This is a genomic window from Streptomyces novaecaesareae (assembly GCF_000716875.1).
GTDB lineage: Bacteria > Actinomycetota > Actinomycetes > Streptomycetales > Streptomycetaceae > Kitasatospora > Kitasatospora novaecaesareae.
In genome coordinates this window covers 57,169-113,465 of record NZ_JNWQ01000007.1, presented here as the reverse complement: position 1 = coordinate 113,465, position 56,297 = coordinate 57,169, and the positions used below count along the sequence as shown (strand labels likewise).

Here is a 56,297-nt window from a genome sequence, read left to right as displayed (position 1 = left end):
CCAGCACGTCGGCGAAGTCCTCGGTGGCGGCGCCCGAGGCGAGCAGGTCGAGCAGCCGCCGCAGCGCGGGCGCGGCGCCTTCGTGAGGGTGGTTCATGGTGCGTGCCGCCAATCGGCGTCGGTTCGTCGATTCCGAGAAATCGCGATCGTAGCGGCTCGGTCCTCAGGCGACGGCGGGCTTTCCGGCCGCGGCGGCGTCCGCCGACTGCCCCGCCGGCTCCTGCTCCGCTGCGATCCCGGCGAGGTCCTGCCCGCGGGTCTCCCGTCCGCAGAGCACCGCCAGGACGGTGACGGCCGCCGCGATCGCGACGTACACCGAGATCGGGGTGGAGCTGCCGTAGTCCTTGAGGAGCGCGGTGGCGATCAGCGGGGCCGGGGCGCCGGCGGCCACCGAGGCGAACTGGGCGCCGATCGAGGCGCCCGAGTAGCGCAGCCGGGTGGCGAACAGCTCGGAGAAGAAGGCGGCTTGGGGCGCGTACATCGCGCTGTGGAAGACGAGCCCGACGGTCACCGCGAGGACCAGCTGCGGGAACGAGTGGGTGTCCACCATCCCGAAGAACACGAACGCCCAGACCCCGACCCCGGCCGCGCCCACCAGGTACACCGGCTTGCGCCCGACCCGGTCCGACAGTGCCCCGAAGAGCGGGATCAGCGCGAACTGGATCGCGGAGGCGATCAGTACGGCGTTCAGCGCGCTCTGCTTGGCGAAGTGCGCGTGGCTGACGGCGTAGGTGAGCACGAAGGTCGTCATCACGTAGTAGGAGATGTTCTCCGCCATCCGCGCCCCCATGGCCACCAGCACCTCCCGCCAGTGGTGCTTCAACACCCCGACCAGCGGCGCCTGTTCGGCTTCCGGCTTGTTCGCCATCGCCTGCCGGAACAGCGGCGACTCCTCCACCGCCAGCCGGATCCACATCCCGATCCCCACCAGCACCGCCGACAGCAGGAACGGCACCCGCCACCCCCACGACAGGAAGTCCGCGTCGGACTGCAGCGTGGTCATCAGCGACAGCACCCCCGCCGCCAGCAGGTTCCCGGCCGGTGCCCCGCCCTGCGGCCAGGACGCCCAGAACCCCCGCCGCCGCTGGTCCCCGTGCTCGGACACCAGCAGCACGGCCCCGCCCCACTCACCGCCGAGCGCGAACCCCTGCACCAGCCGCAGCGTCGTCAGCAGCACCGGCGCCGCGACCCCGATCGAGTCGTACGTCGGCAGCAGGCCGATCGCCGTGGTCGAGCCGCCCATCAGCAGCAGGCTCACCACCAGCAGCCTCTTGCGCCCCACCCGGTCCCCGAAGTGACCGAACACCAGCGCTCCGAGCGGCCGCGCCGCGAACCCGATGGCGTAGGTGAGGAACGACAGCAGCGTCCCGGTCAGCGGATCGCTGTGCGGGAAGAACAGCTTCCCGAACACCAGCGCTGCCGCCGTTCCGTACAGGAAGTAGTCGTACCACTCGATGGTCGTGCCGATCAGGCTGGCAGCCACCACTCTCGGGAGTGAACTGCGCGTAGCCGCACCGCTTGCAGGGGCGTTCATGTGCCACCACTTCCAGGGCCAGGGGGAGACGGGGGAGACGGGAGGAGAGACAGGGGAAGACGAGGGGGAGACGGTGTCGCCACAAGGTAGGAATCCGCTGGGCGGAGGCCTATGTGGGGGGATCACACAGTGGTCGGTGCGGGCATGGTGGCAGGCGCCACGGCCCGGCCGGTCAGTGCGCCGTCCAGCCGCCGTCGAGGGGAAGGCTGGCGCCGGTGATGTAGGACGCGGCGGGGGAGCAGAGCCAGAGGGCGAGTTGGGCGACCTCGTCGGGTTCGATGAGGCGCTTCACGGCGGTGCGGTCGAGCATGATCCGCTCCACCACCTCGTCCTCGCGGATGCCGTGGGCGAGCGCCTGGGCGGCGATCTGCTTCTCCACCAGGGGGGTTCGGACGTAGCCCGGGTTGATGCAGTTGCTGGTGACGCCGTGCGGCGCGCCCTCCAGGGCGACGGTCTTGCTCAGGCCCTCCAGGGCGTGCTTCGCGGTGACGTACGCGGACTTGAAGGCGCTGGCGCGCAGCCCGTGGACGGAGGAGACGTTGACGACCCGGCCCCACTCCCGCTCGTACATGTGCGGCAGGGTCCGGCGCAGGATGCGGAACGGGGCCTCCACCATGACGCGTTGGATGAGCGTGAAGCGCTCGGGCGGGAACTCGTGCACCGGCGCGACGTGTTGGAGCCCGGCGTTGTTGACCACGATGTCGGCGTCGGCCGGCAGGGCGTCCACGGCCGCGGGGTCGGAGAGGTCGGTGACGATCGCGTGGCCGCCGATCCGCCGCGCGAGCTCCTCGGCCGGGCCGGCCGCGAGGTCGACGACGTAGACCCGGGCGCCGGCCCCGGCGAAGGCCTCGGCGCAGGCCCGGCCGATGCCCGAGGCGGCGCCGGTGACCAGGGCCGTGCGGCCGTCGAGCGGGCGCGCTGTAGTGGTGTCCATGGCCGAGAACGGTAGGAATCCGGCGCCCCGGCTCCCATGTGGCGGGCCACCACAGCATCCCCGGGGGCTGTGGCGGCAACCACTACGAGGGTCGATCGACGGTTCGACCGCAGAAGGCCAAACCCATGGTGCCCCCGCTTCCCCACAATGGGCGCGGTTGCTTCACCCGTTCGGAGGATTGCTCGGTCAGATCCACCCATAGCGCCCGAATGCTCGCTACATTCACGCCGATTCCCGACAGGGGGCGCCGCCCCAGGCAGCCGAAGTGCTGGTAGAGCCCGGTGCGACGTCCGAGAGGTGTTGACAGACATGCCCCAACGGCCTGCAACCGACAGCCCGGCGTACGGACCGCTCGACCCGCTCGGCCAGCACCGAGGGCCGGTCGGCCGGACCCTTCCGGACGCCCCCGACGCCCTGGCCCCCAACGCCCTGACCGGCGACACGCTGACCGACGACGCCCCGACCGCCGACGAACTGCGGCTGCCCGCGCAGGCCACACCCGACCGGCACGAGACCGGCGCCGCCCCCGCGCGGGGCACCGGCCACGTCGGCCCGGGCCCGCAGAACGGCCAGCTCGCCGCACTGATCGAGGAGGCCGGCTTCTCGCACGCCGGCCTGGCCCGCCGGGTCGACCAGCTCGGCCTGGAGCACGGCCTCGACCTGCGCTACGACAAGACCTCGGTCACCCGCTGGCTGCGCGGCCAGCAGCCCCGCGGCGCCACTCCCGCCCTGATCGCCGAGGTCTTCACCCGTCGCCTCGGCCGCCGCCTCACCGCCCAGGACCTCGGCCTGGACGCCTGCGCCCCGGTCTACGCCGGCCTGGAGTTCGCCGAGACCCCGCAGGAGGCGGTGGACATCGTGGCGAGCATGTGGCGCAAGGACAACGGCCCGCAGTCCGAGCTGCGCCGGATCGCCTTCACCCCGGCCGGCCTGGTCGTCCCCAGCCGGGACTGGCTGATCGGCCGCACCGACGAGCGGGTCGCCCGGGACGGTTCCACCCTGGCCCGTCCGGACACCGCCACCGGCCCGCCGTCCGCCGCCTCCGCGGCCGTCACCGGCGCCCCCGGGCAGGGCGCGCCCGGCGCGTCCCCCGCGAGCCCGGCGCGCAGCCAGGCCCTCGGCGCCCCCGGCCTGCCCGGCGCCCCCGGTGCGCCGGGTGTGCCCACCGCGCGCAGCACGGCCGGGACGACCGGCACCGCCCCCACCATCGGCCGGGTGCCCATCCAGAGCCGCCGCCCGCCGGTCGCCGTCGAACCGCCGTACACCGACCCGACCCGCGAGTCCCGTCCCGTCCTGCGGGTCGGCCGCGGGGACATCGCCGCCATCCGCGCCGTCGGCGACCTCTTCCGCGCGCTCGACCACGCCTACGGCGGCGGCCACGCCCGCCAGGCACTGGTCCGCTACCTGGAGAGCGAGGCCGAGCCGATGCTGCGCGGCCGCTACGGCGAGCAGATCGGCCGGGCGCTGTTCGGCGCGGTCGCCGACCTGACCAGGCTGGCCGGCTGGACGTCCTTCGACATCGCCGCGCACGGCCTGGCCCAGCGCTACTTCGTCCAGGCGCTGCGCCTGTCCCAGGCCGCGGGGGACCGCGCGCTGGGCGGCTACGTGCTGGTGACGATGAGCCAGCAGGCCGTCCACCTGGGCCACGGCCGGGAGGCGGTGCAGCTCGCCAGGGTCGCCCAGCAGGGCGTGGGCACCGCCGTGCCGCCGGTGGTCCAGTCGCTGATGCACGCCGCCGAGGCGCGCGGGCACGGTCTGCTGGGCGACGTCCGGTCCTGCACCACCGCGCTGGTGCGCGCCGAGCGGGCCCTGGCGGCGGCCCGCAGCGGCGACGAACTCCCGTCCTGGGCGCGGTACTTCGACGAGGCCCAGCTCTCCGACGAGTTCGCCCACTGCTACCGCGACCTCCAGCAGTGGCGCACCTCCGCGCAGCACGCCGAGAAGTCGCTGCGGCTGCGCTCGCCCGCCTACGCGCGCAGCCGGATCTTCTGCCGGCTGGTGCTGGCCACCGCCCGGCTCGGCATGGGGGACCTCGACGAGGCCTGCACCATGGCCACCGACGCGCTGCGCGCGGCGGGGGAGATGCGCTCGGCCCGCTCGCTGGAGTACGTCCGGGACTTCCACCGCCGCCTCACCCCGTACCGGGGCAGCCCGGTGGCCCGCGCCTTCGAGGAGACGGCCCGCCAGGCGGGGGTGATCTGAGGGGCCCGGCGTGCGGGGCCGAGGGCTACCAGCTCTCGGCCCGGACCCTCGGCTTCTCCCCGCCCTCCGCCACCGGCGGCCGTACGGCGCCGCGCACCCGCTGCGCCGTCAGCGGGAACACCAGGTTCATCCCGCTGACCACGAAGAAGACCGGCACCAGGAAGCCGAAGCCGATGGCCTCCAGTTTGGCCTCGATCACCTCGTCCTCGGCCCGCCGGATGTCGGACAGCAGCAGTCGGGAGACGATCCCGGCGGTGAAGGCGCCGAGCAGCATGTCGAGGTCGAGCCAGAGGGCGGCGGCGACCATGGCGGCCGGTACCAGGATCACCGCGCGGATCGCGAACTGCCCCGAGGTGCGCAGGGTGCGCTCGATGAGCCGGGTGGTCCAGGCGGGGCGGGTCGGCGGGCGGCGAGCACGGCGACGGCGGTGATCACCGCGAAGGCACCGAGGATGACCGCCGTCCGGGCCGGGGAGTTGCCGCTGAGCAGGGCGGCGATCGCGATGATCGGCCCGAACTCGCCGACCGCCCCGGTGGCCATCACCGACGAGCCGAAGGGCGTGGGCAGTTCGCCGGAGTCGCGGAGGATCGGCAGGATCGTGCCGATCGCGGTGGTGGTGAGCACGAGCCCGGCGAAGGCGCCGTCCAACGGGTTCGGGTTGACCAGTGCGCCCACGCCGAGGGCCGCGACCAGCGAGACCAGCCATGCGGTGCCCGCCCGTTTCAGCGGGCCGCCGCGCAGCTTGGCGAAGTCGATCTCGTACCCGGCCAGGAACATCAGCATGGCCAGGCCGAACTGGGAGAGCGCGTCGACCAGGTCGTCGACCTGCGCCCAGCCCAGGACGTCCGGACCGATCAGCACTCCGAGCACGATCTCGACCACGACGGTCGGTACGGCGATCCACCGCAGCAGCCGGTGGGCGAGCAGCGGCGCGGCCACGGCTGCGGCGGGGATCAGGACGAGGGTCACCGGCTGGGCGGTGTCGGCGCTCATCGCGCGAGCGGCCGAACCGTCGACATCGGGCGAACGCTCGACATCGGCCGAACGGTCGACTTCGGGTGAATCATCCGATGAGCGGTCAGATCCGTCACATCCGGCATCCTGGCACGCCGTCGGTCTGTCACCCCGGCAGACCGCTGGCGTGTTCGGGCACCGCGGCGCCCCCGGTCGGAGGGCCGCGCGACGCGGCCTCAGGCCGCCGCCGTCGCCTCCCGCACGTCGGACGGGACGCCGAGGTCGCGCAGCACCGCCCGCGCCGCCCGCCGTCCGGACACCAGCGCCCCCTGCACCGTGCTGGTGTCCCGGTGGTCCCCGGCGACGTACAGCCCGGCCACCAGCCGTACCGGGCGCCGGGGGTTGTGCGGCGGCGGCATCGTGGGCAGCGCGTCCGGGACGTGCCGCACGCTGAGGAACTGCCAGCCCGTCGTCGAGGCGCCGTACAGCTCGGTGAGCCGGGCCCGGACGGACGGTTCCAGTCCGGCGGGGCCGCCCGCGTCGAAGGTGCGCCGCCCGAGCACGGTGGTGGCGATCAGCGCCTGGCCGGCCGGGGCGTAGGACGGGTGCAGCTCGCTGAGCACCAGTGAGTGCGAGACCAGCGGCGGGTGCCCGTCCGGCCGTTCGCCGTCGAGTAGCAGGACGGCCTCGCCCAGCGGGGAGCGGTCGGCCGCGTGGTAGAAGGTCGTGACGGAGTGGAAGTCGGGCAGTCGCAGCCCGGGCAGCAGTTCGGCGGCGGACCGGGCGTCGGTGGCGACGATGACGGCCTGGGCGCCGATCCGTCCGTGGGTGAGGGTCTCCACGCCGTCCGCGGCGATCGAGGTGACCTGCACCCCGGTGCGGACGGTGCCGGCGGGCAGGGCGGCGGCCAGTTGGGCCGGCACGGCCGCGATCCCGCCGGCGGGCAGACAGAGCCGCCCGCGGGCGTAGGAGCGCAGCACCAGGTCGGCGACGCGGCTGCTGGTGCCGAGCGCCGGGTCGCTGAGCAGGGCGCTGAGCAGCGGGCGCAGGAAGCCGTCGACGGTGCGCGGGGCGAGTCCGTGGCCGGCCAGCGCGCGGGCGGCGGTGGTCTCCGGCCGGGCCTGCAGCCGGCTGATCGGGGTGGTGGCGAGCCGGCCGAGCCAGCTGCCCAGCCGGGCCTTGTCCAGCGGGCTGCCGAGCGGGGCCCGGGTGGCGGCCTGTCGGGCGGCGGTGAGCTGCGGGTCCCCGGCGCGGTAGCGGCGGCCGCCGCTGTGCACGAGTACGCCGGGCGCGAGCGGGCGCAGGTCGAGGCGGTCGAGGTCGAGCGTGCGGCGCAGCTCGGGGAAGGCGGTGTTCAGCAGGTGGCTGCCGTCGTCGAGCCGGAATCCGTCCAGCTCGCGGGTGGCCATCCGGCCGCCGATCCGTTCGGTGGTCTCCAGGACGTGAACGGTGAGGCCGTGGCCGGTGAGCGCCCGGGCGGCGGCCAGACCCGCGAGTCCGGCGCCGACCACGACGACGTCCGGGTCGGACGGCCGACGGGCGCGGCGGGTGAAGTCGTACGTGGGCACTGGGGTGCTCCCTCCCTGGTCCCGGGGCTCCGGCCGACGCAGGCAGCGGGGTGCCGGGACACGGTCCGACGAAGGTGATGCCCAGTCAGTGTGAGCATCAGACAAGCACATCGGACCGGATCCGGGGGCCGGGCAGGGTTGTCCGGCACCGGACGGGGGCGCGGTCACGGACAGTGCGCCGTGGCGGCCGGGTTCGGGGTCGGCGGGCGCGCACGGTCACCGGGGGCGTGCGACGCGCCCGCCGTGTGCTCCCGTGCGCCCCCTCCCGGAGCCCCGTCCGACCCCGCCCGGCATATGCCCCTGGCCAGGGCGGATGCCGTAGCCGGAGGTACGCACGGGGCGCGGCGCGCGTACGTCAGAGCGGTGCTCGTACGTCAGAGCGCCGCGAGCACCGCCGAGTACACGTCCGGGTGCGTGAAGCGGAAGCCCGCGTCCAGCAGTCGCCGCGGCACCACCCGGTGGCTGCCGACCGCCTCGACCGCCAGCTCGCCCAGCACCGCCTTGAGCACCGGCTCCGGCACCGGGAACGGCGTCGGCCGCCTCAGCGCCCGCCCCATCGCCGTGGTCAGTTCGGCGTTGGTCACGGGGTTCGGTGCCGTCAGGTTGAAGGCGCCGGACAGGTCGTCGTGATCCATCAGGAAGCGGAGCGCGGCCACCTCGTCGTGCAGCGAGATGAAGCTCCAGTACTGCCGCCCGCTGCCGAGCCGCCCGCCCAGGCCCAGCCGGAACAGCGGGAACAGCCGCCCGCCCGCCCCGCCGCTCGCGGACAGCACCATGCCGGTGCGCGGGTGGACGACCCGGATCCCGGCCCGCTCGGCGGGCCTGGCGGCGGCCTCCCACTCCAGGCAGACCTCGGCCAGGAAGTCGTCGCCGGCGGGGGAGTCCTCGTCGATCACCCGGTCGCCGGTCTGCCCGTACCAGCCGACCGCGGAGGCGCTCACGAGGACCTGCGGCGGCTCCTTGAGCCCGGCCAGGGCGACGGCCAGCGTCTCGGTGCCGTAGACCCGGCTCTCCCGGATCTCCCGCTTGTAGGCGTCCGTCCAGCGGCGGTCGCCGACCCCGGCGCCGGCCAGGTGCACCACGGCCTGGACCTCGGTCAGCCCGTCCCGCTCGACCTCGCCGAGCAGCGGGTTCCAGCCGATCGCGGTGCTGCCGTCGGGCTGCGGCCCCGTCCTGGACCGGTGCCGGACCAGCCGGACCACCTCGTGGCCGTCCGCCAGCAGGGAGCGGACGAGCGCCGAACCGATCAAACCCGTGGAGCCTGTGACAGCGATGCGCATGCCTCCATCCTCGCAGGCCGAACGTTCCCGGCAGTCCCTGACGGCCACAAACGGCTGTCCCGTTCGCAGGCGCCTCATTAGCATGGCGCGCATGCCCGACGACGATCTGATCATCCGTCCGGCGCAGCCCGAGGACGAGCGCGAACTCGCCCTCCTCAACCGCGCCGCCTGGTCCACGCTGTCCGACGTCTCCCCGGAGCCGCCCGCCGAGGACGCGGTCTTCGACGAGCGCCACACCCCGGAGCAGTTCCTGCTCGCCGTCCTGGACGGACGGATCGTCGGCTACGTCCGCCAGGTCCCGGCCACCCCGCTGGCGAGCAACCGTCACGTCCGCCAGATCCAGGGCCTGGGCGTCGCCGGCACGGTCCGCGGCCGGGGCATCGGCCGCCGCCTGGTCGAGGCCGCCTGCGCCGCGGCCCGGGCCGCGGGCGCCCGCAAGATGACCCTGCGGGTGCTCGGCTGGAACGCCCCGGCCCGCCGCCTCTACGAGAGCTGCGGCTTCGTCGTCGAGGGCTCGCTGGCCGAGGAGTTCCTGATCGACGGCAGCTACGTGGACGACATCTGGATGGCCCGCCGCCTGGCTGACTGAGCCCCGAAACCGGGCCTCCCCACCGCCTCCCCACAGCCTCCCGGACGGGTGTCCGGGGCGGTGCAGAGTCGTGACCCACCTTCCCTGTCTGGACCACCGCCGCGCCGGGTACCGTACGGCCGTGAGCAACTCGACGCCTCCCGGGTGGTACCCGGTCCCGGGTGCGGACGGCACCCCCGGTCACGAGCGCTGGTGGGACGGCAACGCCTGGACCAACGAGGTCCGGCCGCTCCAGGGCGGCGTCGCGGGCCCGCTCGCCGACGCCCCGACCCAGACCTGGCAACCCTCCGAGCAGAAGCCCGGCTACGGGTACCCGGGCGGCGCCGCGGCCCCGTCCTACGGCTACCCGGGCCAGGACGCCGCCCCGGCGGCCGGCTACGGCTACCCCGCCCAGGACGCCTACCAGGGCCAGAACCCGTACCAGGGCCAGGGCGGCTACCCGGCCCAGGGCGCGGGCTACGGCTACCCGGGCCCGGGCTACCCGCCGCAGGGCCCCGCGAAGAGCAAGGCCGGCATGATCATCGGCATCTCGGTCGGCGTGCTGGCCGTGGGCGGGATCGTCGCCGGGATCATGCTCAGCGGCGGCGACCCCAAGGCGGACCCGACGCCGAACCCCACGGTCACCATCACCCAGAGCGACAACCCCGCGCCCAGCCCGACCCCGACCCGGCCGACCACCAGCCCGACGGTGCCGGTGCCCAAGCCCGTGCCGGTCCTCAAGACCACCGTCCCCGACCCGCAGCACGCGATCACCGTCCCGGTCTTCGAGGGCTGGGACGCGGCGACCGACTCCGCGCACTCGACGGTCTCCCTCGGCAGCGGCCGCTACACCTGCCCGGACGGCAACTCCTGCATCCGCGGTCAGTTCTCGGTCGGGAAGGACACCATCCAGGGCGCCACCCCCAAGGCGGCCGCCGACGCCGCGATGCCCACCTACGCCGGGCTGATCTTCACCGGGATCACCTCGCACACCGACTCCGGCTCCGGCTACGTCAGCGTCGCCGGCGTGCTCGGCTACGCGACCCGCTGGCACGTGCGCACCTCGGACGGCACCCAGGGCTACGTCCTGCTGGCCGCCGTCCCGGCCAAGGGCGGCGGCTACGTGGTCTTCGAGGGCGGTGTGGACGACGATCCGGCCGCCCCGGACTCCTCGGTGCTGGACCAGATCCTCAAGGGCATCAAGCAGGACAGCTCGTCCGGCAGTTCCACCTGAGAGCCGACAGCCGGCCGGCGGGCGCCCGCCGGCCGGCTCCCTGGTGCCCGCTCAGTCCCCGTACCGCTCCCAGAGCTTGGGGAAGCGCTTCGCCATCACGTCCGGGTCGTCGAAGTCCAGCGCCGCCCCGGACGGCCGTCCGGCCTGCCGCCCGCCCACCTCGGGCAGCGGCAGCCCGGTCAGCCGTTCGTACGCCTCGTCGGCGGCGTAGCCGATGTCCTCGGCCTCGCCGTCCTCTTCCTCGTCGAACTCGGGCAGCAGGTCCGCCAGGTCGTCGGGCTCGGCCAGCCCGCCCTCGAAGACCTCCCGGCCCTGGGCGATCAGCCAGCACCGGAAGTAGTCGAAGGTGTCCTCGGAGGCGCCGTCCAGCAGCAGGTAGGCCGCGCCCCACAGGTCGGAGCGGTAGGCGCGCTGGAACCGGGCCTCGAACAGCCGGGCGAAGTCGATCACGTCGTCCGGGGTCAGTTGGACGAGCTGCTCCACCAGCCGGTCGGCCTGCTCGTCGGGGTCGCCGTCGGCGGCGTCCCGGGTCTCGTCGATGATCTGCCAGAAGTCGGTCTCGTCCATCACCGCTCCAGCATCCCCGTTCGCCCGCGTCCGCGCATGCCCTGCCCCGGCGCGGCGCGGCGCCGGGAACAGCGGAACCCCGCGCCGGGAACAGCGGAACCCCACGCCGTCCGGGGACGACGCGGGGTTCCGCGGGGACCGTGGAGGGGTCAGAGGCCGAGCTCGACCTCGAACTCGCCGGCCTCCAGGATCTCCTTGACCGCGACCAGGTAGCGGGCGGCGTCGGCGCCGTCCACCAGGCGGTGGTCGTAGGAGAGCGACAGGTAGGTCATGTCACGGATGCCGATGGCGGTGCCGCCGTCGGCCTCGATGACCACCGGGCGCTTGACGGTGGCGCCGATGCCCAGGATGGCGACCTGGTTCGGCGGCACGATCACGGTGTCGAACAGCGCACCGCGCGAACCGGTGTTGCTGATGGTGAAGGTGGCGCCGGACAGCTCGTCCGGGGTGATCTTGCTGTCGCGGACCTTGCTGGCCAGCTCGGCGGTCTTCTTCGAGATGCCGGCGATGTTGAGGTCGCCCGCACCCTTGATGACCGGGGTCATCAGACCCTTCTCGGAGTCCACCGCGATACCGATGTTCTCGGTGTCGAAGTAGGTGATGGTGCCCTCGGCCTCGTTGATCCGGGCGTTGATGACCGCGTGGGCCTTCAGCGCCTGGGCGGCGGCCTTGACGAAGAACGGCATCGGGGACAGCTTCACGCCCTCGCGGGCCAGGAAGGAGTCCTTGGCCTTGCCGCGCAGCGACATGATCTTGGTGACGTCCACCTCGACCACGCTGGTCAGCTGGGCCTGCTCGTGCAGGGCCTTCAGCATGTTGTCGCCGATGACCTTGCGCATGCGGGTCATCTTGACCGTCTGGCCGCGCAGGGCGGACGGCGCGGCGACGGCCTTCGGCGCGGCGGCCGGGGCGGCAGCGGCGACCGGGGCCGGAGCGGCCTTGGCGGCCTCCGCGGCGGCGATGACGTCCTGCTTGCGGATGCGGCCGCCGACGCCGGTGCCGGCGACGGAGGACAGCGCGACGCCGTGCTCGGCGGCGAGCTTGCGCACCAGCGGGGTGACGTAGGCGTCACCGCTGTCGGCAGCCTGGGCGACCGGAGCAGCCGGGGCGACCGGAGCGGGGGCGGCGACCGGGGCAGCCGGGGCGACCGGAGCGGGGGCGGCGACCGGGGCAGCCGGGGCAACCGGAGCCGGAGCGGCGACCGGGGCAGCCGGGGCAACCGGAGCCGGAGCGGCGACCGGGGCAGCCGGGGCAACCGGAGCGGGGGCGGCAACCGGGGCCGGAGCGGCGACCGGAGCCGGAGCCGCGGCGACCGCGCCCGCGGCACCGATCAGCGCGAGCTGGGCGCCGACCTCGGCGGTCTCGTCCTCGCCGACCAGGATCTTCACCAGGGTGCCGGCGACCGGCGACGGGATCTCGGTGTCGACCTTGTCGGTGGAGACCTCCAGCAGCGGCTCGTCGACCTCGACCGTCTCACCCTCGGCCTTCAGCCAGCGGGTGACGGTGCCCTCGGTGACGGACTCGCCCAGGGCGGGCAGCAGCACCGGGGTGGCGTCGCCGGCCGGAGCAGCCGGAGCAGCCGGAGCGGCCGGAGCGGCCGGAGCGGCGACCGGGGCCTCGGCCACCGGAGCCGGAGCGGCGGCGACCGGGGCGGCGACGGGCGCGGCCTCGGCGACCGGGGCCGGAGCGGCAGCCGGGGCGCCGGAGCCGTCGTCGATGATCGCCAGCTCGGCGCCGACCTCGACGGTCTCGTCCTCGCCGACCTTGATCGAGGAGAGGATGCCGGAAGCCGGGGCCGGGATCTCGGTGTCGACCTTGTCGGTCGAGACCTCGAGCAGCGGCTCGTCGACCTCGACACGCTCACCCTCGGCCTTCAGCCAACGGGTGACAGTGCCCTCGGAAACGCTCTCGCCCAGTGCGGGCAGTGTTACTGAGACCGCCATGGTTTCAGCGACTCCTATCAAGTCTTGCGTACGGAAGTACTTGCGTACGGGAAGTACCGGAAAAGGGGGGTGTGGGGCGCGATCAGTCGTGCGCGTGCAGCGGCTTGCCGGCCAGCGCCAGGTGCGCCTCGCCCAGGGCCTCGGACTGGGTCGGGTGCGCGTGGATGAGCTGCGCGACCTCGGCCGGCAGGGCCTCCCAGTTGTAGATCAGCTGGGCTTCGCCGACCTGCTCGCCCATGCGGGCGCCGACCATGTGGACGCCGACCACGGCGCCGTCCTTGACCTGGACGAGCTTGATCTCGCCGGCGGTCTTCAGGATCTTGCTCTTGCCGTTGCCGGCCAGGTTGTACTTGAGGGTGACGACCTTCTCCTTGCCGTACAGCTCGACGGCCTTGGCCTCGGAGATGCCGACGGAGGCCACCTCGGGGTTGGAGTAGGTCACGCGCGGGACGCCGTCGTAGTCGATCGGCACCGGCTTGAGGCCGGCCAGGCGCTCGGCGACCAGGATGCCCTCGGCGAAGCCGACGTGGGCCAGCTGCAGGGTCGGGGCGAGGTCGCCGACGGCGGAGATGGTGGGCACGTTGGTGCGCATGTACTCGTCGACCAGGACGTAGCCGCGGTCCATCGCGACGCCGTTCTCCTCGTAGCCGAGGCCGGCCGAGACCGGGCCGCGGCCGATGGCGACGAGCAGCAGGTCGGCGTCGATCTGCTTGCCGTTCTCGGTGGAGACGCGGACACCGGTCTCGGTGTACTCGACGCCCGAGAAGCGGGCCTTCAGCTCGAACTTGATGCCGCGCTTGCGGAACGCGCGCTCCAGCAGCTTGGAGGAGTTCTCGTCCTCCAGCGGGACGAGGTGCGGCAGCGCCTCGACGATGGTGACCTCGACGCCGAAGGACTTCCAGACCGAGGCGAACTCGACGCCGATCACGCCGCCGCCGAGGATGACGGCCGACTTCGGGATGCGGTCGAGCTTGAGGGCGTGGTCCGAGGAGATCACGCGGTTGCCGTCGATCTCCAGGCCCGGGATCGAGCGCGGCACGGAACCGGTGGCCAGGACGATGTGGCGGCCTTCGATGCGCTGGCCGTTCACGTCAACCGAGGTCTGCGAGGAGAGCTTGCCCTCGCCCTGGATGAAGGTGACCTTGCGGGACGCCACCAGGCCCTGGAGGCCCTTGTACAGGCCGGCGATGACGTCGTCCTTGTACTTGTGGACGCCGTTGATGTCGATGCCCTGGAAGGTGGCCAGAACGCCGAACTCGGCGGCCTCCTTCGTCTCGTCCGCGATCTCCGCGGCGTGCAGCAGCGCCTTGGTCGGGATGCAGCCGCGGTGCAGGCAAGTGCCGCCCAGCTCACCCTTCTCGACCAGGGCAACACTCAGGCCCAGCTGAGCGGCGCGGAGCGCCGCGGCGTAACCGCCGCTTCCGCCTCCGAGAATGACTACGTCGAAAACGGTGCTGGCGTCGTTCGCCACGTCACGTCCTCCATGCATGGGGTGGGTCGCCGGGCCGGTCGCGGTCCGGTGGGTCGGAAGCCTTTGTGGGGCGCCCAGTCGTGCCGGAAATACATCTTCGCACTTGTTCGCGGTGGCTGATGTCCGGGTCCGCCCCAGGGGTGTCCCGCAGAGTGGTCACCGGGGCGGGAATACCCCCGACGGAAGGGCATCATCGCAGCTCAAGGCCTTGTTGACAGCCGCCGGACGGGCGTCTTCCGCTCGCTTCGGGGACTCCTCTTCCGCAGTGCGGAACAAAGTTTCGCCCTTGGCGAACAGAGGTGCGGTGGGGATTCCGGGCTTACTCGCAGGTAACCCGCGCGGGAACGCCGACGGGGGCCCAGCGCACCCGCGCCGGGCCCCCGTCGGGGCTCAGATCCGCTCGGATCAGGCCTTGGCGTTGGCCGTCCGCTCGGCGAAGCGCACCAGGGTGCGCACCGCGCTCGCGGTGCCGCCCTTCGGGGTGTAGCCGAACGGCGCGCCCTCGTGGAACGCCGGGCCGGCGATGTCCAGGTGCGCCCAGTCGATGCCCTCGGCCACGAACTCCTTCAGGAACAGACCGGCCACCAGGCCGCCGCCCATCCGATCGCCCATGTTGGCCAGGTCGGCGATGGTCGACTCGGTCATCCCCTTGCGCAGGTCGGCCGGCAGTGGCAGCGGCCAGGACTGCTCGCCCACCTCGCCCGCGAGGGCGTGCAGGTCGTCGCGCAGCTCGTCGCTGTTGGCCATCACGCCGAACATCCGGTTGCCCAGGGCCATCACCATGGCGCCGGTCAGGGTGGCCACGTCGATGATGACGTCCGGGTTCTCCTCGCCGGCCCGCACGATGGCGTCGGCCAGCACCAGGCGGCCCTCGGCGTCGGTGTTCAGCACCTCGACGGTCTTGCCGCCGTAGATGCGCAGCACGTCGCCCGGGCGGGTGGCGGAGCCGGACGGCATGTTCTCGGCCAGCGCCAGCCAGCCGGTCACGTTGACGGCCAGGCCGAGGCGCTTGGCGGCCACCACGGCGGCGAACACGGCGGCGGCGCCGGCCATGTCGCACTTCATGGTCTCGTTGTGGCCGGCCGGCTTCAGCGAGATGCCGCCCGAGTCGTAGGTGATGCCCTTGCCGACGAACGCCAGGGTGGCCTTGGCCTTCGGGTGGGTGTAGGCCACCTTCACCAGGCGGGGCGGGTTCACCGAGCCGGTGCCGACGCCCAGCAGGCCGCCGAAGCCGCCCTTGGTCAGCGCCTTCTCGTCCAGCACCTCGACCTTGAGGCCGTGCTCCTTGCCGGCCGCCTGGGCGATCGCGGCGAAGCTCTTCGGGTTCAGGTCGTTCGGCGCGGTGTTGACCAGGTCGCGGGCGCGGTTCATCTCCTCGCCGATCGCGGCGGCCCGCTCCACGGCGGCCTTGGCGTCCTTGCTGCCCTTGCGGGCGGCCAGCACGACCAGCTCGCCGACCGGCTCCTTGCCGTTGCCGTTGGCCTTGTACGTGCCGAAGGCGTACGAGCCGAGCAGGCCGCCCAGCGCGACCGCCTCGACCTCCTCCGCGGACTCGACCGGCAGGGCCAGCGCGACCTTCTTGGTGCCGGCCAGGGTACGGGCGGCGACACCGGCGGCGCAGCGCAGAGCCTCCAGCGCGTAGCCCTCCTCGGCCTCGCCGAGGCCGACCGCGAGCACGAGCGCGGCCTTCAGGCCGGCGGGGGAGGGGACCTTCACGGCCTCGCCCTCGGCGCCGGTCGCGCCCAGGGTGCTGAGGACCTCGGCCAGCTTGCCCTCGAACGCCTCGTTCACGGCCTCGGTGCCGGGGGCCAGCACAATGCCCTTCGGGCCCTTCGCGACACCGACCACCAGGGCGTCCGCGCGCAGCGAGGCGGCGGAGGAGGTGCTCACAGACAATGCAGTCACGTAATGCGTCCTGTTCTTTCGCGGTCCACGGCCGGTCGCGGCGAGGCTGCCGCGCCGGCGCAGCCCGCCGTCGCAGGCCGTCCGCCGGCGGGCCTCCGGGTCCGGGCCCCCTGGCTACGCGCACCCGCCGGACGGGCACGCACACCAGAGGTCCCGGCTCCTCGGTACGCGCCGGGCGGCAGGACCTGCCACGGTGCAGGGCTGCGGTGCTCCACGCATGGTAGTCCGCATGGTGGGATCACGCGCCGCCCGGTGTCAGCCGAGCAACGCCAGGGCGAACAACGTGCCGGTCGCGGCGGTCTCGGCCATCGCCCCGAGCACGTCCCCGGTGATTCCGCCGAACCGTCGCACGCACCGTCCGAGCAGCAGCCGGGCGCAGCCCGCCCCGAGCACAAGGGCCAGCGGGAGGCGGAGGGCTGACCATCCGTCGAACAGTCCGAGCGCGGCCAGGGCCAGTGCCGTGCCGGCCGTCCCGGCGATCGCCCCGGCGGGTGTCACCGTGCTCGCCACCATCGCGCCCAACCCGCCCGGTCGGGCGGCCGGCACCGACCGCAGGCAGCCCCAGGCGAGCGCGCACCGGGCGGCCGCCGCCGAGGCCAGCACCGCGAGCGCGCCGCGCAGCGGCGAGTGCCCGAACTGCCCGGCCAGCGCCGCGATCTGCGCCAGCAGCGCGAGGACCAGGGTGAGCACGCCGAACGGGCCGATGTCGGACTGCTTCATGATGCGCAGCGCGTCCTCGGCCGGCTTCCCGCTGCCCAGCCCGTCCGCGACGTCCGCCAGGCCGTCCAGGTGCAGCCCGCGGGTCAGCCCGGCGAGCACCCCCACCGCCGTCACCGCGCCGAGCGGCCCGCCCGCCCGCCAGGCCACCAGCGCCCCCGCCCCGGCCGCCAGGGCCCCCAGTGCCAGCCCCACCACCGGAGCCGCCACCATCGCCCGCGCCCCCGCAGCCCGGTCCCACCGCTCCACCCGCACCCGCAGCACCGACAGGGTCCCGAACGCGAACCGCAGCCCGTCCCCCCAGGTGGCCCGATCCCGGCGGTCCGTCATCGCCCTCACTCCTCACTGCCCCGTACGAAGCCCTGTACGAAGCCCTGCACAGAACAGACCCCCAGCGCCCCTGACGGGGAGCTGGGGGTCATGTTGTCGAAGCCCCTGGTGCTACAGCCTCCTGAGCAGGTCCGCCGCCGAGGGCAGCTTCGGCTGCTCCTTCGGTGCGGCCGGCACGTACGGCTTCGGCGCCTCGTCGGCGAGCGCGTCTCCCGCCGCCTGCAGCAGCGGCAGCGCCAGCAGCGCGCCGACGCCCTCGCCCAGGATGATCCCCTGGTCCTGCAGCGGGGTCAGGGTCAGCCGGTCGTACGCCTTCGCCTGCGCGGGCTCGCCACTGGACTGCCCGGCCCGCCACCACTCCGGCGCCCGGAAGGCGATCCGCTGGGCGACCAGCGCGCAGGCCGCCGAGACCACTCCGTCCAGCACCACCGGCAGCCGTCGCACGGCCGCCTGCAGCAGGAAGCCGGTGATCGCCGCGAAGTCGGCCCCGCCGGTGGCGCCGAGCAGCGCCAGCTGGTCGCCGAGCACCGGCCGGGCCCGCCGCAGCGAGTCCCGGATGGTGGCGCACTTGACCATCCACACCCGGTCGTCGATCCCGGAGCCGCGCCCGGTGACCGCCGCCGCGTCCGTCCCGCACAGCGCGCCGACCAGGACGCCGGCCACCGTGGTGGAGCCGACCCCGAGGTCGCCGAGCAGCACCAGGTCGGTGCCGGCGTCGGCCTCCTCGTCGGCGACGGCCATGCCGGCCCGGAACGCCCGGGCGGTCTCCTCCGGGGTGAGCGCGTCCTCGATGTCGATCCGCCCGGAGCCGCGCCGGATCCGGTGGGTGACCACCTCGTCCGGGAAGTCCGCCGGGTCGGTGTCCACCGCGACGTCGACGATCCGCACCTCGGCGCCGTAGCGCGAGGCCAGTCGGGCCACCGGAGCGGAGCCGTCCAGCACGGCCCGCACCCGGGCCGCGGTGCCGCCCTCGGCGGGCAGCCGGGACACCCCGAGTGCCGCCACGCCGTGGTCGGCGGCGAACAGCAGCACCTTGGGCGCGGAGACCGGCCGCACCGGCGAGCGCCCCTGTACGGAGGCCAGCCAGCTGCCCAGCTCCTCCAGCTTGCCGAGCCCGCCGCGCGGCCGGCCGGCCGCCTGCCAGCGCTCCTCGGCGGCCCGCCGGGCGCTCTCGTCGGGGCGCTCGACGAGCGAGGAGAACGTATCGAGATCCACGGTCGTGTCCATCGTCGGGAAGGCTACACGCCGAAGGTGTTCAGCCCGCGGCTGGCTTGACGGTCAGCACCTGACCGGCCACGACGAGCAGGACGCGCTCGGAGGCGTCCGCCACGGCCATGTTGAGCCGGCCCAGGGTGTCGCGGAACCGGCGGCCGGCGGCGGTCCCCGGGACGACCCCCATGCCGACCTCGTTGCTCACCGCGACGACGGTCCGCCCGGTCGCCGCCCAGGCCGCCGCCAGCGCCTCGCAGCGCCGCTGCACGGCGACCTCACCGCCGTCCGCCCACACCGCGTCGTCCCAGGCGCCGCACTCGTCCATCACCGCGGTCAGCCACAGGGCCAGGCAGTCGACCAGCACCGGCGCCGGGTCGGCGGTGTCGGCCAGGACGGCCTCCAGGTCGCAGGTCTCCGCGGTGCGCCAGCTCGCCGGCCGGCGCTCACGGTGCAGGGCGACCCGCTGCGCCCACTCGGCGTCGCCGTCCCGGGTGCCGCCGGTGGCCACGTACAGGACGTCCGGGTGGCCGGCGAGCAGCTGCTCGGCGCGGGTGGACTTGCCGGAGCGGGCGCCGCCGAGCAGCAGCGTCCGGGGGAGCGGGGGGTGGGTCGCCATGCGGCCCATCCTGCCCGACCAGGCATACGGAAGATCGGGCCGGGCAGGCTATGGTGCGCAGCAACACAGGCAGTGTCGTCGGTGGGAGGAGCCGGACATGGCGTGGACGTGGCGGTACGAGAAGGCGGACGGCAGTGCGGTGACGCCCGGCGGCAGCCAGGAGGAGTTCGCCGGCCAGGGGGACGCCGAGACCTGGATCGGGGAGAGCTGGAAGCAGCTCGCGGAGGACGGCGTCGACACGGCGGTGCTCCTGGAGGACGACCGGGTGATCTACTCGATGAGCCTGCACGAGGCGTAGGCCCCGGCAGGACCACGTGGGGCTACTTCGACCCGATCACGTGCAGCAGCGCGGCGACCTGCCGGTACGGGTCGGTGCGGCCGGCCCGGTCCTCGGCTTCGAGCAGCTGGGCCAGCTGCCGCCCGTCCACCGGCGGGGCCGCGTCGTCGGGGGCGTTGTCGGTGAAGACCCGCACGCCGTACCAGTGCCGGATCGGCACCGACACCTCGGAGAGGGTGACGGAGAGGTCGGCGAGCCGGTCGGCGCGGGCGGCCAGCCCGAGCCGGTTGTAGTACCGGTCGCTCTCGAAGGCGTGCAGGGCGGCCCGCCAGTCGCCGGCGGCGGCGGGCCGCAGCGCGAGCGCGTCCCGGTTGCGGACCAGCAGCGAGAGCAGCCCGCCGGGCGCCAGCAGCCGGGCCAGCGAGGCGATCATCGGGTCCGGGTCGGGCAGGTACATCAGGACGCCGTGGCAGAGCACCACGTCGAAGCTGCGCGGGCCGAACCAGCGCCCGCACTGGTGGCCGTCCCCGCTGAGCAGCTGGAGCCGGCCGCTGACCTCCGGCGGCTCCTCGGCGAGCGCCCCCTGGGCGACGCCGAGCGCGACCGGGTCCGAGTCGATCCCGGTGACGTAGTGGCCGGCCCGGGCCAGCCGCAGCGCCTGGGTGCCCTGGCCGCAGCCGATGTCGAGGACGCGCTGCGCGCTGCGGCCGGTGAGCTGTTCGGCGAGCTGGCGGGTGACGAGTTCCTGGCGCACGTAGTTGCGCAGTCCGCCGAGCCGGTCCAGCCAGGCGGCGGTGCCGCCGGCGAACGACCCGCTGCGCGAGGGCAGCCGACGCTCCTGGGCGAGCCGGTCGTGGCCGCCGTCGCCCTGCCCCGGAAGCGCGTACAGGCCGGGCCCCTCCCAGGAAGGCGGGGCCCAGCCGGAGTCGACCGGTTCGGCGGTCAGGGCTTCTCCCCGCGCCGCACCTGCGGCTTGGGCAGTCGCAGGCGGCGCATCTGCAGGGTGCGCATGATCCCGTAGGCGACCGTGCCGCGGGTGTTCTCGTTCGGGAAGCGCTCGGCGAGCTGCTTGCGCAGACCGAGGCCCAGGCGGACGAAGTCCAGGATCACGAAGACGAAGAACAGCAGGAACAGCAGCGTGGAGAGCACCTGGATCTGGGTCACCTTGATGATGCTGAGCACCAGGATGACCACGGCGGCCGGCAGGAAGAACTCGGCGAGCGACCAGCGGGCGTCCACGTAGTCGCGGGCGAACTTGCGCCACGGGTCCTTGTCGCGGGCCGGCAGGTGGCGCTCGTCGCCGCTCATCAGCGCCTGGCGCTGCTTCTCGCGCTCGGCCCGCATCCGGTCGCGCGCCTGGCGGGAGGCCTCCTTGCGGTCCTTGGGCACCGTCACCCTGGTGCGCCGGCCGGCCTCGGCCTCGCTGCGCTTGGGGGTGGGGCGGCCCTTCTTGGCCTCCGGGTGGCGGCCTTGGGGCGTCTCGTCCTGCTTCTCCAGCACGGTGGCGGAGGCGGCGGCATCATCTGAACGGCGTCGGAACACACCACCAGCGTACGGGGTGCGGAGCGGCTTCCACGGGTGCCCTCGGAACCGAACGCATATCGATACCGCGAGCCGGCCGTCCGGACCCGGCATTCCCGGGGACTTCCCGTAGGGGATCAGTCGGATGGACGATGGAGGGGATGAGGGGCGGATCCACCCGGGGGATGAGGAAACGCCACTGGTCGCTGTAGCAGTCTTGTTGCAGGCAGGTGCACTGCGGCGATGGGCTCGCTGCACATACACTCGTCGTGTCTGGTAACGAGATAGAGACCGCAGGCCGGAGAAGGGGGCACCCGAGGCCCATGAGCGACGGAATCATGAAGCGTATGGGGTTGATCTTCCGCTCCAAGGCGAACAAGGCCTTGGATCGGGCGGAGGATCCCCGTGAGACGCTCGACTACTCCTACCAGAAGCAGCTCGAACTGCTGCAGAAGGTACGGCGTGGTGTCGCGGACGTCGCGACCTCGCGCAAGCGCCTCGAACTCCAGCTGACCCAGCTCCAGCAGCAGTCGGCCAAGTACGAGGACCAGGGCCGCAAGGCGCTGTCCCTCGGCCGTGAGGACCTCGCGCGCGAGGCGCTGACCCGCAAGGCCAACATGCAGTCCCAGATCACCGATCTGGAGACGCAGTACCAGCAGCTGCAGGCCGAGGAGGAGAAGCTCACCCTCGCCTCCCAGCGGCTCCAGGCCAAGGTGGACGCCTTCCGCACCAAGAAGGAGACCATCAAGGCGACGTACACCGCCGCGCAGGCGCAGACCCGCATCGCCGAGTCCTTCTCGGGCATCTCGGAGGAGATGGGCGACGTCGGCCTGGCCATCCAGCGGGCCGAGGACAAGACGGCCCAGATGCAGGCCCGGGCCGGTGCCATCGACGAGCTGCTCGCCTCCGGCGCGCTCGACGACGCGAGCGGTCTCGGCCGCAAGGACGACATCGAGGCCGAGCTGGAGCGCGTGGCCGGCGGGTCCGACGTCGAGCTGGAGCTGGCCCGGATGAAGGCCGAGCTGTCCGGCGGTCCCGCGTCCGGCCCGGCCGCGATCGAGCAGGGCAAGCCGCAGGACGCCAAGCCGCCGCAGCAGCAGGACACCCCGCGCATCAACTACAACAAGTGATCTGAGCTCGACCCCACGAACCAGGGAGACGCACGGCATGATCATGAGGGTCATGGGTGAAGGGCAGTTCGAGGTGGGCGAGGACCACCTGAACCTGCTCAACGAGCTCGACGCGGAGCTCGTCACCGCAGTGGACTCGGGGGACGAGGAGCTCTTCCGCCAGGCCTACGGCAAGCTGCTGGACGCGGTGAAGCAGTTCGGCACCCCGGTGCCGCTGGATTCGCTGGAGCCGTCCGAGCTGATCCTGCCGAACGCCGACGCGACGATCGACGAGGTCCGCGAGCTGCTGATGGCCGACGGCGAAGGCGTCATCCCGGGCTTCCCCGAGTAACGCTGCGGCCGCTGCCAGACGAAAGGGCGGGCCCCCTCCGGTGGGAGGGGGCCCGCCCTTTCGTGCTGGGATCCGGCTACGGCAGGGCCAGCATCCGGTCCAGTGCCGCCTTGGCGTACTTCTCGGTCTCCGGGTCGACGGTGATCACGTTCGGCACCCGGCCCTCGACCAGCGACTCCAGCGCCCAGACCAGGTGCGGCAGGTCGATCCGGTTCATGGTCGAGCAGAAGCAGACCGCGCGGTCCAGGAAGACGATCTCCTTGTCCGGGTGCGCCTTGGCCAGGCGGCGGACGAGGTTCAGCTCGGTGCCGATGGCCCACTTGGAGCCGGGCTCGGCGGCGTCCAGCGCCTTGATGATGTACTCGGTCGAGCCCACCATGTCGGCGGCCGCGACGACCTCGTGCTTGCACTCGGGGTGCACCAGGACGGTCACGCCGGGGATCCGCTCGCGGACGTCGTTCACCGAGTCCAGGCTGAACCGGCCGTGCACCGAGCAGTGGCCGCGCCAGAGGATCATCTTCGCGTTCCGCAGCTGCTCGGCGGTCAGGCCGCCGTTCGGCCGGTGCGGGTTGTAGACGACGCAGTCGTCCAGCGAGAAGCCCATCTCGCGCACCGCGGTGTTGCGGCCGAGGTGCTGGTCGGGCAGGAACAGCACCTTCTGGCCCTGCTCGAACGCCCACTCCAGCGCGCGCTTGGCGTTGGACGAGGTGCAGATGGTGCCGCCGTGGCGGCCGGTGAAGGCCTTGATGTCGGCGGAGGAGTTCATGTACGAGACCGGGACGGTCACGTCGGCTATGCCGGCGTCGGTCAGCACGTCCCAGCACTCGGCGACCTGCTCGGCGGTGGCCATGTCGGCCATCGAACAGCCGGCCGCGAGGTCCGGCAGGACGACCTGCTGGGCGTCGCCGGTGAGGATGTCCGCGGACTCGGCCATGAAGTGCACGCCGCAGAAGACGATGTACTCGGCCTCGGGGCGGGCGGCCGCGTCGCGCGCGAGCTTGAAGGAGTCGCCGGTGACGTCGGCGAACTCGATCACCTCGTCGCGCTGGTAGTGGTGGCCGAGGATGAAGACGCGGTCGCCGAGCGCGGCCTTGGCCGCCCGGGCGCGCTCGACGAGGTTCGGGTCGGAGGCCGGGGGGAGGTCACCGGGGCACTCGACGCCGCGCTCGCTGTTCGGGTCGGCCTCGCGGCCGAGCAGCAGCAGAGCGAGCGGCGTCGGAGTGGGGTCGACGCCGTAGGTCTCGGTGATGGTGGTGGTCACGGGCGGGTGCCCTTCTGTGTGGCCGATCAAGCGGTGAAGCCTTTTCGTCTAACTGACGCTATCTATGATAACCGGTTCGCGTCAGAGTGACGATGGCCATCCTGTCGATGTGACGAGAACCGCTCGCCGAATCGGATGCTTCCGGGCGTATCCGAATCGATATTTCGAAGCCCCCGGGTATGGCTGGGGCATGAAAGCAATCGCGATCAACCGCTACGGCGGCCCCGAGGTGGTCGAGTACACCGATCTGCCCGACCCCAAGGTCGGCCCGGACTCGGTCCTGGTGGAGGTCCGGGCGGCCGGGGTGAACCCGGTGGACTGGAAGGTCCGGGACGGCGCCCTGGACGGCGTGCTCGACGCCCACTTCCCCCTGGTCATGGGCTGGGACGCGGCCGGGGTGGTCCGCGCGGTCGGCGGCGGGGTCACCGAGTTCGCCCCGGGCGACGAGGTGTACGGCTACGTCCGCAAGGACGCCGTCGAGCACGGCACCTACGCCGAACTGGTCTCCGCCCCGGTCCGCACCCTCGCCCGCAAGCCGGCCGCACTGGACTGGGCGCAGGCGGGCGGCCTGCCGCTGGCCGGGCTCACCGCGCTCCAGGGCCTGAAGGCGCTGCGGCTCGCCGAGGGGGAGACCGTCCTGGTGCACGCCGCGGCGGGCGGGGTCGGCCACCTGGCCGTGCAGCTGGCCCGGGCCCGCGGCGCCCGGGTGATCGGCACCGCGGCCGAGCGCAACCACGACTACCTGCGGGGCCTGGGCGCCGAGCCGGTCGCCTACGGCGAGGGCCTGGCCGACCGGGTCCGCGCCCTCGCCCCCGACGGGGTGGACGCGGCCCTCGACCTGGTCGGCCGCGGCGCCGTCCAGGTCTCGGCCGGCCTGGTGGCCGACCCCGGCCGGATCGCCTCGGTCGCGGACTTCGGGGTCAGGGCCCTCGGCGGCCGGTACGTGTGGGTCCGCCCGGACGCCGACGGCCTCGCCGAACTGGCCGCGCTCGCCGACGACGGCCGGCTGACCGTCACCGTCGCCTCCACCTTCCCGCTGGCCCAGGCCGCCTCCGCCCAGGCGCTCAGCGCGGAGGGCCGCACCCGCGGCAAGATCGTCCTGCTCGTCGGTTAGCGTCCCCTGACGGCCGCCCGCCCGTCATCCGTCGGCGGTGAACTCGTTCAGGTCATCCGACAGAATGGTGGCGAACCGTTTCGGCAGTGGTCGGCAGTGGCCGCCACCACCGGGACGCCCCGCCGAACCCCGCACGACCCGTGGAGCCCCGCACCGATGAGCAGCAGCCGAGCGCACGAGGTGGTCGGGGCCGACCTGGACGAGACCGACCGGCTGCTGCTCGCCCGCCTCGGCCGCGACGGCCGCGCCTCGTACGCCGAGATCGGCCTGCAGGTGAACCTCTCCGCCACCGCCGTGCGCCGGCGGATCGACCGGCTGCGGGCGCGCGGCGTGGTGCGGGGCTTCACCGTGGTGCTCGACCCGGCCGTCCTCGGCTGGCAGACCGAGGCCTTCGTCGAGGTCTACTGCCGCGAGCGCACCGCCCCCGAGGAGATCCTCGCCAGCCTGCGGCAGTTCCCCGAGGTCGTCGCCGCCTGGACGGTCACCGGCGACCCGGACGCCCTGGTCCACCTGAGAGCCGCCGACATGCGCCATCTGGAGGCCGTCATCGAGCGCATCCGGCGCGAGCCCGGGGTCCAGCGCAGCCGCTCCTCGGTGGTGCTCTCCCAGCTCATCGGCTGACCCCGGGCTGGTACGCAGGAATCCTGCGCGCACCCGCCCGAAGACGCTCGAAACCTGCCTGACCAGCCGCGTTCCGACGCGCGGCGAAGCACTCCGGCTGCCTACGCTGATCACGTCCGGTCGTCGCGGTGAAGCCTCCCCGCCGACCGGGCCGGATCCTCACCCCGACACCCCACAGCCGAGAGGGACCAGCCGTGTCCGCAGCCCCCGACCGCATGCACCGGCCCGACAACGAACTCGTCGACCTGGTTTTCGACTACATGCGGGAGCGGCTGCAGTACGACCCCGTCCCGCTCGACCACCCCGGTGACGGCGAGCACCTGCGCGCCCAGCTGTCCGGCCTGCTGAACCAGGACGGCAACAACCCCGTCGACGTCCTCAAGCTCTACGACCACGAGCTGTCCCGCGCGGTCATCTCCGCCGACAGCCCGCGCTACCTGTCCTTCATCCCGTGCGCCCCGACCAAGGCCGCGCTGCTGTTCGACATGGTCGTCTCCTGCGCCTCGCTGCAGGGCATCTCCTGGCTGGAGGCGGCCGGCGCGATCGCCGCCGAGAACCAGGTGCTGCGCCTGATCGCCGACCGCGCCGGCCTCCCGCAGACGGCCGGCGGCTGCTTCGTCTCCGGCGGCTCGGCGGGCAACCTCTCCGCCCTGGTGGTCGCCCGCGACACCGCCCGCCGCCGCCTCGGCGTCGGCCCGGAGGCGCGGCTGCGGATAGCCGTCGCCGACCAGGTCCACTCCTCGGTCAAGAACACCTTCAACATCATCGGCGTCGAGGCCTTCAAGGTCCCGACCGTCGACCGGCGGTTCACCGGCGAGGCGCTGCGCGCCGCGCTGGCCGCCGACCCGAACCCTGAGACGGTGATCGCCGTCGTCGGCACCGGCGGCACCACCAACGAGGGCATCGTCGACGACCTCGCCGGCCTGGCCGAGGTCGCCCGCGAGCGGGACCTGTGGTTCCACGTGGACGGCGCCTACGGCGGCGCGGGCCTGTTCGCCCCCTCGGTGCGCGAGCGCTACAACGGCATCGAGCACGCCGACTCCTTCGTCGTCGACCCGCACAAGTGGCTGTTCGCCCCCTTCGACTGCGCCGCGCTGATCTACCGCAACCCGCAGCTCGCCCGCGCCGTGCACACCCAGGACGCCTCCTACCTGGACGTCCTGCACACCGACGGCGACGAGTGGAACCCCACCGACTACGCCTACCACCTGACCCGGCGCGCCCGCGGCCTGCCGCTCTGGTTCTCGCTGGCCGTGCACGGCGTCCAGGCCTACACCGACGCCATCGAGGCCGGCCTCACGCTCGCCCGGGACACCGCGCAGCTGATCCGCGAGACCGACTACCTGGAGCTGCTGTTCGACCCGCAGCTCTCGGCGGTCTGCTTCAAGCGCAAGGGCTGGACCAACGACGACTACTACCGCTGGTCGCAGCAGCTGCTCGCGGACCAGATCGGCTTCGTCACCCCCACCGGCTGGGACGGCGAGACGGTCGCCCGCTTCGCCTTCCTGCACCCGGGCACGACCATGGAGATGGTCAAGGAGATCCTGGACACCATGGCCTGATCGAGGCCCCCACGGCCTGGATGTGCGGCCCCACCGGCTCCCGGTGGGGCCGCCCGCATTGCGGCCTACAGGAACGCCCCGCTCGGCAGGTACGGCGTCGGCGGCCGCATCCCGCGCACCCCGACGAAGCCCCCGGCCCGCGGGGTCAGCCCGACCTCCAGACCGACGTCCAGCGCCCACTCCTGCTCCGCGGTGAGGAACTCCAGCCGGGCCTCGACCCCGTACGGCACCCGGGCCAGTGCCTCGCGCAGCAGCCGGGCGGCGATCCGCTTGCTGGTGGCCGCCAGCAGCTTCACCGCGCCGCCGTCCCGGTAGCAGTAGCCGCTGCCGGCCAGTGCGTCGGCGATCAGCAGCTCCTCGAAGTGACCCAGCATCAGCTCGTGGTCGGGTCCGTGCGCGGAGCCGCGCAGCCGGCGGTCCACCGAGTCCAGCAGGTGCAGGTGGGTGGCGTTGCCGCGGTGCACCGGGATGTCCCCCGGGTCGAGCAGCCCCTCCCGGTCGACCCGTCCGGACAGCCGCATCGCCGGGTGCAGGGTGAACCCGGCCAGCCTGTAGCGGCGCACCGCCGCCGCGGAGTCCGAGGCGCAGACCATCCCGCGCAGACAGCCCCGCGCGTGCGTCGCCGCCCGTTCCAGCAGCAGCCGCCCGACGCCCTTGCCCTGCGCGGACGGCCGCACCGCGTACAGGGACGGCGACCACAGCCCCTCCCGGCGCATCGACAGCACCACCCCGACCGGCTCCCCGCCGCTCTCGGCCAGCCAGCAGCCCCCGGGGTCGGTCCGCGCCAGGTGTCTGGTCCTCGCCAGCCGCAGCGGCGCCGGCCCGGCACCGGCGGGGTCGGCGGAGGCGGCGGCGGACAGCTCCCGGACGGCCTCCGCGTCCGCGGCGCTGTCCCTGACCGGGCGAAGGATCATGGGCACCATCCTGGCGTCCGGCGGGCCGCCGCGGGGCCGGTTCGCGCCGATCCACGACCGGGGCGGTGACCACTCCACCCGGGTTGTGCGAGCATGGGGAGCGTAGGGGCCACGGGTGGCACACCCGTCCCGCGGGTAACCAGCCGCGAACAGGCCGCAGAAATCCATCGCCGTCCCGGAAATGAATCCGGACGACCGGTGGTTGGCACTGGCGGCAGACCGTCGTCAAGACCGGGAGAAAGCAGATGACCGTCCAGGACGAGACCACCGTCGAGAGTGGCATCCTCCTTACCGATGCCGCCGCGGCCAAGGTCAAGGCCCTGCTGGAGCAGGAAGGCCGCGAGGACCTCGCGCTGCGCGTCGCCGTCCAGCCCGGTGGCTGCTCCGGCCTGCGTTACCAGCTGTTCTTCGACGAGCGCTCGCTCGACGGCGACGTGATCAAGGACTTCGGCGGTGTGAAGGTCGTCACCGACCGGATGAGCGCCCCGTACCTGGGCGGCGCCACCGTCGACTTCGTCGACACCATCGAGAAGCAGGGCTTCACCATCGACAACCCGAACGCCACCGGCTCCTGCGCCTGCGGCGACTCGTTCAGCTAAGCCCGCTGCGAAAGGCGGCCCCGGGTGCTCCCGGGGCCGCCTTTTCGTTTCCGTTCGTAGCCGGGTTCCGCTCGTCCGGCTGCTACTGGCCGGCGACGTCCGGGGTCACCGGGTCCGGCCCGGCGTGCGGGTCGCCCTCCAGCGGCAGCTCCTGCCCGCTGGTGCGGTCCACCACCGTCCGCCCGGCCAGCGGCGAGCGCAGATCGGCCGACACCGACTGCCGCTTGGCCAGCGCGTTGCAGACCTGCCCGGGCTGTACGGCCGGCGGGCCCGGCACGACCGTCACGTCCACCCGGCCGGGCTGCGACTCGTCCGCCTTCAGTGCGTACTTGGTGCAGACCCCGCCGAAGAAGTAGACGGTCAGCTTGGTGGTGCCGTCCACCCGGTAGGCGACCGGCGGGCGGGTCGGCGCAGTCGCACCGTTCGGGTTGGGCTCGCCCGGAGCGATCCCGTTGCCCGGGGGAGTGGCCGGATCGGGCTGCCCGGGCGGCGGCGAGGCCGGGGTGGGGGTGAAGCCGGTCGGCGGCTGGGCCGGCTGTGAGGCGCCCGAGGTGCCCGCGGACGGGCTGCCGGAGGGCGTCGGGGCCTGCGGGGAGGCGCTCGCCGAGGCCGAGGCACCGGCCGTGCCCGTCGCCGAGTCCGAGGCGGACTTGCCGCCCCCGTCGCAACCGGCCACCGTCATCACCGTCGCCAGCGCCAGACCCGCCAGGGCCAGGGCCCGCCGACCGCGCCGCGGCATCGTCTCCAGATCCATCTGCACATCCTCCCGAGAGCTCAGCGGTGCCGCCTCCTCGGCCGCTCCGCGCGGATGTGACGTGCTCCGGACGGATCCGGTTCCCACCGAGATCCCGTACCGGTTCAGAGGCCGTACTCGGGCATCCCGGCGACCACCCGCCGCGCCCCGGAGGGGACCCGGAAGCCGGCGGACGCCGGGGTGGTGGGCTCCGGGCCGGCCGTCAGCAGGGGCCAGAACCGGCGCAGCCGCCGGGAGGAGTCCACCAGGGCGTCGAGGGTCTCGCCGTCCTCGGCCCGCAGGCCGGGCAGCGGGGAGTGGTCGGTCGTCATCGGGCATCGCTCCGATCCGGCCGTGGCCGCGCTGCCACGGTCGACGTCGGGCCCGCCCGCGCGGCGGGCCTCCTGAGGCCGACCCTAGGCCGGGGTTCGTCCCGCCCACCAGTGCTACCCGGAGGTAGTACACGTTCGACGGCAAGGGGTGCCACCATGGCCGTGCGGGCGGCAACTTACGGCACTCTTGCCTGGCCGCGTCGCCGGGCCGGGTACCGTAAGTGGGTTCGACCCCGCCTGCCCGCTGGCCCCGCAGCCATCCTGAGGAGACCTTCCGTGCGTATCGCCGTCGCCGGCTCGATCGCCACCGACCACCTGATGACGTTCCCCGGCCGGTTCGCCGACCAGCTCGTCGCCGAGCAGCTCCACACCGTGTCGCTGTCCTTCCTGGTCGACACCCTGGACATCCGCCGCGGCGGCGTCGCGCCGAACATCGCGTTCGGCATGGGTGTGCTCGGGCTCCGCCCGGTCCTGGTCGGCGCCGCCGGTGCGGACTTCGCCGAGTACCGCAGCTGGCTGGAGCGCAACAACGTGGACTGCGACTCCGTCCACATCTCCGAGACCCGGCACACGGCCCGCTTCATGTGCACCACGGACGAGGACCACAACCAGATCGCCTCGTTCTACACCGGTGCCATGGCCGAGGCCCGCAGCATCGAGCTGAAGCCGATCGCCGACCGCGTCGGCGGCCTGGACCTCGTCCTGATCGGCGCCGACGACCCGCAGGGCATGGTCCGCCACACCCAGGAGTGCCGCACCCGCGGCTACGCCTTCGCCGCCGACCCCTCCCAGCAGCTGGCCCGCCTGGACGGCCACGACATCCGCGAGATCGTGGACGGCGCCGCGTACCTGTTCACCAACGAGTACGAGGCCGCGCTGATCGAGACCAAGACCGGCTGGGACGCCGAGGAGCTGCTGACCCGCGTCGGCACCCGGATCACCACCCTGGGCAGCAAGGGCGTCCGGATCGAGCGCAAGGGCGAGGCCCCGATCCTGGTCGGCTGCGCCAAGGAGGAGGCGAAGGTCGACCCGACCGGCGTCGGCGACGCCTTCCGGGCCGGCTTCCTCGCCGGCCTGTCCTGGGAGCTCGACCTGGAGCGCTCCGCCCAGCTCGGCTGCATGCTCGCCACCCTGGTGATCGAGACCGTCGGCACCCAGGAGTACGAGCTGCGCCCGGCCGGCTTCCTCAAGCGCTTCGAGGACACCTACGGCGCCGAGGCGGCCGCCGAGATCCGCGCGCACCTGGTCAAGTAGTCCGCCGGACGACGAGGTAGGCCGAGCCCCGGTCGCCGCCGTAGTCGGCGGCCGGGGCCTCGCCCACGTACTCCTGCCCGCGCATCCCGCACCAGGCCGGGATGTCCAGCCGGGCCGCCTCGTCGTCCGCCAGCACGACCACCGTGCCGCCCGGCGGCACCTCGCCGATCCGCTTCGCCAGCTCGATCACCGGCAGCGGGCAGCGCTTGCCCAGCGCGTCGATGACTGTGACTCGCCCGCTCGCCTCCGGGCGCTCGGACCCGGTGCCGACGTTCCTCGCTCCGGCACTCCCTCCTTCGTCGGTCGCTTGTCGCTCGTCGCTTTCGGCACCGGCGCGCCCTTCGGCTCGGGGCGGGGATCCCGCGCCAGCCGCCTTCACCGCCGGCGCCGGCAGGTCCAGCCCGAGCGGAGCCCGGACCCCGGCCACCAGCTCCGGCAGCACGGCGAGGAAGCGTTCCACGTCGGCCTCGGCCGTCCCGAACGGCAGCGAGACCCGGACGTTCCCCTCGGTGAGCACCCCCATCGCGGCCAGCACATGGCTGGGCGTCAGGGTGGAGGAGGTGCAGGAGGAGCCGGAGGAGACCGCGAAGCCCGCCCGGTCCAGCTCGGTCAGCAGCACCTCGCCGTCCACGTACAGGCAGGAGAAGGTGACGATGTGCGGCAGCCGTCGTACCGGGTCGCCGACCACCTCGACCTCGGGCACCAGCTGCGGCACCCGGGCCCGGATCCGCTCCACCAGCGCGTGCAGCCGGGCGTTCTCCTGCTCGGCCTCGGCCCGTACGGCCCGCAGCGAGGCGGCCGCGGCCACGATCGCCGGGACGTTGACGTAACCGGGCACCCGGCCGCCCTCGCGCTCGTCGGCGGGCAGCGGCGAGGCGTACCGGACGCCCTTGCGCACCGCCAGCACCCCGACCCCGGGCGGGCCGCCCCACTTGTGGGCGCTCGCGGTCAGCAGCGACCAGCCGGCCGGGACGTCCACCCGCCCGGCGCTCTGCGCCGCGTCCACCAGCAGCGGGACACCGGCCTCGGCGCACAGCGCGGCGACCTCGCCGACCGGCTGGACGGTGCCCACCTCGTGGTTGGCGCTCTGCAGCGCGGCCAGGGCGGTGTCCTGGCGCAGCAGCGCGCCGAAGGCCTCCGGGTCGACCCGGCCGCCCCGGTCCACCGGGACCACCGAGACCTCGCCGCCCGAGACCTCGTGCCGGTCGGCGACGTGCAGCACGCTGGAGTGCTCCACCGCCGAGTGGACCAGGTGGCCGCCGCGCCGTCGGTTCCCCGCCAGGGCGCCCAGCAGGCCGAGTTGGACGGCCTGCGTCCCGCTCGCGGTGAAGGCGATCTCGTCGGCCCGCGCGCCCAGCACCGCGGCGACCGTCTCCCGGGCGGCGTCGAGCAGCATCCGGGCCTGCCGGCCGGAGCGGTACAGCCGGGCCGGATCGGCCCAGCCCTCGTCCAGGGCGGCGGTCAGCGCCTGCCGCGCGACGGGGTGCAGAGGGGCCGTCGAGGCCACGTCGAAGTACACGGTCACATTTAACGACACTCCCGAGGCGCTTTCCGGTCCGATCGCGCGGCTCACCCACCGTCAGTCGATCACCCCGAATGTCCGCTTCGTCCGCGTCCGACGGGTCGTCACAGCCGTTGTCCGAGGTCATCCCCCGATCGGGCGTACGGACCTCGAATGCCTACGATGACCTGCGGCGTAGCGCATGCCGGGCCTGATCGGGCGACCGGGCGGCGCGTTACCGGGGGCTGCCCGTCAGGAGCGCATAAGGCTGGAGTAGGGTTTGGCCCGCATAAGCATTCAAACCGTGCCCGTGGACGGGTCGCCGGGGAGGCTCACACTCCTCCCCGGGGCGACGCGAAGGCGGGCGAGACTTCGGGAAGGCGCTACGTGAGTCCCAACGGCTCCGACCGCTCGCCGCGGCGCACGATGCGGCGGAAGCTGCCTCAGGCGCTGGCACTGGGCCTCGTCATCGCGACCGCCACCGGCTGCTCGGCCAACGACCTCCCCAGGCTTGGCCTCCCGAGCCCCGTCACCAAGGAAGGGCCGATGGTCCTCCAGATGTGGCAGGGGTCCTGGATCGCGGCGCTGGTGGTCGGCGTACTGATGTGGGGTCTGATCATCTGGAGCGTGATCTTCCACCGGCGCAAGCGCACCGGCGTGGAGGTCCCCCCGCAGACCCGGTACAACGTGCCCATCGAGGCGCTCTACACCGCGGTCCCCATCATCATCGTTTCGGTGCTCTTCTACTTCGTTGCCCGCGACGAGAGCAAGCTGACCGCCGTCTCCGAGAAGCCGCAGCACTACGTCAACGTGGTCGGCTTCCAGTGGAGCTGGGCGTTCAACTACGAGAACACCGAGACCCCTGACCCGGCCAACAAGGACGCCGCCTACGAGGTCGGCACTCCCAAGGACGTTCCGACGCTCTGGCTGCCGGTCAACGAGACGGTGCAGTTCCGTCTCACCTCGCGTGACGTCATCCACGACTTCTGGCCCGTCAACTTCATGATGAAGATGGACGTCGTGCCGGGCGTGGTGAACAAGTTCGAGGTCACCCCGACCGTCAAGGGCGAGTACATGGGCAAGTGTGCCGAGCTCTGCGGCACCGACCACTCGCGCATGCTGTTCAACGTCAAGGTCGTCGATCGCGCCGACTACGACAAGCACCTGGCCGAGCTTCGCGCCAAGGGCCAGAACGGTGCGGTGCCCTCCGGCCTCATCACCATGGGAAGTGAAGAGAAGTGACCATCCTCAACGAGCCCGCCGCGGCCGGCGGGGGCGCCGAGGCCGTCACGGTCGGGGCGCAGCGGACCCGGAAGCCGGGTTCGACCATCATCAAGTGGCTGACCACCACTGACCACAAGACGATCGGCACCCTGTACCTGGGCACGTCGTTCGCCTTCTTCCTGATCGGTGGCATCCTCGCCCTGGTCATGCGTGCCGAGCTGGCTCGTCCCGGGACCCAGATCCTGTCGAACGAGCAGTTCAACCAGGCGTTCACGATGCACGGCACGATCATGCTGCTGATGTTCGCGACGCCGCTGTTCGCGGGCTTCGCGAACTGGATCATGCCGCTGCAGATCGGCGCCCCGGACGTGGCGTTCCCGCGTCTGAACATGTTCGCGTACTGGCTGTACCTCTTCGGCTCGGTCATCGCCGTGGCCGGCTTCGTGACGCCGAACGGCGCCGCCAACTTCGGTTGGTTCGCCTACTCCCCGCTGTCGGACGCGGTGCACTCGCCCGGCATCGGCGGCGACATGTGGATCATGGGTCTGGCCTTCTCCGGCTTCGGCACGATCCTCGGTGCGGTCAACTTCATCACCACGATCATCTGCATGCGCGCGCCCGGCATGACGATGTTCCGGATGTCGATCTTCGTCTGGAACACCCTGCTGACCGCCGTGCTGGTCCTGCTGGCCTTCCCGGTCCTGGCCGCCGCGCTGTTCGCCCTGGAGGCCGACCGCAAGTTCGGTGCCCACGTCTTCGACCCGGCCAACGGCGGGGCGATGCTGTGGCAGCACCTGTTCTGGTTCTTCGGCCACCCCGAGGTGTACATCATCGCGCTGCCGTTCTTCGGCATCGTGTCGGAGATCATCCCGGTCTTCAGCCGCAAGCCGATGTTCGGCTACTCCGGCCTGATCGCGGCCACCATCGCGATCGCCGGTCTGTCCGTGACGGTGTGGGCGCACCACATGTACGTCACCGGACAGGTGCTGCTGCCGTTCTTCTCCTTCATGACCTTCCTGATCGCGGTCCCGACCGGTGTGAAGTTCTTCAACTGGGTCGGCACCATGTGGAAGGGCTCGCTGAGCTTCGAGACCCCGATGCTCTGGACGGTCGGCTTCCTGGTCACCTTCCTCTTCGGTGGTCTGACCGGTGTCCTGCTGGCCTCGCCGCCGATCGACTTCCACGTCTCGGACTCGTACTTCGTCGTCGCCCACTTCCACTACGTGGTCTTCGGCACCGTCGTGTTCGCGATGTTCGCCGGCTTCCACTTCTGGTGGCCGAAGATGACCGGCAAGATGCTGGACGAGCGCCTCGGCAAGATGACCTTCTGGACGCTGTTCTTCGGCTTCCACACCACCTTCCTGGTGCAGCACTGGCTCGGCGCGGAGGGCATGCCCCGCCGCTACGCCGACTACCTGGCCTCGGACGGCTTCACCACCCTGAACACGATCTCGACCATCGGCTCCTTCGTGCTGGGCCTGTCGATCCTGCCGTTCCTCTACAACGTCTGGAAGACCGCCAAGTACGGCGAGAAGGTCGCCGTGGACGACCCGTGGGGCTTCGGCCGCTCCCTGGAGTGGGCGACCTCCTGCCCGCCGCCGCGGCACAACTTCCTCACCCTGCCCCGGATCCGCTCCGAATCCCCGGCCTTCGACCTCCACCACCCGGAGATCGCCGCGCTGGACTACCTGGAGAACCACGGCGAGCCGGCCAAGCACCTCGCCGGTGTGACCCCGGCGAAGTACGACGCTCCCAAGCTGGGCAAGGGCAACAAGGAGGGCGACGCCTGATGAAGGAACAGGGAAAGATCTTCCTCGGCCTGTCGGTCTTCGTGCTGGCGATGGCCATCACCTACGGCCTGTGGACCAACAACTCGGGGCCGGGCCTCGAAGCCGCCGGTACCACCGCGCTGTTCCTGGCCTTCGCACTGTGCGCCTTCATCGGGTACTACCTCGCCTTCACCGCCCGCCGGGTGGACAGCGGCGCGGGTGACAACCCCGAGGCCGAGGTCGCGGACGACGCCGGCGAGCTGGGCTTCTTCGCCCCGCACAGCTGGCAGCCGCTCTCGCTGGCGCTCGGTGGCGCGCTCGCCTTCCTGGGCGTGATCTTCGGCTGGTGGCTGATGTTCTGGGCCGCCCCGATCATCCTGGTCGGCATCTTCGGATGGGTCTTCGAGTTCTACCGGGGCGAGAACCAGAACCAGTAGGGTTCCGCTCTCCGACACCAGGGCCGGTCCTCCCGCACGGGAGGACCGGCCCTGGTGCGTCCCCGGGGTGACGGCCTCACTCACCCGGGTGAACGGCGGGTCCCTCGGATGTCGCTCCGCCAGCAGGCGTTCCTACGATCGGATCAATCGTGCGAACCCTCGGAGGCGGTCATGGCCGACAGGCGCGGAATCGCAGGCATCGGCGGCATCTCGCTGGCCCTCGCAGTACTGGCCCCGGTGGCCGCCTGCTCGTCCGGTGACGACGAGTCCGCCGGGCCGCATCGGATCGACGCGGCCCCGCTGGTCCACCTCTCGGCGGACGGCAAGGTCGATCCCTCCCAACCGGTCACGGTGACGGCCGTGGCGGGCAGCCGGCTCACCGACGTCACCGTGGTCGGCCCGGACGGCCGGGTGGTCGCCGGGAAGCTCGCCGACGACCAGCGCAGCTGGCAGACCACCGGCCGGCTGAAGGCCGCCACCGCGTACTTCGTGCGCGTCTCCGCCGACGACGGCAAGGGCGGCCGCGGCGACACCACCGCGAACTTCAGCACCCTCGCCGCCCAGCGCCTGCTCACCGCGAAGCTCGGCCCGGACTCCTCCGGCAGCGGCGTCTACGGGGTGGGCCAGCCGCTCACCGTGCAGCTCTCCGAGGCGGTGAAGGACCCGCAGGCCCGCCAGGAGGTCGAGCGCGACCTGACCGTCAGCTCCCAGCCCGCCGTCACGGGCGCCTGGTACTGGGTGGACGACAAGAACCTGCACTTCCGTCCGGAGGACTACTGGCCGGCCGGCACGACCGTCTCGCTGGCCTTCGACGGCACCGGCAGCCGGATCGCGGACGGCCTCTACGGGGGCGACCGCAGCGCGCTCAAGCTGCGGATCGGCGCGCGGGTGGAGTCGGTGATCGACGCGGCCGCCCACGAACTCACCCTCAAGCGTGACGGCGAGGTCGTGCGGACCATCCCGGTCACCACCGGCAAGCCGGGCTTCGACACCCGCAACGGCATCAAGGTGGTGCTCGGCCAGGAGCAGTCCGTCCGGATGAACGGCGAGACCATCGGCATAGCCACCGGCAGCTCGGAGGCGTACGACCTCGACGTGAAGTGGGCCACCCGGGTGACCTGGAGCGGCGAGTACGTGCACGCGGCGCCCTGGTCCGTCGGCTCGCAGGGCGTGGAGAACGTCAGCCACGGCTGTACCGGCATGAGCACCGACAACGCCAAGTGGTTCTACGACAACACCCGGGTGGGGGACCTGGTCACGGTGGTGAACAGCCGCGGCGCCGCGATGGAGGCGTTCGGCAACGGCTTCGGCGACTGGAACGTCGGCTGGACCGACTGGGTCAAGCACAGCGCCGTCGGACAGCCCCTCAGCACCACCGCACCGCCCGCCCAGGCCCCGGCCGCGGGGATGATCCGCCCGGAGGTCTGAGCGGCCGGGAGGGGGGCAGCCTCCTAGGCCTCGGGGTAGGCCAGCCGCAGGGCGGTGACCACCGCGGCCAGGGCGTCCGCGTGGGAGAGCCCGAGGCGGTCCGCGCGCTCGGCGTACTCGGTGGCGGCCGCGGCGGCCAGCCGGTGCGCGGTGTCCCCGGCGGCGGCGATCAGCGTGCCGCGCCGGCCGTGGGTCTCCACCACGCCGTCCGCCTCCAGCTCCCGGTAGGCCCGGGCGACGGTCCCGGCGGCCAGCCCCAGCTCCTCGGCCAGGGCCCGTACGGTCGGCAGCCGCAGGCCGGTCGGCAACTCGCCGGTGCGGGCCCGCTCGGCGATCTGGGCGCGGATCTGCTCGTACGGGGGAGTGGCGGAGTCGGGGTCGACGGAGAGCTGCACGGGGGCTCCTGGTGGCGTGGACGGATAAGGGCCGGCAGATGGGGAAAAGCCCGAGGGCCGCCGACCAGACGAACTCTGGTCGGCGGCCCTCGGGGTGACGCGGGGTCCGTACGGGATCAGTGGTGGCCGTGGCCGCTGGTGATCTCGTGGTGCTCCTCGGAGGTGGGCTTGGGGATCTGGCTGCCCTCGCCGTAGAAGCCGCGGGACAGCTTGGCCCGGGTGCGGGTGAGGACGCCGGCCTTGCGGGCCACGCCGTTCTCGTCCGCCTGGGCCGGCAGCTCGACCGGCTGGTTCTGCTCGTGCGCCGTGAGCTTGAACAGGTCCTTCTGCGGCAGCTGGGCGTGCACCTCGACGAACTCGCCGTGCGGCAGGCGCTTGATGACGCCCGTCTCGCGGCCGTGCAGCACCTTCTCCTTGTCACGGCGCTGGAGGCCGAGGCACCAGCGCTTGGTGATGATGAAGACGATGACCGGGACCGCGAAGAAGCCGACGCGGACGAAGTAGGTGATCGAGTTGATCGACAGGTGCAGGTGCGTGGCGAACAGGTCGTTGCCACCACCGACCAGCAGCACCAGGTACAGGCTGATCCAGGCGGCACCCAGGGCGGTGCGGACCGGGGCGTTGCGCGGGCGGTCCAGGATGTGGTGCTCGCGCTTGTCGCCGGTGATCCAGCCCTCGATGAACGGGTAGACCGCGATCGAGACCAGCACCAGCGGGAAGATCATCAGCGGGACGAACACACCCAGGTTCAGGGTGTGGCCCCACAGGCTGATCTCCCAGCCCGGCATGACACGGATCAGGCCCTCGGAGAAGCCCATGTACCAGTCGGGCTGGGCGTCCGTGGACACCTGGTCCGGACGGTACGGGCCGTAGGCCCAGATCGGGTTGATCGAGGCGATCGCCGAGATGGCGGCGATCAGACCGAAGACCAGGAAGAAGAAGCCACCGGCCTTGGCCATGTAGACCGGCATCAGCGGCATGCCGACGACGTTCTTCTCGGTCTTGCCCGGGCCCGCCCACTGGGTGTGCTTGTGGTAGAAGACCAGGATCAGGTGCGCCACCAGCAGGCCGAGCATGATGCCCGGGATCAGCAGCACGTGGATGGTGAAGAACCGCGGAATGATGTCGTGGCCGGGGAACTCGCCCCCGTACAGGAACATCTGCAGGTAGGTGCCGACCAGCGGGACGGCGAGGATCGCGCCTTCCATGAAGCGGATACCGGTACCCGACAGCAGGTCGTCCGGCAGCGAGTAGCCGAAGAAGCCGTCGAACATGCCCAGGACCAGCAGCAGGAAGCCGAAGACCCAGTTGATCTCACGGGGCTTGCGGAACGCGCCGGTGAAGAACACGCGCATCATGTGCACGAGCATCGCGGCCACGAAGACCAGCGCGGCCCAGTGGTGGATCTGACGGATCAGCAGACCGCCGCGGACCTCGAAGCTGATGTCCAGCGTCGAGGCGTAGGCCTCGGACATGCCGATGCCCTTGAGCGGGATGTACGACCCGTTGTAGATGACCTCGCCCATGGAGGGCTTGAAGAACAGCGTCAGGTAGACGCCGGTCAGGATGATGATGATGAACGAGTAGAGGCAGATCTCGCCCAGCATGAAGGACCAGTGGTCCGGGAAGATCTTCCGCAGGTTGGCCTTGGCGAGGGAGTAGATCCCCAGCCGGCCGTCCGTCCAGTCAGCCGCGGCCTCCCACTTGTTGGCAGGCTTGGCGCGCGTGCTGGAGGGCTTGGCGGCACCGGTCGTGGTGCTGCTCGCGCTACTCATCGAGCACGCTCCCAGAAGCTCGGGCCGACAGGCTCCTTGAAGTCGCCGGTGGCGACCAGGTTGCCCTTCTCGTCAGTGGTGATCTTCAGCTGCGGCAGCGGGTGGCCGGCCGGGCCGAAGATGACGCGGGCGCCGTCCGCCAGGTCGAAGGTCGACTGGTGGCAGGGGCAGAGCGCGTGGTGGGTCTGCTGCTCGTAGAGGCTGATCGGGCAGCCGACGTGCGTGCAGATCTTGGAGTAGGCGAGGATGCCCTCGAAGCCCAGCTCCTTGGACTTGTCGTCCTTGATGTCCTCGGGCGCGATGCGGACCAGCATCAGGGCGTCCTTGGCGATCCGCTGCTGGAAGTCCTCGCTGTGCGTGGACAGGCCCTCCGGCATGGCGAAGGTCAGCGAGCCGACGATGATGTCCTCGGGCTTCATCGGCTGCATGGTGCTCATGTTGACGAGCTGCAGCGGCTTGGTCTCCGTCGCCTCCTTCCAGCCGGTCTCCTGGAGCTTCTTCTCCGGGAGCGGGCCGAGGTCGCGGAGCAGGACCACGCCGGAGAGCGGGACCAGCGCCATCGAGCCGATGAGCGTGTTGCGGATCATCTTGCGGCGACCGAAGCCGGACTCGGCGGCACCGGTCTTGAACTGCTCGATGACGTCCGCGCGGACCTCGTCGTCAGCCTCGATCGGGTGACGCTCGGCCGGCAGCTCGACGTCCGACATCAGGGTGCGGGCCCAGTGGACCGCGCCCGCGCCGATCATGAACAGCGCGACGCCCAGGGTCAGGCCGAGCGCGAAGTTCAGCGCGCTGACCTTGCCGAGCGGGAAGATGTAGACGATCTTGTCCGGGTCGATGGCCACGTACGAGGCGATGAAGCCGATGGTGGCGAGCATCGAGATCACGAACATCAGCGACACCTGGCGCTCGGCGCGCTGGGCGGCCCGCTCGTCGATGTCGGTGCGACGGGGCTCGTGGGCCGGCAGGCCCGGGTCGGCGAACGGGTCGCCGTGGGCGGCCACCTCGCCGGCGGAGCCGTGGGACTCCGGGAGCTTCTCTTCTGACATGTCGTGGCTCATGACTTCTTGGCCTTGGTGGTGTGGGCGGCGACCCAGATCGCGACCGCGATGAGCGTGCCGAGGCCGAAGATCCAGCCGAACAGACCCTCGGTCACCGGACCGAGGCTGCCGAGCGTGAGACCACCGGGGTTGGGCTCATCGGAGGTGGTGTGGCGGACGAAGGCCACGATCTGCTTCTTCTGCTCCTCGGGCATGGTGGTGTCCGGGAACGACGGCATGTTCTGCGGGCCGGTCTGCATGGCCTCGTAGATGTGCTTGGCGTCCACGCCCTCCAGCGACGGGGCGTACTTGCCCTTGGTCAGGGCACCACCCTGGCCGGCGAAGTTGTGGCACTGGGCGCAGTTGGTGCGGAACAGCTCGCCACCCTTGGAGATGTCATCGGGGTTGGTCGAGGTGTACTGCTCCTCCTTCGGGGTCACCGGGCCGGGACCGAGGGAGGCGACGAAGGCGGCGAGCTGGTCGATCTCGGCCTGCGTGTAGATGTTCTTCTTGCGCGGCACCTGGGCGCCGGGCTGCTGGGCCGGCATGCGGCCGGTGCCGACCTGGAAGTCGACGGAGGCGGAGCCGACGCCGACCAGGCTGGGACCGTCACTGCTGCCCTGGCCGTTCAGGCCGTGGCAGGAGGAGCAGCCCACGGCGAAGAGCTTCTTGCCCTCATCGATCGCGAGCGACTGCGCGGCGACGTCGGCCTGCGCCTTGTCGGCGGGCGCGAACGCGGCGTACAGCCCCCCGGTTGCCGCCAGGGCGAGAAGTAGGACGACCAGCGCCGCCAATGGGTGGCGCCGTCGTGCGGAGAGCTTTTTCACGGAATAACCCCGGTGTCAGGATCTGGTCGACTGGTGGGTGCACCCGGCGGCCGGTCTGGCCGGCACGAGGCTGCCTGTCTAGGGCTGCGCGCGCGGTCGGTCGGTGGGAGCGTCGGCACCGGCAGAAGCGGCCCGTCGCCGGTGAGGGCGGGGGCCGCAGCCGGTGGCCAGCGACCTGATCAGCTGGTTACTTGATCAGGTAGATGGTCGCGAACAGGCCGATCCACACGACGTCGACGAAGTGCCAGTAGTACGACACGACGATCGCGGCGGTGGCCTGCTCGTGCGTGAAGCGCTTGGCTGCGTACGTCCGTCCCAGGACCAGCAGGAAGGCGATCAGACCACCCGTCACGTGCAGGCCGTGGAAGCCGGTGGTCAGGTAGAACACCGTGCCGTACGGGTCGGAGGACAGCGACAGGCCGTCGTCCTTGACCAGCGCGGTGTACTCGTAGACCTGGCCGCCGATGAAGACCGCGCCCATCATGAACGTGATGATGAACCACATGCGGAGCTTCTTCACGTCACCGCGCTCGGCGGCGAACACGCCGAGCTGGCAGGTCAGCGAGGAGAGCACCAGGACGGTGGTGTTGACCGAGGAGAACGGCACGTTGAGAGCGTGGGCCTTCTCGGTCCAGAACTCGGCTCCCTTGACGGAGCGGAGCGTGAAGTACATCGCGAAGAGGGCCGCGAAGAACATCAACTCGGAACTGAGCCAGACGATCGTTCCGACGCTGACCATGTTCGGCCGGTTGACCGATCCGTGCGCGTGCCCGGTTTCTACTGCTGTTGCTGTCGCCACGACGGACATTATGTCGGTCCCTTATTCCGTCTTCACGCCGGGGGGTGTCCCTCGGAGTGTCCGGTGCGTGCGGTATGCCCGCTTGGGGGGCGACGGAGTGTCCGTACGGCGGCTGAGCAGCGGCGTGTCCCTTTTCTGACGGTTCCTCGGCGTGGCTCGCGACCCCGTTGCCCGGCGCGTCGTTGCACGGTCGGAGCAGTCGCGGGAGGTATGGGGGAGGGGGCCGGGTCGGCCGTACGGGTGGACCGGACGGGGCCGGGTGACGCGCCGTCCTCCAGGCGGGTGAGCGCAGGGCGCGGCGGCTTGAGGAGGAACGTGTGCGAGGGGGACTCGGCGGGCGGTGATCGGGAGTAGCATCCGGATCAGGCGAACGTGGTCCGGATCACACTTGAGGGAGCAGGGTCCATGGCGTACACGACCGATGAGACGCTCACCGTCCTCGTCTACAGCGACGACCGCAACACCCGCGAGCAGGTGCTGACGGCGCTCGGCCGCCGGCCCGCCGAGGATCTCCCGGAGCTGTCCTACCTGGAGTGCGCGACCACCCCCGCGGTGATCAAGGCGCTGGAGAAGGGCGGCGTGGACCTCTGCGTGCTGGACGGCGAGGCGGTGCCGGCCGGCGGGCTGGGGCTCGGGCGCCAGCTCAAGGACGAGATCTACGGCTGCCCGCCGGTGCTGGTGCTGATCGGCCGGCCGCAGGACTCCTGGCTCGCCGCCTGGAGCCGGGCCGACGCCGCGATCTCCCGCCCGGTGGAGCCGGTGGCGCTGGCCGGGGCGGTCGCCACCCTGCTGCGGGCGCGGCTGGCGAAGCGGGCTCCGGTAGCCCGCTGAGCAGTGGTGTTTCACTACTAGAGAAGGGGACCCGTCGGCTCCCCGTCGCTCGATAGGCTGGCTCCATCCGTACGGACGTCCCCCCGAGCGGGGAACCGACAACAGCTGGAGTCAGCCATGGTGAACGTGAACCCTGCGAACGGCGGTAGCGACCCCGTGCAGGTGGTCCGCACCTGGCCGGACCTCCTGGCGGCGCTGTTGAAGGGGGAGGACCTCGACCGGTCGTCCACCGCGTGGGCGATGGACCGGATCATGAGCGGCGAGGCGTCCCCGGTCCAGGTGGCCGGCTTCATGATCGCGCTGCGGGCCAAGGGCGAGACGGTCGACGAGGTCACCGGCCTGGTGGACGCGATGTACGCGCACGCCGAGCCGCTGGACATCCCCGGCCCGGCGGTGGACATCGTCGGCACCGGCGGCGACCGGGCGAAGACCGTCAACATCTCCACCATGTCGGCGATCGTCGCGGCGGCCGCCGGCGCCAAGGTGGTCAAGCACGGCAACCGGGCCGCCTCCTCGTCCTCCGGGTCCTCGGACGTGCTGGAGAAGCTGGGCGTGGCGCTGGACCTGTCCGCCCGGCGGGTCGCCGAGGTGGCCGAGGAGGTCGGGCTCACCTTCTGTTTCGCGGCGAAGTTCCACCCCTCCATGCGGCACGCCGCCACCGCCCGGCGCGACCTCGGGGTGCCGACCGCCTTCAACATCCTCGGCCCGCTCACCAACCCGGCCAAGGTCACCGCCCACGCCATCGGCTGCTTCGACACCCGGCTGGCCGGGCTGATCGCCGGGGTGCTCGCCCGGCGCGGCTCGACGGCGCTGGTGTTCCGCGGTGACGACGGGCTGGACGAGCTGACCATCACCACCAGCTCGCGGGTGTGGGTGGTGCGCGACGGGGCGGTCACCGAGACCGCCTTCGACCCGCGGGACGTCGGCATCGAGCTGGTCGGCATCGAGACGCTGCGCGGCGGGGACCCGGCGTACAACGCCGAGGTCGCGCGCCGGATGCTGGCGGGGGAGCGCGGGCCGGTGCGGGACGCCGTCCTGCTGAACACCGCGGCGGCCCTGATCGCGCTCGATCTGGGCGACGCGCCGCTCACGGAGCAGCTCGCGGCGGGCATGGCGCGGGCCGCGGAGGCCATCGACTCCGGTGCCGCGCAGGAGCAGCTGCGGCGCTGGTCGGACGCCACCAGCCGGAGCTGAAGAGGTAGTTGGGAGCCCGTACCGGTGCGCCGGTGCGGGCTCCAACGGCGAGCGGGCGAGTAGCTGTCCGGATGGTGGATGGCCGTTTGACCACCCGCTGGACGCGACTTAGAGTCTTCGGCAGGTCATGAGTGACAGCGTCAAGCCCCAGCTTGCTGTCCGGCAACCCTCCGTCCGTGGCGGGGTGCCCTGGGTGAGGACCGGGTCGCCACGGCAAACCGTCCGTGCGGCAAGCGCGGACGCCCGACGACTAGCACTCCCGGGGTCCCTACACCCCGAAGGAGTGCATCCTCATGACCCTTGCCACCGAAATCTGCGCCCCCCTCGCCGTCCTCGGTGCCGACGTCCAGGTCCCGCTCGCCAGCGGTGAGAAGGTCGGCTACGCGGCGCTCGACTACGCGGCCAGCTCGCCGGCGCTGCAGCGGGTGTGGGACGACGTCGCCGCCTACGCGCCGTACTACGGCAGCGTGCACCGTGGGGCCGGGTACCTCTCGCAGCTGTCCACCGACCTGTTCGAGCAGAGCCGCCGCACCGTCGCCGAGTTCCTCGACCTGCGCGAGGGCGACCAGGTGGTCTTCACCCGGGCCACCACCGACTCGCTCAACCTGCTGGCCGCCGCCGTCCCGGCCGGCACCCGGGTGTTCGCCTTCGAGACCGAGCACCACGCCTCGCTGCTGCCCTGGGCGCACGCCGGACTGGACGTCACCTACCTGCGCGCGCCGCGCTCGCGGGCCGAGGCGGTCGCCGCCCTGGACGCCGCGCTGGCCGAGGCGCCCGAGGGCCCGAAGCTGCTCTGCGTCACCGGCGCCTCCAACGTGACCGGCGAGCTGTGGCCGGTCGCCGAGCTGACCGAGACCGCGCACCGGCACGGCGCCCGGGTGGTGCTGGACGCCGCCCAGCTGGCCCCGCACCACCGGGTCTCGGTGCGCGAGCTGGACGTCGACTGGATCGCCTTCTCCGGCCACAAGATCTACGCGCCGTTCGGCGCCGGGGTGCTGGCCGGCCGGGCGGACTGGCTGGACGCCGCCGAGCCGTACCTGGCCGGCGGCGGGGCGACCCGCACGGTGGCCCGGGAGACGGACGGCTCGGTGGCCGTGCAGTGGCACACCGGCCCGGCCCGGCACGAGGCCGGCTCGCCGAACGTCATCGGCGCCTACGCGATCGCCTCGGCCTGCCGGGCCCTGGGCGAGGCCGGCTTCGACGCGCTGGAGGCCCGGGAGCAGCAGCTGATCGCCCGGCTGACGGCGGGGCTGGCGGAGATCCCGCAGGTCAGGGTGCTGAACCTGTTCGGCACCGACTCGGCCCGGGTGGGCGTGCTGTCCTTCGTGGTGCAGGGCTGGAACAGCTCGCACTTCTCGGCCGCGCTGTCCGCCGAGTACGGCATCGGGGTGCGCGACGGCCTCTTCTGTGCCCACCCGCTGGTGCGCACCCTGCTCGGGGACGAGGACGTGGCGGTCTCGGAGTGCGGCGCGCCGGAGCCCTCGCTGCCGGGCGAGCGCAGCCTGAACGCGATCCGGGTGAGCTTCGGCGCCGGGACTCCGGACGAGCACATCGACCGCTTCCTGACCGCCGTCCGGGAGCTGGTCACGGACGGCGCGGCCTGGAACTACCGCAACGAGGGCGGCCGTTGCGTCGTGGACACGCGGCGCGACGGCTGAGCGCTACTCGTCCAGGCCGAGGGCGAAGGCGGCTTCCAGGTCGTGCTGGGAGTAGGTGCGGAAGGCGATCTGGGTCTCGGTGTGGGCCACGCCCGGGACCTTGTTGAGCCGGCCCGGGATGACGTCGGCCAGGTCGTCGTGGCGGCGCACCCGGACCATCGCCACCAGGTCGTAGCCGCCCGTCACCGAGTACACCTCGCTGACGCCCTCGATCGCGGCGATGGCCTCGGCGATCTCCGGGATGCGGTCGACACTGGTCTTGATCAGGACGATGGCGGTGATCACTGTTCGGGCTCCTTTGTGGGGTGCCGCCAGCGTATCGGGCGTCAGCCGGGGCGTCGCGAGGGGTTGCGGGCCACGGTGCAGGCGTAGAGGAAACCGGCCGAGAAGCCGATCACGTGGACCAGGTAGGCCACCCCCGGGCCCGCCGAGTGCACCGACCACCACTGGAGGGCGAACCAGAGGCCGAGCACCAGCCAGGCCGGGAAGCGCAGCGGCAGGAAGAACAGCAGCGGGACGAGCGTGGTCACCCGGGAGCGCGGATGGAAGCGCAGGTAGCCGCCGAGGACGGCGGAGATCGCGCCGGAGGCTCCGATGAGCACCCGGGTGGAGTCCGGCGAGTGCGCCTCGGCGAGCGCGAAGCCGTACGTGGCCAGGCTGCCGGCGGCCAGGTAGAAGAGGGCGTACCGGGCCCGGCCCAGCCGCTGCTCGACGGTCGGGCCGAAGACGTGGAGGAAGAGCAGGTTGCCGAGCAGGTGCAGCCAGCCCGCGTGCAGGAAGAGGCCGGAGAGGACGGACAGCGCCGGGTGCTTGCCCGGGGTCGGGGCGGCCGGGCAGCCGGGGACCGGGTCGGGGGCCTCGGCCAGCTGTTCGGCGGTCAGCGGCCGTCCGGCCAGCAGTTCGGCCGGGACGGCGCCCCAGCGCTGCTCGTACCGCTGCTCCGCGCAGACCCGGGCCTGGCCGGTGCCGTACAGCGGGTTGAGCCCGGCGGCGGGGCCGAGAAGGAAGACCAGGGTGTTGACCGCGATCAGGGCGTAGGTGACCGCCGGGGCGGACGGCTGCGGCCGGCCGCCCCGCGCGGCGGTGTGGTCGGGGGCCGTGAGCGCCATGCGGCCAAGCATCCCTCCGGGCGCCGCAGGTGACGCGGTGGTTTACGGCAGGTGGAGTAGCCCTGCTATTCCGCTGACCGGTGGTCGCGATGGTTGCCCCAGGCAATAGGCTTGGGGCGGGCAATCCCGCCTCCCGCCGCCGATGCCGGGGCTCCGGGGGGAGCGCCTAGCCCACGCAGGGAAAACCCGAGAGGACCCCCGATGACCGTCCCCGCCCTGACCGCCGAGACGCGCTGGCGCTGCACCCTGTGCGGCAACCTCACCCGCTTCGACGTGACCCGCACCGCGCGGGTGACCGAGTTCCTGCACTTCGACCTGGCCGGCGAGTCCAAGGTCGAGGAGACCGAGGTGCTGAGCGAGACCGTCGAGTCGGTGCGCTGCCGCTGGTGCAACGCCGTGGACCAGGTCGAGCTGGTGGCCCGTCCGGGCGCCGAGGGTGCGCAGACCCCGGCCGAGCAGGGCTGATTCCCGCCGGTGCGGCGGGCGGTGCGCGGCGCGCCCGTCCGCCGCACGGGACAATACAGAACAGACAAGACGCACGGAGCGTGACGACAGGGGGCGGTCGCGGCCGTACCCGCCGGAAACAGGATCGGAGCCGAGGACGTGGTGGACGCAGCGAAGGAGCCCGGCGAAGCGCAGGGACTTCGGCCCGCTGCGCAGGCGCAGGCGCCGGACGCCGGGGTGGGCCCGGCGGAGAGCACTGCCTCGTCCGACTCCGTCGAGCCCGGGTCGGAGCGCGTGATCGAGAAGCTCGACCGGCCGCTGCCCGAGGGCGTGCGCCGGCGCGTGGTCGGGCTGGCCTCGGACGCGCTGGGCGGACTGCCGCCGGGTGAGCTGCCGCAGAGCCTGCGTCAGTACGTCAAGTTCACCCCCGCGCGGCGGGCCAAGTACGCGGCCACGGCGCTGGCCGCGGCGCTGGAGGCGGAGCCGGCCTTCCGGGTGCGGATAGCGGAGCGGCTGCGGCTGGGGCAGCCGGACCTGGTGCGGGCGCTGGAGTCGGGCAGTGTTCCGGGTGCCGCCGATCCGATGGACGTCGCGGCCGCCGCCTACCTGGTGCGCTCGGCGGGCTGGAGCCGGCTGGTCGCCGAGGCCGGTGACGAGGCCGAGCGGGCCGGTGTCGAGGACGCCGTCGCCGAGGCGACCCGCCTGGTGGAGAAGCTGCAGGCGGAGCTGGCCGAGGTGCGGGCCGCGGCGCGGGCGGACCTGGACCGCCAGCGCGCGGAGTCCGAGGGCGTCCGGCGGGAGGCCGAGTCGCTGCGCAAGAAGGTGCGCTCGCTGGAGAGCGACACCCGCCGGGCGCAGGCCGAGACGCGCCGGGTGGCCTCGGAGCTGGAGGCCGCGAAGGCCCAGGGCGCGGCCGAGCGCAGCGCCGCCGAGGGCGAGGCCCGGCGGCTGAGGCACCGGGTCTCCGAGCTGGAGACCGCCGCCGAGCAGGGGCGCCGGTCGGCCCGTGAGGGGCGCAGCGTCGAGGACATGCGGCTGCGGCTGCTGCTGGACACCGTGCTGCAGTCGGCCCAGGGGCTGCAGCGGGAGCTGGCGCTGCCGGTCTCCCAGATCCGCCCGGCGGACCTGGTGGAGGCGGTGGTGCCGGGCGCGGCCTCGCCGCACGACGTGGCGCGGCGCGGGCTGGCCGAGGACGATCCGGCGCTGCTGGACCAGCTGCTGGCGATCCCGCAGGTGCACCTGGTGGTGGACGGCTACAACGTGACGAAGACCGGCTATCCGACGCTGCCGCTGGAGCAGCAGCGGATCCGGTTGCTGGGCGGGCTGGCGATGCTGGCCCAGCGCACGCAGGCGGAGGTCACCTGTGTGTTCGACGGGCAGGACCTGGACGTCCCGGTGATCATGGCGCCGCCGCGCGGGGTCCGGGTACGGTTCAGCCGGACCGGGGAGACCGCGGACGAGCTGATCCGTCGTCTGGTGCGGGCCGAGCCGCAGGGCCGTCCGGTGGTGGTGGTCTCCACCGACCGCGAGGTCGCGGAGGGCGTGCGGAAGGCGGGCGCGCGCCCGGTGGCCTCGGTGCTGCTGTTGAACCGGCTGGCCCGGCCCTGACCCCGGTCGGGCGGCATGACGCCTGGTCGGTGGCGGTTTCGCGATGGTGTGCGCGTCCCGTGAAGTCAGTGTGGGGAACGGACTTCACGCCTTCGGGGGAGTGGCAAATCGGTTAGATCTTCACTAGGGTCTGGCGTCAAACCTATTTTCCGGAATCTCGTCCGATCGGGTGAGTCCGATGGAAGAAGGAGCCGGTCCCTTGGCCTCCCACCGCCGTCCCAAGCAGCCGAGCCGCGCGCGGGTCTCCGTGCTCACTGCTGCCGCTGCGACCGCGGTCGCACTGTCCGCCCAGGTGGCCGCGCACGCCGCGCCGCAACCGAACACGACGGACGTCAAGGCGCAGATCGACCAGCTCCAGCAGGAGCAGGAGCAGGCGGCCGAGAAGTACAACGGCGCCAAGGAGCGGGCCGACCAGCTGCGCAAGCAGGCCGACCAGCTGCAGGACCAGGTGGCCCGCAGCCAGGAGCAGATGACCCAGCTGCAGGGCGGCCTGGCCGAGGTGGCGGGCGAGCAGTACCGCACCGGCGGCATCGACCCGTCCGTCCAGCTGATGCTCTCCTCCGACCCCTCCGGCTACCTGGAGAAGGCCTCCACCGTCCAGCAGGCCAGCACCACCCAGGCCGAGGCGCTGAAGGGTCTGCTGGAGCAGCAGCGCCGGCTGGACCAGGAGAAGGCCGAGGCGGCCGCCGTGCTGGCCTCGCTGGACTCCACCACCAAGGACCTGAACCAGGCCAAGTCGGACGTCAACACCAAGCTGAAGGCCGCGCAGGACCTGCTGAACTCGCTCAGCGCCGCCGAGCGCAACGCGCTGAAGGCCCAGCAGGCGCAGGACGACCGCGCCTCGCGCGGCAGCGACCGGGTCGACCTCAGCAACCTGCCGCCGGCCAGCGGTTACGCGGCCGTCGCCGTGTCCAAGGCGATGAGCAAGCAGGGCTCCCCGTACGTGTGGGGCGCCACCGGCTCCACCACCTTCGACTGCTCGGGCCTGATGGTCTGGGCGTACGGGCAGGCCGGCGTCTCGCTGCCGCGCACCTCGCAGGAGCAGGGCCACTACGGCACCGCCGTGCCCGGGCTGGCCGCGGCTCAGCCGGGGGACCTGGTGATCTACGGCGGCGACATGCACCACGTCGGGATGTACATCGGCAACGGCATGGTGGTCCACGCGCCGCACACCGGTGACGTGGTGAAGGTGATGAAGGCCGACGCGATGCCGATCAACACGATCCGCCGGGTCTGACGGCCCGACACGCCGACGGGACCTCGTCGGGCCCTGTGATCCGCGCCACCTCCGGTTCGGGGGTGGCGTTCGGCTTTTCGCCCGTTTGTGACCGCCTGGTGAGACCTGATCAGCCTTGCGTGCGGTGGCGATCACGATCGGTCATTTTCACAAAAGAACTTGGGTAATCTTCTGTCTTTTTTCTGACAAGGATTTGAACCGATCACGGTTCAGTTACTAGGGTCGTGCCCCGAACCACCGCACTGTCGATCACCCAGCCTGGGTGGCGGCGGTGGTCACCGCCGAGTTCGCGAGGCAGCGGGGCAGGTCGAAGCGACTGCCCGACAGGGGAGCCCAGTGGTCGGGGGCGCTGCGGAGCGGAGCCGGGGAACCACGTTCCTCCGGGGTGAATCGGCGCCAGGTCGGCCGGTCGAACGGTCGTGAGGCGTCGTAGGGCAATGCTTCCGGCCCGAACCCGTCAGCTCACCCGGTAGGCGGACGTAGGAAGAAGGAGTCCGCCTTCGTGGCGTCCCATCGTCGTCCCAAGCCAGCAGGCCGCGCCCGGGTCTCGATCCTGACCGGTGTCGCCGCCGCAGCCGTCGCCCTCTCCGCGCAGTCCGGCGCGCACGCCGACCCGCAGCCGACCAAGGACCAGGTCAAGGAGCAGGTCGACCAGCTCAACGAGCAGGCCGAGGTGGCGACCGAGCAGTACAACGCCGCCCAGGAGAAGCAGCAGACGCTGGAGAAGCAGGTCACCGGCCTGCAGGACCAGGTGGCCCGCCAGCAGGCCCAGGTCACCGAGCTGCAGGGCGGTCTCGCCGAGATCGCCGGGGAGCAGTACCGCAACGGCGGCATATCCCCGACCGTCCAGCTGATGTTCTCCTCCAGCCCGGACAACTTCCTCAACCAGGCCGGTGCGCTGAACCAGGCCGGTGACACCCAGAGGAACCAGCTGAAGCAGCTCCAGGAGCAGCAGCGCAAGCTGGACCAGGACCGCACCGAGGCCCAGGGCAAGCTCGCCGAGCTGGAGTCCACCACCCAGCAGCTGAAGTCCTCCAAGGACGAGGTCCAGAACAAGCTGAAGGCCGCCCAGGACCTGCTCAACACCCTGACCGAGCAGGAGCGGGTGGCGCTGAAGGCGGCCGAGGAGAAGGCCGCCGCGGACGCCAAGGCCCAGGCCGACGCCGCCAAGGCCCAGCAGCAGGCCGCCGACCGCGCCTCGCGCGACAACAGCCGCGGCGACCTCTCCCCGGCCCCGACCTCGCCGGTTGCCAAGCCGGCCGCGCCCGGCAGCTCGCACGGCGCCGCCGCGCTGGCCGCCGCCGCCACCAAGATCGGCAGCCCGTACGTGTGGGGCGCCACCGGCCCGGGCTCCTTCGACTGCTCCGGCCTGATGGTCTGGGCGTTCAACCAGGCCAACGTCTCGCTGCCGCGCACCTCGCAGGAGCAGGCCAGCGCCGGGACCCGGATCGGCTCCGACCTGTCCCAGGCCCAGCCCGGCGACCTGCTGATCTTCTACAGCGACGCCCACCACGTCGGCATCTACGCGGGCAACGGCCAGGTGCTGCACGCACCCAAGCCGGGTGCCAGCGTGCGCTACGAGGCCGTCACCAACATGCCGCTGAGCTCCATCGTGCGGGTCTGACCCCGCTCGGCGCCTCCAGGCCCGGTCTTCCGTCACGGAAGGCCGGGCCTGCGGCTTTGTCGGCGGTTCGCGCTGGTGTCCGATTACGGGTCAAATATTCGAGTTGGTAGGGGTTTGGACTCGCTTGCCCGGACTCGCTAACGTCTGCCACCGGACTCCCGCTCGACGGCCGCCCGCAGTGCGGCGGCGGCGGGGCCGAACCGCAGGATTGGAGCCGCTGCCGCCATGCCCGTGCACCGCCGTTCCCAACTGCTCGCCCGTGCGCTGGTGCTGACGGCGGCCGCCACCACCGCGCTGGGCGTGGTCACCAGCGGCAGCGCCCACGCCGCCCCCGGCAGCCCCGACCCGGCCGACCGCAAGGACGTCAAGGCGCAGGTGGAGCAGCTCTACGACGAGGCCGAGCAGGCGTCGGAGAAGTACAACGCGGCGCTGGAGGCGCAGCGCAGGCTCCAGGACGAGACCACGATCCTGCAGGGCGAGATCGCCGTCGCCCAGGACCAGCTCAACGAACTGCGCGGCGACCTGGCGACCGTCGCCGGGGCCGAGTACCGCGGCGGCGGGATGAGCCAGACCGCCCAGCTGATGCTCTCGCCCGACCCGGAGGGCTACCTCGCCCGCGCCCGCACCCTGAGCCAGGCCGCCGAACGGCAGCAGGAGACGCTGCACGAGCTGGTGAGCCGCCAGCGCCGGCTCGACCAGCGCCGCAGCGAGGCGGCCGGCAAGCTCGCCGAGCTGGACGAGAACCGCCGCTCGCTCGCCGACATCAAGCAGCAGGTCCAGCAGCGGCTGGCCAGGGCGCAGAAGCTGCTCAGCGGCCTGGACGCCGCCGAACGGGCCAGGATGACCGCCCAGGACGCCCAGGACGCCGAGCAGCGCGCCACCCGCGGCACCGACCGGCTGGACCTCGGCTCCACCCCGCCCGCGTCCGAGCGCGGGGCGGCCGCCCTGGCCGCCGCGGTGCGGATGATCGGCTCGCCGTACGTCTACGGGGCGACCGGGCCCCGCGCGTTCGACTGCTCCGGTCTGATGTACTACAGCTGGCGGCAGGCCGGAGTGACCCTGCCGCGGACCTCGCAGGCCCAGGCGTCCGCCGGGCAGCGGGTCAACCTCTCCGACGCGCGACCGGGAGACCTGGTGATCTTCTACCGGGACATGCACCACGTGGGCATGTACGCCGGCGGCGGCGTCATCGTGCACGCCCCCTACCCGGGCGCCAAGGTCCGCTACGAGAGCGTCAACGCCATGCCGGTCGCGGGGGTGGTCCGGCTCTGAGCGCGTCGCCGTCCGGCCCCGCCGGCCACGACCCGGCCCACATACCCCGCCGCGCGCTGTCCCGGCGCGGTGCGCTGCTGCTCGCGGCCGGCGGGCTGGCCCAGCTGTCGCTGCCGCCCGCGGCCCCGGCGGCGCCCGCCCGGCAGGCGGCCGACCTGCGCGGCGAGGTGGGCACGGTGCTGGCGGAGCGGGCGCGCTCGCTGCCGGCCCGGACCGGACTGCCGGTCGCCGAGGCTTCGTACCGCAACCTGGTGCTCGCCGCGGCCGGCCCGCCGGACCGGCTGACCGCCGCCGCCGACCTGGCGGTGCGGATCGCCGGGTACGACGACCACCCGGTGGTGTACCCGCGCCGGATCGAGCTGGCCCGGGCCGGGGACGGCTGGCGGGTCGAGCACGAGGAGAGCACGAGCGGGCCGCCCGCGCTGTGGGACCTCGGTGCCACCCGGTCGGCGTCGGGCGCGCACTGCCTGGTGCTCGGCCTGGCCGACGGACCCGACCCGGCCGGGCTGGTCGCGGTGGGGGACCGCGCGGTACCCGCCGTCGGCGCGGTCTGGGGCGACGCCTGGCCCGGCCGGCTGCTGCTCGAACTGTCCGCCACCGAAGCGCAGTTCGCCCGGCTCCTGGAGGGCGACCCGGCGGGCTGGGCGGGCATGGCGGCGGTCACCGTGGCCGCCCCCGGCGCGCCCTCGCACACCCCGGCGGACCGGGTGCTGGTCAACCCGGAGGCGTACGGGCGGCTCAGCGACTTCGGCCGGCAGGTGGTCGTCACCCACGAGGCCACCCACGTCGCGACCAGGGCCGACACCCGGGCCTGGACCCCGCTGTGGCTCTCCGAGGGCGTCGCCGACTGGACCGCCTACCGGGACTCCGGCCGCACCCCGCGGCAGATCGCCCCCGAGCTGGCCCGGGACGTCACCGCCGGGAGGCTGCCCACCGAACTGCCCGCCGACCGGGACTTCACCGCCGGCGCCACCGGCATCGCCCAGGCCTACGAGCAGTCCTGGCTGGCCTGCGAGCTGATCGCCCGCCGCTACGGGCCGCAGCGGCTGGTGGCCTTCTACCGGGCCGTCGGCGCGGGCGACGGGCAGGGCGAGGACCGGGACCGCCGTACGGACCGGCTGCTGCGCGCCGAACTGGGCGTCGGCCTGGCCGAGTTCACCCGGCTGTGGCTGGACGGGGTGGCGGCGCTGAAGGTCTGAGGCGCCGGCGGGGCGGAGACACCGGAGACGCCGGAGGCCTGAGGCGCCGAAGGGCCGAGACACCGGAGACGCCGGAGGAGCGAGACGTCGGAGGGCCGGTCAGCGCCGCTGCTCGGCCGGGGCGCCCGGGTGGTCGATGCCGTCCAGCAGGTCCTGCTCGTACGCGATGCCCGGCCGTACCGGGTAGCCGGAGGCCGGCAGCGCGGCGGGCTCCGGGTCCAGCACCACGGTCGGCGGCAGCGGCGCCTCGCCGCGGGTGGAGCGCCAGAGCCGGACGCAGGACAGCACGGTGGCGGCCAGCAGCAGCAGGTTGCGCAGGGCCAGCACGGTGATCGCGCCGGGCTCGCTGGCCAGGACCTGGGTGAACACGGTCGGGAACTCGACCAGCGTCAGCGGGCAGGCGATCAGGATCAGCAGGGCCACCGGCCGCTGGCTGGTGCCGCGCACGGTCAGGCAGACCGCCGCGACGCCGACCAGCCAGACCAGGTACTGCGGGCTGATCACCCGGCTGGTCACCACGAAGATCAGCAGCGTGCACAGCGCCGCGTCGTACATGGTGGCCGCGTTGCGGCGCTTGGAGGTGAAGCGCCACAGCAGCAGCCAGAGGAAGCCCAGCACGGTGCCGGCCATCATCACCTTGCTGATCACGGCGACCCACGGCCCGAGCATCTCGGGGGAGCCGTAGTTCATGGTGACCTTGCCGTCCCAGCCGCCGGCGATCCGGGCGAAGTGCAGCGGCAGCGCGCCGACCGACTCCACCTCGATGCCGCGGTCCTTCTGGAACGCCAGGAAGTCGAAGGCGCCGTTCATCCCCGCCGCGAGCAGGAAGCCGACCGAGACGGCGGTGGCCCCCGCCAGCGTCCAGGAACGGCGGGTACGGCGGCCGGAGGGGGTGCCGATCAGGCCGAGCAGCGGCCAGACCTTGACGATGCCGCCCAGGCCCAGCAGCAGCCCGCCCACCGCCGGGCGGCGGATCAGCGCGAGCAGGCCGGCCAGGGCGACCGCGGTGACGATGATGTCGAAGCGGTTGTAGATCATCGGGCCGAGCAGTGGGACGGCCACCACCCACATCCAGGCGCCGGTCAGCGCCCGGCCCCGGCGCAGCCCGGTGCGGATCAGCAGCGCGACCGCGGCGGCGTCGGCGATCCCGCAGATCACCCAGAACGAGACCAGGTACGACCAGGGCAGCAGCCCCGGCAGCAGGATCACCAGGGCGGCGCCCGGCGGGTACTGCCAGGTCACGTCGTCGAACGGGAAGGTGCCGGTCTGCAGCACGCCGTACCAGGCGTGGTAGATCATCCACACGTCGGCCGTGACGTCGCCGCCGGGCGACTTCAGGACGCCGGTGATCAGCAGCACCAGCACGGTCCGGGTGGCCACCCAGGTCGCGCCGAGCGCGGCGAGCGCCCCGAGCGGGCGGCCGAGGCGGCCGCGCGGAGAACCGGACTCGGTGGCCGGGGCCAATTCCACTGCGCTCCCTCGTTCGTCGCGGACGTCCTCACCGGAGGCGTCGTACTGACGGACGCCCGGGCCGCCGCATCACGGCCTAGGTACTAGGACTGACCCGGGGGGCAAACGGTTGCCGTACGCGCTTCCGTTCCCGGCGGGTCATGGTGTTGACCTATCGTACGGATCACCCAGCGGTGCGCCGAGCACCCCCCGACCGAGCGAGCCATGGCCAGATGCACAGAACCTTGATCGTCACCAATGACTTCCCGCCCCGCCCGGGGGGCATCCAGGCCTTCGTGCACAACATGGCCGTCCGTCAGCCCGCAGGAAGCATCGTGGTGTACGCCTCGACCTGGCGGGACGGCAGCGAGGTGCGGCGCTTCGACGCCGAGCAGCCGTTCCCGGTGATCCGGGACCGGACGAAGGTGATGGTTCCCACACCCCGGGTCACCCGGCGGGCCGCCGAGATCCTGCGCGCCGAGCGGTGCGACTCGGTCTGGTTCGGCGCCGCGGCCCCGCTCGGCCTGATGGCGCCCACGCTGCGCCGGGCCGGCGCCGGGCGGCTGCTCGGCATGACCCACGGGCACGAGGCCGCCTGGGCCCAGCTGCCCGGCTCCCGGCAGCTGCTGCGCCGGATCGGCGCGGGCACCGACGTGCTGACCTACCTGGGCGAGTACACCCGCTCGCGGATCGCCGCCGCGGTGGGGCCGCAGGCCGCGGCCCGGATGGTGCAGCTGCCGCCGGGCGTGGACGAGACGACCTTCCACCCCGAGTCCGGGGGCGCCGAGGTCCG

At 72.6% G+C, this 56,297-nt stretch carries 53 protein-coding genes, 1 pseudogene and 2 riboswitches (2 of these 56 only partly in view); of the genes and pseudogenes, 25 read left to right on the top strand and 29 right to left on the bottom strand.

Annotated elements, in window-relative coordinates; genetic code table 11:
- The 3 genes from OP86_RS04615 to OP86_RS04605 all read right to left on the bottom strand — a co-directional run.
- On the bottom strand, positions 1-97 hold the start of the coding sequence (locus OP86_RS04615) for a helix-turn-helix domain-containing protein (RefSeq protein WP_030257323.1). The gene continues 1,919 nt to the left of window position 1, outside the view; 97 of the gene's 2,016 nt are visible here — the first part of the coding sequence; its start codon is at positions 95-97; its stop codon lies off the left edge, out of view.
- 66 nt (positions 98-163) lie between these two features.
- Positions 164-1,534, bottom strand: coding sequence for an MFS transporter (locus tag OP86_RS04610; protein ID WP_030061095.1), 1,371 nt, complete (start codon positions 1,532-1,534; stop codon positions 164-166).
- A 172-nt stretch (positions 1,535-1,706) separates the two neighbouring features.
- A complete protein-coding gene (locus OP86_RS04605) occupies positions 1,707-2,468 on the bottom strand; it encodes a 3-hydroxybutyrate dehydrogenase (RefSeq protein WP_030061094.1) in 762 nt (253 codons plus the stop codon).
- Between the two features lie 309 nt (positions 2,469-2,777).
- On the opposite strand from OP86_RS04605, the gene OP86_RS04600 reads away from it, so the two are divergent.
- Positions 2,778-4,670: an NsdA family TPR-like regulatory protein gene (locus OP86_RS04600; protein ID WP_234434924.1), complete on the top strand. Its 1,893-nt coding sequence runs from the start codon at positions 2,778-2,780 to the stop codon at positions 4,668-4,670.
- Between the two features lie 25 nt (positions 4,671-4,695).
- Here the strand turns inward: OP86_RS04600 and OP86_RS38655 are convergent, their stop codons facing one another.
- The 4 genes from OP86_RS38655 to OP86_RS04585 all read right to left on the bottom strand — a co-directional run bounded on the left by OP86_RS38655 (position 4,696) and on the right by OP86_RS04585 (position 8,472).
- Positions 4,696-5,007, bottom strand: a complete 312-nt coding sequence (locus OP86_RS38655) for a cation:proton antiporter domain-containing protein (RefSeq protein WP_324604094.1) — start codon at positions 5,005-5,007, stop codon at positions 4,696-4,698.
- Positions 4,995-5,663: a cation:proton antiporter gene (locus OP86_RS32765; protein WP_051829678.1), complete on the bottom strand. Its 669-nt coding sequence runs from the start codon at positions 5,661-5,663 to the stop codon at positions 4,995-4,997. The genes OP86_RS38655 and OP86_RS32765 overlap by 13 nt, the downstream gene beginning before the upstream one ends.
- Positions 5,664-5,860: 197 nt before the next feature.
- The gene (locus OP86_RS04590) at positions 5,861-7,192 is read right to left on the bottom strand and encodes an FAD-dependent oxidoreductase (RefSeq protein ID WP_030257319.1); all 1,332 of its coding nucleotides are present in this window, start codon (positions 7,190-7,192) and stop codon (positions 5,861-5,863) included.
- Between the two features lie 374 nt (positions 7,193-7,566).
- A complete protein-coding gene (locus tag OP86_RS04585; RefSeq protein ID WP_030061090.1) occupies positions 7,567-8,472 on the bottom strand; it encodes a TIGR01777 family oxidoreductase in 906 nt (301 codons plus the stop codon).
- 91 nt (positions 8,473-8,563) lie between these two features.
- Here OP86_RS04585 and OP86_RS04580 point away from each other — a divergent pair, with 91 nt between their 5' ends.
- Both OP86_RS04580 and OP86_RS37075 read left to right on the top strand, forming a co-directional pair.
- Positions 8,564-9,061, top strand: a complete 498-nt coding sequence (locus tag OP86_RS04580; protein ID WP_030061089.1) for a GNAT family N-acetyltransferase — start codon at positions 8,564-8,566, stop codon at positions 9,059-9,061.
- 121 nt (positions 9,062-9,182) lie between these two features.
- Entirely contained in the window at positions 9,183-10,274 is a 1,092-nt protein-coding gene (locus OP86_RS37075) for a DUF2510 domain-containing protein (RefSeq protein WP_030257315.1), read from the top strand.
- A 51-nt stretch (positions 10,275-10,325) separates the two neighbouring features.
- Here the strand turns inward: OP86_RS37075 and OP86_RS04570 are convergent, their stop codons facing one another.
- The 7 genes and pseudogenes from OP86_RS04570 to cobU all read right to left on the bottom strand — a co-directional run.
- Positions 10,326-10,841: a DUF4240 domain-containing protein gene (locus OP86_RS04570; protein WP_030061086.1), complete on the bottom strand. Its 516-nt coding sequence runs from the start codon at positions 10,839-10,841 to the stop codon at positions 10,326-10,328.
- Between the two features lie 149 nt (positions 10,842-10,990).
- Entirely contained in the window at positions 10,991-12,784 is a 1,794-nt protein-coding gene (sucB, locus tag OP86_RS04565) for a 2-oxoglutarate dehydrogenase, E2 component, dihydrolipoamide succinyltransferase (protein WP_033330954.1), read from the bottom strand.
- Between the two features lie 82 nt (positions 12,785-12,866).
- Positions 12,867-14,273: a dihydrolipoyl dehydrogenase gene (gene lpdA, locus OP86_RS04560; protein ID WP_097238208.1), complete on the bottom strand. Its 1,407-nt coding sequence runs from the start codon at positions 14,271-14,273 to the stop codon at positions 12,867-12,869.
- 387 nt (positions 14,274-14,660) lie between these two features.
- A complete protein-coding gene (locus OP86_RS04555) occupies positions 14,661-16,160 on the bottom strand; it encodes a leucyl aminopeptidase (RefSeq protein ID WP_030061082.1) in 1,500 nt (499 codons plus the stop codon).
- Between the two features lie 255 nt (positions 16,161-16,415).
- Positions 16,416-17,207 carry an adenosylcobinamide-GDP ribazoletransferase gene (locus OP86_RS04550; protein WP_030061081.1) on the bottom strand — a complete coding sequence of 264 codons (792 nt, stop codon included), beginning with the start codon at positions 17,205-17,207 and terminating at the stop codon, positions 16,416-16,418.
- A 111-nt stretch (positions 17,208-17,318) separates the two neighbouring features.
- On the bottom strand, positions 17,319-18,434 hold the full coding sequence (locus OP86_RS04545; RefSeq protein WP_030061080.1) for a nicotinate-nucleotide--dimethylbenzimidazole phosphoribosyltransferase: 1,116 nt from the start codon (positions 18,432-18,434) through the stop codon (positions 17,319-17,321).
- A gap of 28 nt (positions 18,435-18,462) precedes the next feature.
- Positions 18,463-19,026, bottom strand: a pseudogene (gene cobU, locus OP86_RS04540) (bifunctional adenosylcobinamide kinase/adenosylcobinamide-phosphate guanylyltransferase); the annotation flags it as partial.
- A gap of 106 nt (positions 19,027-19,132) precedes the next feature.
- Between cobU and OP86_RS04535 the strand changes: the two are divergent.
- Positions 19,133-19,333, top strand: a complete 201-nt coding sequence (locus tag OP86_RS04535; RefSeq protein WP_030061078.1) for a hypothetical protein — start codon at positions 19,133-19,135, stop codon at positions 19,331-19,333.
- A gap of 22 nt (positions 19,334-19,355) precedes the next feature.
- On the opposite strand, the gene OP86_RS04530 is transcribed toward OP86_RS04535, so the two are convergent.
- Both OP86_RS04530 and OP86_RS04525 read right to left on the bottom strand, forming a co-directional pair.
- Positions 19,356-20,066: a class I SAM-dependent methyltransferase gene (locus tag OP86_RS04530; protein ID WP_030257307.1), complete on the bottom strand. Its 711-nt coding sequence runs from the start codon at positions 20,064-20,066 to the stop codon at positions 19,356-19,358.
- A gap of 188 nt (positions 20,067-20,254) precedes the next feature.
- Complete coding sequence (locus OP86_RS04525; RefSeq protein ID WP_234434923.1) at positions 20,255-20,854, bottom strand: DUF3043 domain-containing protein; 600 nt, start codon at positions 20,852-20,854, stop codon at positions 20,255-20,257.
- A 302-nt stretch (positions 20,855-21,156) separates the two neighbouring features.
- On the opposite strand from OP86_RS04525, the gene OP86_RS04520 reads away from it, so the two are divergent.
- Together OP86_RS04520 and pspAA are read left to right on the top strand one after the other, a co-directional pair.
- The gene (locus OP86_RS04520) at positions 21,157-21,963 is read left to right on the top strand and encodes a PspA/IM30 family protein (protein ID WP_078588669.1); all 807 of its coding nucleotides are present in this window, start codon (positions 21,157-21,159) and stop codon (positions 21,961-21,963) included.
- Positions 21,964-22,000: 37 nt separating this feature from the next.
- Complete coding sequence (gene pspAA / locus OP86_RS04515; protein ID WP_030061074.1) at positions 22,001-22,294, top strand: PspA-associated protein PspAA; 294 nt, start codon at positions 22,001-22,003, stop codon at positions 22,292-22,294.
- A 76-nt stretch (positions 22,295-22,370) separates the two neighbouring features.
- Here the strand turns inward: pspAA and nadA are convergent, their stop codons facing one another.
- Positions 22,371-23,555 (bottom strand): quinolinate synthase NadA, encoded by a 1,185-nt coding sequence (nadA, locus tag OP86_RS04510; protein WP_030061073.1) that lies wholly within the window; start codon positions 23,553-23,555, stop codon positions 22,371-22,373.
- Positions 23,556-23,745: 190 nt separating this feature from the next.
- Here nadA and OP86_RS04505 point away from each other — a divergent pair, with 190 nt between their 5' ends.
- The 3 genes from OP86_RS04505 (at position 23,746) to OP86_RS04495 (ending at position 26,852) form a co-directional block, all read left to right on the top strand.
- Positions 23,746-24,669: an NADP-dependent oxidoreductase gene (locus OP86_RS04505; protein WP_030257301.1), complete on the top strand. Its 924-nt coding sequence runs from the start codon at positions 23,746-23,748 to the stop codon at positions 24,667-24,669.
- Between the two features lie 156 nt (positions 24,670-24,825).
- Positions 24,826-25,290 (top strand): Lrp/AsnC family transcriptional regulator, encoded by a 465-nt coding sequence (locus OP86_RS04500; RefSeq protein WP_051829676.1) that lies wholly within the window; start codon positions 24,826-24,828, stop codon positions 25,288-25,290.
- 194 nt (positions 25,291-25,484) lie between these two features.
- Entirely contained in the window at positions 25,485-26,852 is a 1,368-nt protein-coding gene (locus OP86_RS04495; RefSeq protein WP_106973326.1) for a pyridoxal phosphate-dependent decarboxylase family protein, read from the top strand.
- A gap of 65 nt (positions 26,853-26,917) precedes the next feature.
- On the opposite strand, the gene OP86_RS04490 is transcribed toward OP86_RS04495, so the two are convergent.
- Complete coding sequence (locus OP86_RS04490) at positions 26,918-27,766, bottom strand: GNAT family N-acetyltransferase (protein WP_030257292.1); 849 nt, start codon at positions 27,764-27,766, stop codon at positions 26,918-26,920.
- Between the two features lie 245 nt (positions 27,767-28,011).
- Between OP86_RS04490 and erpA the strand changes: the two genes are divergently transcribed.
- Complete coding sequence (erpA, locus tag OP86_RS04485; RefSeq protein ID WP_030061066.1) at positions 28,012-28,365, top strand: iron-sulfur cluster insertion protein ErpA; 354 nt, start codon at positions 28,012-28,014, stop codon at positions 28,363-28,365.
- A gap of 82 nt (positions 28,366-28,447) precedes the next feature.
- Here the strand turns inward: erpA and OP86_RS33315 are convergent, their stop codons facing one another.
- On the bottom strand, positions 28,448-29,119 hold the full coding sequence (locus OP86_RS33315) for a hypothetical protein (protein ID WP_051829675.1): 672 nt from the start codon (positions 29,117-29,119) through the stop codon (positions 28,448-28,450).
- Positions 29,120-29,223: 104 nt separating this feature from the next.
- Positions 29,224-29,430 carry a hypothetical protein gene (locus OP86_RS04475; protein WP_030061064.1) on the bottom strand — a complete coding sequence of 69 codons (207 nt, stop codon included), beginning with the start codon at positions 29,428-29,430 and terminating at the stop codon, positions 29,224-29,226.
- 276 nt (positions 29,431-29,706) lie between these two features.
- Between OP86_RS04475 and OP86_RS04470 the strand changes: the two genes are divergently transcribed.
- Positions 29,707-30,684 (top strand): carbohydrate kinase family protein, encoded by a 978-nt coding sequence (locus OP86_RS04470; RefSeq protein ID WP_030061063.1) that lies wholly within the window; start codon positions 29,707-29,709, stop codon positions 30,682-30,684.
- On the opposite strand, the gene OP86_RS04465 is transcribed toward OP86_RS04470, so the two are convergent.
- Positions 30,677-32,203, bottom strand: coding sequence for a cysteine desulfurase/sulfurtransferase TusA family protein (locus OP86_RS04465; protein WP_030257288.1), 1,527 nt, complete (start codon positions 32,201-32,203; stop codon positions 30,677-30,679). The two genes, OP86_RS04470 and OP86_RS04465, sit on opposite strands and share 8 nt — an antisense overlap.
- A gap of 369 nt (positions 32,204-32,572) precedes the next feature.
- On the opposite strand from OP86_RS04465, the gene ctaC reads away from it, so the two are divergent.
- The 4 genes from ctaC (at position 32,573) to OP86_RS04445 (ending at position 37,043) form a co-directional block, all read left to right on the top strand.
- Positions 32,573-33,427, top strand: a complete 855-nt coding sequence (ctaC, locus tag OP86_RS04460) for an aa3-type cytochrome oxidase subunit II (RefSeq protein ID WP_030061061.1) — start codon at positions 32,573-32,575, stop codon at positions 33,425-33,427.
- Positions 33,424-35,199 carry an aa3-type cytochrome oxidase subunit I gene (gene ctaD, locus OP86_RS04455; protein ID WP_030257286.1) on the top strand — a complete coding sequence of 592 codons (1,776 nt, stop codon included), beginning with the start codon at positions 33,424-33,426 and terminating at the stop codon, positions 35,197-35,199. Before ctaC ends, ctaD begins: the two co-directional genes overlap by 4 nt.
- The gene (locus OP86_RS04450; RefSeq protein WP_030055162.1) at positions 35,199-35,615 is read left to right on the top strand and encodes a cytochrome c oxidase subunit 4; all 417 of its coding nucleotides are present in this window, start codon (positions 35,199-35,201) and stop codon (positions 35,613-35,615) included. Before ctaD ends, OP86_RS04450 begins: the two co-directional genes overlap by 1 nt.
- Before the next feature lie 171 nt (positions 35,616-35,786).
- On the top strand, positions 35,787-37,043 hold the full coding sequence (locus tag OP86_RS04445; protein WP_051829674.1) for a L,D-transpeptidase: 1,257 nt from the start codon (positions 35,787-35,789) through the stop codon (positions 37,041-37,043).
- A gap of 23 nt (positions 37,044-37,066) precedes the next feature.
- On the opposite strand, the gene OP86_RS04440 is transcribed toward OP86_RS04445, so the two are convergent.
- The 5 genes from OP86_RS04440 to ctaE all read right to left on the bottom strand — a co-directional run bounded on the left by OP86_RS04440 (position 37,067) and on the right by ctaE (position 41,888).
- Positions 37,067-37,438, bottom strand: coding sequence for a GntR family transcriptional regulator (locus OP86_RS04440; protein ID WP_030055164.1), 372 nt, complete (start codon positions 37,436-37,438; stop codon positions 37,067-37,069).
- A gap of 116 nt (positions 37,439-37,554) precedes the next feature.
- Positions 37,555-39,213 (bottom strand): cytochrome bc1 complex cytochrome b subunit, encoded by a 1,659-nt coding sequence (gene qcrB / locus OP86_RS04435; RefSeq protein WP_030257279.1) that lies wholly within the window; start codon positions 39,211-39,213, stop codon positions 37,555-37,557.
- Positions 39,210-40,262, bottom strand: a complete 1,053-nt coding sequence (gene qcrA, locus OP86_RS04430) for a cytochrome bc1 complex Rieske iron-sulfur subunit (protein ID WP_030060213.1) — start codon at positions 40,260-40,262, stop codon at positions 39,210-39,212. Before qcrA ends, qcrB begins: the two co-directional genes overlap by 4 nt.
- A gap of 8 nt (positions 40,263-40,270) precedes the next feature.
- Complete coding sequence (qcrC, locus tag OP86_RS04425; protein ID WP_030060212.1) at positions 40,271-41,080, bottom strand: cytochrome bc1 complex diheme cytochrome c subunit; 810 nt, start codon at positions 41,078-41,080, stop codon at positions 40,271-40,273.
- A 187-nt stretch (positions 41,081-41,267) separates the two neighbouring features.
- A complete protein-coding gene (ctaE, locus tag OP86_RS04420; protein ID WP_030060211.1) occupies positions 41,268-41,888 on the bottom strand; it encodes an aa3-type cytochrome oxidase subunit III in 621 nt (206 codons plus the stop codon).
- A gap of 396 nt (positions 41,889-42,284) precedes the next feature.
- On the opposite strand from ctaE, the gene OP86_RS04415 reads away from it, so the two are divergent.
- From OP86_RS04415 to OP86_RS04405, 3 genes are all read left to right on the top strand, one after another.
- On the top strand, positions 42,285-42,710 hold the full coding sequence (locus OP86_RS04415; RefSeq protein WP_030060210.1) for a response regulator: 426 nt from the start codon (positions 42,285-42,287) through the stop codon (positions 42,708-42,710).
- 117 nt (positions 42,711-42,827) lie between these two features.
- Entirely contained in the window at positions 42,828-43,904 is a 1,077-nt protein-coding gene (gene trpD / locus OP86_RS04410; RefSeq protein ID WP_051829673.1) for an anthranilate phosphoribosyltransferase, read from the top strand.
- Between the two features lie 123 nt (positions 43,905-44,027).
- Positions 44,028-44,146: riboswitch (SAM riboswitch) on the top strand.
- A 51-nt stretch (positions 44,147-44,197) separates the two neighbouring features.
- Positions 44,198-45,562, top strand: coding sequence for an aminotransferase class V-fold PLP-dependent enzyme (locus OP86_RS04405; protein ID WP_030257276.1), 1,365 nt, complete (start codon positions 44,198-44,200; stop codon positions 45,560-45,562).
- Positions 45,563-45,565: 3 nt separating this feature from the next.
- Here OP86_RS04405 and OP86_RS04400 read toward each other — a convergent pair whose 3' ends face one another.
- Both OP86_RS04400 and OP86_RS04395 read right to left on the bottom strand, forming a co-directional pair.
- A complete protein-coding gene (locus tag OP86_RS04400) occupies positions 45,566-45,847 on the bottom strand; it encodes an Lrp/AsnC ligand binding domain-containing protein (protein ID WP_030060206.1) in 282 nt (93 codons plus the stop codon).
- A gap of 41 nt (positions 45,848-45,888) precedes the next feature.
- On the bottom strand, positions 45,889-46,671 hold the full coding sequence (locus OP86_RS04395; protein WP_051829672.1) for a rhomboid family intramembrane serine protease: 783 nt from the start codon (positions 46,669-46,671) through the stop codon (positions 45,889-45,891).
- 201 nt (positions 46,672-46,872) lie between these two features.
- Here OP86_RS04395 and OP86_RS04390 point away from each other — a divergent pair, with 201 nt between their 5' ends.
- The 6 genes from OP86_RS04390 to OP86_RS04365 all read left to right on the top strand — a co-directional run bounded on the left by OP86_RS04390 (position 46,873) and on the right by OP86_RS04365 (position 54,055).
- Complete coding sequence (locus OP86_RS04390; protein WP_030060204.1) at positions 46,873-47,136, top strand: hypothetical protein; 264 nt, start codon at positions 46,873-46,875, stop codon at positions 47,134-47,136.
- Positions 47,137-47,274: 138 nt separating this feature from the next.
- Positions 47,275-48,723, top strand: coding sequence for an NYN domain-containing protein (locus tag OP86_RS04385; RefSeq protein ID WP_418952601.1), 1,449 nt, complete (start codon positions 47,275-47,277; stop codon positions 48,721-48,723).
- A gap of 199 nt (positions 48,724-48,922) precedes the next feature.
- The gene (locus OP86_RS04380; RefSeq protein ID WP_030060202.1) at positions 48,923-49,960 is read left to right on the top strand and encodes a C40 family peptidase; all 1,038 of its coding nucleotides are present in this window, start codon (positions 48,923-48,925) and stop codon (positions 49,958-49,960) included.
- 337 nt (positions 49,961-50,297) lie between these two features.
- Positions 50,298-50,452: riboswitch (cyclic di-AMP (ydaO/yuaA leader) on the top strand.
- Positions 50,453-50,462: 10 nt separating this feature from the next.
- Positions 50,463-51,584, top strand: coding sequence for an NlpC/P60 family protein (locus OP86_RS04375; protein WP_030060201.1), 1,122 nt, complete (start codon positions 50,463-50,465; stop codon positions 51,582-51,584).
- 225 nt (positions 51,585-51,809) lie between these two features.
- Positions 51,810-52,856 (top strand): C40 family peptidase, encoded by a 1,047-nt coding sequence (locus tag OP86_RS04370; protein ID WP_030257270.1) that lies wholly within the window; start codon positions 51,810-51,812, stop codon positions 52,854-52,856.
- 176 nt (positions 52,857-53,032) lie between these two features.
- Positions 53,033-54,055 (top strand): hypothetical protein, encoded by a 1,023-nt coding sequence (locus tag OP86_RS04365; RefSeq protein WP_051829671.1) that lies wholly within the window; start codon positions 53,033-53,035, stop codon positions 54,053-54,055.
- 99 nt (positions 54,056-54,154) lie between these two features.
- Here OP86_RS04365 and OP86_RS04360 read toward each other — a convergent pair whose 3' ends face one another.
- Positions 54,155-55,525, bottom strand: coding sequence for a glycosyltransferase 87 family protein (locus tag OP86_RS04360; RefSeq protein WP_030257262.1), 1,371 nt, complete (start codon positions 55,523-55,525; stop codon positions 54,155-54,157).
- A 212-nt stretch (positions 55,526-55,737) separates the two neighbouring features.
- Between OP86_RS04360 and OP86_RS04355 the strand changes: the two genes are divergently transcribed.
- On the top strand, positions 55,738-56,297 hold the 5' end (the start) of the coding sequence (locus OP86_RS04355; RefSeq protein WP_030257259.1) for a glycosyltransferase family 4 protein. The gene runs 577 nt beyond the window's last position; the window shows 560 of its 1,137 coding nt (coding positions 1-560); the start codon lies at positions 55,738-55,740; its stop codon lies beyond the right edge, outside the window.

Excerpts from the sequence above, each read along its gene's own strand:
- OP86_RS04605 (WP_030061094.1), bottom strand. The coding sequence starts at position 2,468 with ATGGACACCACTACAGCGCGCCCGCTCGACGGCCGCACGGCCCTGGTC.
- OP86_RS04535 (WP_030061078.1), top strand. The coding sequence starts at position 19,133 with ATGGCGTGGACGTGGCGGTACGAGAAGGCGGACGGCAGTGCGGTGACG.
- OP86_RS04415 (WP_030060210.1), top strand. The coding sequence starts at position 42,285 with ATGGCGTACACGACCGATGAGACGCTCACCGTCCTCGTCTACAGCGAC.
- OP86_RS04405 (WP_030257276.1), top strand. The coding sequence starts at position 44,198 with ATGACCCTTGCCACCGAAATCTGCGCCCCCCTCGCCGTCCTCGGTGCC.
- qcrB (WP_030257279.1), bottom strand. The coding sequence starts at position 39,213 with ATGAGTAGCGCGAGCAGCACCACGACCGGTGCCGCCAAGCCCTCCAGC.
- OP86_RS04475 (WP_030061064.1), bottom strand. The coding sequence starts at position 29,430 with ATGACGACCGACCACTCCCCGCTGCCCGGCCTGCGGGCCGAGGACGGC.
- OP86_RS04390 (WP_030060204.1), top strand. The coding sequence starts at position 46,873 with ATGACCGTCCCCGCCCTGACCGCCGAGACGCGCTGGCGCTGCACCCTG.
- OP86_RS04610 (WP_030061095.1), bottom strand. The coding sequence starts at position 1,534 with ATGAACGCCCCTGCAAGCGGTGCGGCTACGCGCAGTTCACTCCCGAGA.
- OP86_RS04445 (WP_051829674.1), top strand. The coding sequence starts at position 35,787 with ATGGCCGACAGGCGCGGAATCGCAGGCATCGGCGGCATCTCGCTGGCC.
- OP86_RS04520 (WP_078588669.1), top strand. The coding sequence starts at position 21,157 with ATGAGCGACGGAATCATGAAGCGTATGGGGTTGATCTTCCGCTCCAAG.
- qcrA (WP_030060213.1), bottom strand. The coding sequence starts at position 40,262 with ATGTCAGAAGAGAAGCTCCCGGAGTCCCACGGCTCCGCCGGCGAGGTG.
- pspAA (WP_030061074.1), top strand. The coding sequence starts at position 22,001 with ATGATCATGAGGGTCATGGGTGAAGGGCAGTTCGAGGTGGGCGAGGAC.
- lpdA (WP_097238208.1), bottom strand. The coding sequence starts at position 14,273 with ATGCATGGAGGACGTGACGTGGCGAACGACGCCAGCACCGTTTTCGAC.
- OP86_RS04570 (WP_030061086.1), bottom strand. The coding sequence starts at position 10,841 with ATGGACGAGACCGACTTCTGGCAGATCATCGACGAGACCCGGGACGCC.
- OP86_RS04500 (WP_051829676.1), top strand. The coding sequence starts at position 24,826 with ATGAGCAGCAGCCGAGCGCACGAGGTGGTCGGGGCCGACCTGGACGAG.
- OP86_RS04395 (WP_051829672.1), bottom strand. The coding sequence starts at position 46,671 with ATGGCGCTCACGGCCCCCGACCACACCGCCGCGCGGGGCGGCCGGCCG.
- OP86_RS04545 (WP_030061080.1), bottom strand. The coding sequence starts at position 18,434 with ATGGACACGACCGTGGATCTCGATACGTTCTCCTCGCTCGTCGAGCGC.
- OP86_RS04450 (WP_030055162.1), top strand. The coding sequence starts at position 35,199 with ATGAAGGAACAGGGAAAGATCTTCCTCGGCCTGTCGGTCTTCGTGCTG.
- OP86_RS04585 (WP_030061090.1), bottom strand. The coding sequence starts at position 8,472 with ATGCGCATCGCTGTCACAGGCTCCACGGGTTTGATCGGTTCGGCGCTC.
- OP86_RS33315 (WP_051829675.1), bottom strand. The coding sequence starts at position 29,119 with ATGGATCTGGAGACGATGCCGCGGCGCGGTCGGCGGGCCCTGGCCCTG.
- OP86_RS04580 (WP_030061089.1), top strand. The coding sequence starts at position 8,564 with ATGCCCGACGACGATCTGATCATCCGTCCGGCGCAGCCCGAGGACGAG.
- OP86_RS04490 (WP_030257292.1), bottom strand. The coding sequence starts at position 27,766 with ATGATCCTTCGCCCGGTCAGGGACAGCGCCGCGGACGCGGAGGCCGTC.
- OP86_RS32765 (WP_051829678.1), bottom strand. The coding sequence starts at position 5,663 with ATGAGCGCCGACACCGCCCAGCCGGTGACCCTCGTCCTGATCCCCGCC.
- sucB (WP_033330954.1), bottom strand. The coding sequence starts at position 12,784 with ATGGCGGTCTCAGTAACACTGCCCGCACTGGGCGAGAGCGTTTCCGAG.
- OP86_RS04370 (WP_030257270.1), top strand. The coding sequence starts at position 51,810 with ATGCCCGTGCACCGCCGTTCCCAACTGCTCGCCCGTGCGCTGGTGCTG.
- OP86_RS04600 (WP_234434924.1), top strand. The coding sequence starts at position 2,778 with ATGCCCCAACGGCCTGCAACCGACAGCCCGGCGTACGGACCGCTCGAC.
- ctaE (WP_030060211.1), bottom strand. The coding sequence starts at position 41,888 with ATGTCCGTCGTGGCGACAGCAACAGCAGTAGAAACCGGGCACGCGCAC.
- OP86_RS04550 (WP_030061081.1), bottom strand. The coding sequence starts at position 17,207 with ATGACGGACCGCCGGGATCGGGCCACCTGGGGGGACGGGCTGCGGTTC.
- erpA (WP_030061066.1), top strand. The coding sequence starts at position 28,012 with ATGACCGTCCAGGACGAGACCACCGTCGAGAGTGGCATCCTCCTTACC.
- trpD (WP_051829673.1), top strand. The coding sequence starts at position 42,828 with ATGGTGAACGTGAACCCTGCGAACGGCGGTAGCGACCCCGTGCAGGTG.
- OP86_RS04505 (WP_030257301.1), top strand. The coding sequence starts at position 23,746 with ATGAAAGCAATCGCGATCAACCGCTACGGCGGCCCCGAGGTGGTCGAG.